Source organism: Sphingomonas yabuuchiae, from assembly GCF_001477495.1.
GTDB lineage: Bacteria > Pseudomonadota > Alphaproteobacteria > Sphingomonadales > Sphingomonadaceae > Sphingomonas > Sphingomonas yabuuchiae_A.
Genome location: NZ_LDTF01000047.1, coordinates 1 through 42132 on the forward strand (window position 1 = coordinate 1; position 42132 = coordinate 42132).

36 protein-coding genes and 6 pseudogenes are annotated in these 42132 nt (G+C 60.6%); 19 read left to right on the forward strand and 23 right to left on the reverse strand.

Going from position 1 to position 42132, the window contains the following annotated elements; genetic code table 11:
* Window positions 1–579: pseudogene (locus NS355_RS18275) on the reverse strand (IS3 family transposase); the annotation flags it as partial.
* Window positions 580–666: 87 nt separating this feature from the next.
* Between NS355_RS18275 and NS355_RS09420 the strand changes: the two are divergent.
* A pseudogene (locus tag NS355_RS09420) lies at window positions 667–996 on the forward strand (transposase); the annotation flags it as partial.
* 96 nt (window positions 997–1092) lie between these two features.
* Here the strand turns inward: NS355_RS09420 and NS355_RS18725 are convergent.
* Together NS355_RS18725 and NS355_RS18730 are read right to left on the reverse strand one after the other, a co-directional pair.
* Window positions 1093–2283, reverse strand: a complete 1191-nt coding sequence (locus tag NS355_RS18725; protein ID WP_153008160.1) for a hypothetical protein — start codon at window positions 2281–2283, stop codon at window positions 1093–1095.
* Between the two features lie 60 nt (window positions 2284–2343).
* Window positions 2344–2694: a hypothetical protein gene (locus tag NS355_RS18730; protein ID WP_153008161.1), complete on the reverse strand. Its 351-nt coding sequence runs from the start codon at window positions 2692–2694 to the stop codon at window positions 2344–2346.
* Window positions 2695–2920: 226 nt separating this feature from the next.
* Between NS355_RS18730 and NS355_RS18280 the strand changes: the two are divergent.
* Window positions 2921–3896, forward strand: a pseudogene (locus NS355_RS18280) (IS481 family transposase); the annotation flags it as partial.
* Between the two features lie 68 nt (window positions 3897–3964).
* Here NS355_RS18280 and NS355_RS09430 read toward each other — a convergent pair.
* Both NS355_RS09430 and NS355_RS18735 read right to left on the reverse strand, forming a co-directional pair.
* A complete protein-coding gene (locus NS355_RS09430) occupies window positions 3965–4168 on the reverse strand; it encodes a hypothetical protein (protein WP_058745470.1) in 204 nt (67 codons plus the stop codon).
* 40 nt (window positions 4169–4208) lie between these two features.
* The gene (locus tag NS355_RS18735; protein ID WP_153008162.1) at window positions 4209–4547 is read right to left on the reverse strand and encodes a hypothetical protein; all 339 of its coding nucleotides are present in this window, start codon (window positions 4545–4547) and stop codon (window positions 4209–4211) included.
* An 822-nt stretch (window positions 4548–5369) separates the two neighbouring features.
* On the opposite strand from NS355_RS18735, the gene NS355_RS09445 reads away from it, so the two are divergent.
* The 3 genes and pseudogenes from NS355_RS09445 to NS355_RS09455 all read left to right on the forward strand — a co-directional run bounded on the left by NS355_RS09445 (window position 5370) and on the right by NS355_RS09455 (window position 7029).
* Window positions 5370–5945 carry a hypothetical protein gene (locus NS355_RS09445; protein WP_244489625.1) on the forward strand — a complete coding sequence of 192 codons (576 nt, stop codon included), beginning with the start codon at window positions 5370–5372 and terminating at the stop codon, window positions 5943–5945.
* Window positions 5893–6738, forward strand: a pseudogene (locus NS355_RS09450) (OB-fold nucleic acid binding domain-containing protein); the annotation flags it as partial. The gene NS355_RS09445 and the pseudogene NS355_RS09450, both read left to right, overlap by 53 nt.
* A gap of 30 nt (window positions 6739–6768) precedes the next feature.
* A complete protein-coding gene (locus NS355_RS09455) occupies window positions 6769–7029 on the forward strand; it encodes a hypothetical protein (RefSeq protein ID WP_231902921.1) in 261 nt (86 codons plus the stop codon).
* Window positions 7030–7283: 254 nt separating this feature from the next.
* Here the strand turns inward: NS355_RS09455 and NS355_RS09465 are convergent, their stop codons facing one another.
* Entirely contained in the window at window positions 7284–7490 is a 207-nt protein-coding gene (locus tag NS355_RS09465; protein WP_058745475.1) for a ComEA family DNA-binding protein, read from the reverse strand.
* A 413-nt stretch (window positions 7491–7903) separates the two neighbouring features.
* On the opposite strand from NS355_RS09465, the gene NS355_RS09470 reads away from it, so the two are divergent.
* Window positions 7904–8461 (forward strand): hypothetical protein, encoded by a 558-nt coding sequence (locus NS355_RS09470; RefSeq protein WP_058745476.1) that lies wholly within the window; start codon window positions 7904–7906, stop codon window positions 8459–8461.
* Between the two features lie 1088 nt (window positions 8462–9549).
* Here the strand turns inward: NS355_RS09470 and NS355_RS09480 are convergent.
* From NS355_RS09480 to NS355_RS09520, 9 genes and pseudogenes are all read right to left on the reverse strand, one after another.
* A pseudogene (locus NS355_RS09480) lies at window positions 9550–9849 on the reverse strand (transposase); the annotation flags it as partial.
* 127 nt (window positions 9850–9976) lie between these two features.
* Window positions 9977–11611 carry an ISNCY family transposase gene (locus tag NS355_RS09485; protein ID WP_084787770.1) on the reverse strand — a complete coding sequence of 545 codons (1635 nt, stop codon included), beginning with the start codon at window positions 11609–11611 and terminating at the stop codon, window positions 9977–9979.
* Between the two features lie 199 nt (window positions 11612–11810).
* Window positions 11811–12620: an IS5 family transposase gene (locus tag NS355_RS09490; protein ID WP_058745478.1), complete on the reverse strand. Its 810-nt coding sequence runs from the start codon at window positions 12618–12620 to the stop codon at window positions 11811–11813.
* An 86-nt stretch (window positions 12621–12706) separates the two neighbouring features.
* Complete coding sequence (locus NS355_RS18740) at window positions 12707–12979, reverse strand: hypothetical protein (protein WP_153008163.1); 273 nt, start codon at window positions 12977–12979, stop codon at window positions 12707–12709.
* A 56-nt stretch (window positions 12980–13035) separates the two neighbouring features.
* Entirely contained in the window at window positions 13036–14349 is a 1314-nt protein-coding gene (locus NS355_RS09500; RefSeq protein ID WP_153008164.1) for a hypothetical protein, read from the reverse strand.
* Window positions 14350–14363: 14 nt separating this feature from the next.
* Complete coding sequence (locus NS355_RS09505; protein ID WP_153008165.1) at window positions 14364–15533, reverse strand: hypothetical protein; 1170 nt, start codon at window positions 15531–15533, stop codon at window positions 14364–14366.
* A complete protein-coding gene (locus NS355_RS09510) occupies window positions 15526–17724 on the reverse strand; it encodes a GumC family protein (protein WP_084787772.1) in 2199 nt (732 codons plus the stop codon). The genes NS355_RS09505 and NS355_RS09510 overlap by 8 nt, the downstream gene beginning before the upstream one ends.
* Window positions 17725–17738: 14 nt before the next feature.
* Window positions 17739–18437 (reverse strand): polysaccharide biosynthesis/export family protein, encoded by a 699-nt coding sequence (locus NS355_RS09515; RefSeq protein ID WP_153008166.1) that lies wholly within the window; start codon window positions 18435–18437, stop codon window positions 17739–17741.
* 96 nt (window positions 18438–18533) lie between these two features.
* On the reverse strand, window positions 18534–19844 hold the full coding sequence (locus NS355_RS09520; RefSeq protein WP_167345435.1) for an O-antigen ligase family protein: 1311 nt from the start codon (window positions 19842–19844) through the stop codon (window positions 18534–18536).
* Between the two features lie 86 nt (window positions 19845–19930).
* On the opposite strand from NS355_RS09520, the gene NS355_RS09525 reads away from it, so the two are divergent.
* From NS355_RS09525 to NS355_RS09565, 10 genes and pseudogenes are all read left to right on the forward strand, one after another.
* Window positions 19931–21712, forward strand: a complete 1782-nt coding sequence (locus NS355_RS09525) for a hypothetical protein (RefSeq protein ID WP_058745485.1) — start codon at window positions 19931–19933, stop codon at window positions 21710–21712.
* Between the two features lie 94 nt (window positions 21713–21806).
* Window positions 21807–22022, forward strand: a pseudogene (locus tag NS355_RS19310) (2Fe-2S iron-sulfur cluster-binding protein); the annotation flags it as partial.
* A gap of 36 nt (window positions 22023–22058) precedes the next feature.
* Entirely contained in the window at window positions 22059–22796 is a 738-nt protein-coding gene (locus tag NS355_RS09530) for an NAD(P)H-flavin reductase (protein WP_244489626.1), read from the forward strand.
* Between the two features lie 10 nt (window positions 22797–22806).
* A complete protein-coding gene (rfbF, locus tag NS355_RS09535) occupies window positions 22807–23577 on the forward strand; it encodes a glucose-1-phosphate cytidylyltransferase (RefSeq protein WP_058745487.1) in 771 nt (256 codons plus the stop codon).
* Window positions 23571–24659, forward strand: a complete 1089-nt coding sequence (gene rfbG / locus NS355_RS09540; RefSeq protein WP_058745502.1) for a CDP-glucose 4,6-dehydratase — start codon at window positions 23571–23573, stop codon at window positions 24657–24659. The genes rfbF and rfbG overlap by 7 nt, the downstream gene beginning before the upstream one ends.
* A gap of 9 nt (window positions 24660–24668) precedes the next feature.
* Window positions 24669–26000 (forward strand): lipopolysaccharide biosynthesis protein RfbH, encoded by a 1332-nt coding sequence (gene rfbH, locus NS355_RS09545; protein ID WP_058745488.1) that lies wholly within the window; start codon window positions 24669–24671, stop codon window positions 25998–26000.
* A 13-nt stretch (window positions 26001–26013) separates the two neighbouring features.
* The gene (rfbC, locus tag NS355_RS09550) at window positions 26014–26565 is read left to right on the forward strand and encodes a dTDP-4-dehydrorhamnose 3,5-epimerase (RefSeq protein ID WP_058745489.1); all 552 of its coding nucleotides are present in this window, start codon (window positions 26014–26016) and stop codon (window positions 26563–26565) included.
* 4 nt (window positions 26566–26569) lie between these two features.
* Window positions 26570–27436, forward strand: a complete 867-nt coding sequence (locus NS355_RS09555; protein ID WP_084787778.1) for an NAD-dependent epimerase/dehydratase family protein — start codon at window positions 26570–26572, stop codon at window positions 27434–27436.
* Window positions 27382–28782 carry an O-unit flippase-like protein gene (gene wzx / locus NS355_RS09560; protein WP_153008168.1) on the forward strand — a complete coding sequence of 467 codons (1401 nt, stop codon included), beginning with the start codon at window positions 27382–27384 and terminating at the stop codon, window positions 28780–28782. Before NS355_RS09555 ends, wzx begins: the two co-directional genes overlap by 55 nt.
* Window positions 28779–29801: a glycosyltransferase family 2 protein gene (locus NS355_RS09565; protein WP_058745492.1), complete on the forward strand. Its 1023-nt coding sequence runs from the start codon at window positions 28779–28781 to the stop codon at window positions 29799–29801. Before wzx ends, NS355_RS09565 begins: the two co-directional genes overlap by 4 nt.
* A gap of 246 nt (window positions 29802–30047) precedes the next feature.
* On the opposite strand, the gene NS355_RS09570 is transcribed toward NS355_RS09565, so the two are convergent.
* Window positions 30048–31481 (reverse strand): exopolysaccharide biosynthesis polyprenyl glycosylphosphotransferase, encoded by a 1434-nt coding sequence (locus NS355_RS09570; protein ID WP_167345436.1) that lies wholly within the window; start codon window positions 31479–31481, stop codon window positions 30048–30050.
* Between the two features lie 280 nt (window positions 31482–31761).
* Here NS355_RS09570 and NS355_RS09575 point away from each other — a divergent pair, with 280 nt between their 5' ends.
* Together NS355_RS09575 and NS355_RS09580 are read left to right on the forward strand one after the other, a co-directional pair.
* A complete protein-coding gene (locus NS355_RS09575; protein WP_209445055.1) occupies window positions 31762–32727 on the forward strand; it encodes a UDP-glucuronic acid decarboxylase family protein in 966 nt (321 codons plus the stop codon).
* Window positions 32728–32859: 132 nt separating this feature from the next.
* A complete protein-coding gene (locus tag NS355_RS09580) occupies window positions 32860–34020 on the forward strand; it encodes a glycosyltransferase family 4 protein (protein WP_058745494.1) in 1161 nt (386 codons plus the stop codon).
* Between the two features lie 254 nt (window positions 34021–34274).
* Here NS355_RS09580 and NS355_RS09585 read toward each other — a convergent pair whose 3' ends face one another.
* From NS355_RS09585 to NS355_RS09610, 6 genes are all read right to left on the reverse strand, one after another.
* Window positions 34275–35375 (reverse strand): glycosyltransferase family 4 protein, encoded by a 1101-nt coding sequence (locus NS355_RS09585; protein ID WP_209445056.1) that lies wholly within the window; start codon window positions 35373–35375, stop codon window positions 34275–34277.
* A 438-nt stretch (window positions 35376–35813) separates the two neighbouring features.
* Entirely contained in the window at window positions 35814–36266 is a 453-nt protein-coding gene (locus NS355_RS09590) for a hypothetical protein (protein ID WP_058745496.1), read from the reverse strand.
* Window positions 36267–36788: 522 nt separating this feature from the next.
* The gene (locus NS355_RS09595) at window positions 36789–38000 is read right to left on the reverse strand and encodes a replication initiator protein A (protein WP_058745497.1); all 1212 of its coding nucleotides are present in this window, start codon (window positions 37998–38000) and stop codon (window positions 36789–36791) included.
* A gap of 76 nt (window positions 38001–38076) precedes the next feature.
* Window positions 38077–39120 carry a ParB/RepB/Spo0J family partition protein gene (locus NS355_RS09600; RefSeq protein ID WP_058745498.1) on the reverse strand — a complete coding sequence of 348 codons (1044 nt, stop codon included), beginning with the start codon at window positions 39118–39120 and terminating at the stop codon, window positions 38077–38079.
* A gap of 59 nt (window positions 39121–39179) precedes the next feature.
* On the reverse strand, window positions 39180–40370 hold the full coding sequence (locus tag NS355_RS09605; RefSeq protein ID WP_058745499.1) for an AAA family ATPase: 1191 nt from the start codon (window positions 40368–40370) through the stop codon (window positions 39180–39182).
* A gap of 234 nt (window positions 40371–40604) precedes the next feature.
* Window positions 40605–41336, reverse strand: a complete 732-nt coding sequence (locus tag NS355_RS09610) for a glutaredoxin family protein (RefSeq protein WP_244489624.1) — start codon at window positions 41334–41336, stop codon at window positions 40605–40607.
* Window positions 41337–41405: 69 nt separating this feature from the next.
* Between NS355_RS09610 and NS355_RS09615 the strand changes: the two genes are divergently transcribed.
* A complete protein-coding gene (locus NS355_RS09615) occupies window positions 41406–41810 on the forward strand; it encodes a MerR family DNA-binding protein (RefSeq protein WP_058745501.1) in 405 nt (134 codons plus the stop codon).
* A 170-nt stretch (window positions 41811–41980) separates the two neighbouring features.
* Here NS355_RS09615 and NS355_RS19485 read toward each other — a convergent pair whose 3' ends face one another.
* On the reverse strand, window positions 41981–42130 hold the full coding sequence (locus NS355_RS19485) for a transposase (RefSeq protein ID WP_430727007.1): 150 nt from the start codon (window positions 42128–42130) through the stop codon (window positions 41981–41983).
* Between the last annotated feature and the right edge of the window lie 2 nt (window positions 42131–42132).

Below are 42132 nucleotides of genomic sequence, written 5' to 3' on the forward strand. Positions count from 1 at the left end.
ACGTGTTCGGGCGTCGGTAGAGCGCCTCCAGCCCCATCCGCTTCATCGGCGTCGCGACATGAAGCCGACCCACCGGCGTGCCCTCCTGCCGGAGCAGATCGCGCAACATTCGGCTGCCCGCGAACGGGTAAAGCAGGTGCAACTCGTCGATCCGTCGCATGATGGCCAGGTCGGCCTCCGGTACAGGGCGCGGCAAATAGTAAATGCTGCCGCGGCTGATCCCGAGCTGCCGCGCCTGGGCAATCAGCGGCAGCGCATGACCCCGGTCGATCATCGCTTTGCGCTCGGCAACAGACCGGCCTTCCCGAGCGCACCGGCCAAAAAATCGTTCGCCAGCGTCAGTTCGCCGATCTTCGCGTGCAGCACCGTGATGTCCACTGCAGGCTCGGCTGCGACGGGTTCCGCGCCGAACACGTCCGCTGCGCCCTCCAGCAGTCGCGCCCGCCACTGGTTGATGAGATTCGGATGCACGTCGTACTGCTGGGCCAACTCGGCCAGCGTCTTTTCGCCCTTCACGGCAGCCAGTGCCACCTTCGCCTTGAACGCCGGGCTGTGGTTCCGGCGCGGTCGCTTGCTCATCTTGCCTCCTGCTCGCGGCCAGCATGGCCGCTGTCACATCGGCAATCCACTTATCCCCGCTGTGCAGATTTCCCGAACCACCTCTAGGTGGAGCGGCTCGCCCGCACCGTGCAGGCGGTCACCGGCGACACGGTCGAGATGGCCTGGGTGGACCAGGGCTATACCGGCCAGCGGGCGGCCGATGCCGCAGACAAGCATGGCATCGCGCTCGAAGTCGTCAAACTGCCACAGGCCAAGCGCGGCTTTGTTCTCCTGCCGCGCCGCTGGGGCGTCGAGCGGTCATTCGCCTGGGCAACCCGCTTCCGCCGTCTCGTCAAAGACTATGAACGCTATGCTCAAACACTCGCTGGACTTCACGCCGTCGCCTTCGCCTGCATCATGATGAAGCAGGCTGCCGCGATCGCCGCAGGTTCATAACAGCCTCTAGGGCCATCCTGATATTTTGCAATAATATGCTTTACTAGATCTAGCGACACCCTTCGCTTGACGAAAGACCAACATTCGCGCAGAGTTTTATCTAAATATATCTCTATAGCCGTCATTTTGAGCAATTACGTTGTCGAGCATGACTTGGGGACTATCAAGCCTTACGTAGTTTGAGTGGTCACGGCAGTCGATCATGACCCAATATTGATTACCGAACACGTCAAGGCCGGGATATGGCGATGAATTGGCATTCAAAACGCTGCACCTCCCTTTGAGAGGATAATTTGTAGACTCGGGATGGCAGATTGCCGAGCCACTACCCCTCTCAGAAAAACATCTATTTTGCGGGACCCAGCTTTCCCACCGAGTGAAGCCATATTCTTTGGAGAAGTAATATTTCTCCAAGGCATTGTTCGTCTGATACAGTGCCTTATTAGCAAAGTGAAAAGAGCGTATTGCTGTTAAGGATTTTCCAGCTTCAAAGTGATAGGCGCTTGGCCTGTTCCAATACGTTACTCCAGCGGAGTTACCATTTCCACAGTCGGGGCGATTAGGCGTCACTTGTATATGATATGTTTTAACATTGACACTTGAAGATTGCGGCCAAGTGCTCGGAGGATTTGAGGTAGGAAATAGAATCCAGCCACCCGCACGCTGCGCCATATTTGCAGCGCTGCCGGTTGATGACCAAATCTGATCTTGGCAGCCAGGGTCTGAGGTCCGGACGTAGGACGCGTACGGAGAATGGTTCAGATCAATCAGATCATAGGCGTCGCGATTTTGGTCCCAATTGAATGTGTAATTTGACTGGAAGTTCCCTTGCAATGATTTAGTTATTAATATTTTTGTATATCCATCCATTCCCTGGACTGGAATGCTATTTGAGCCCTCGTATGTTGATATTGAGCCGCCATTCCATTTTTCGAAGTCAGTCATAATGTATGGTGAATTTTCGCCTACCCTGATATTTCGCCGAACTGAACAGTTCGACGGGTTACCAGAAATAACGTTATCTTTGTCATCTGTGCAAACGTCTTGCACGAGATAATCATATAGCTCAACGCCATTTTCTACGGATTCAGGGGGTGCTGTGCAGCTGTATTCCTGAGAACAGTCTTCGATCTGTCTTTGCGCCATATATCTCGAATTGTAGCCATCAACAATTCGGATATTTGAGTCAGGCTGCTTATATTTTCTGCTTGCTGAATGATATTGTGCGAACAATATGTATCCGGCTGATATTGCAGAAACTGCAATAGCGGCGGCCTTATGTCTCATATAGCGAACCCCCTGCAATGACCTTTTTAATTATTGTATACTATGGTTTTAATATAAAATTTAATTCCATGCAGGCCATTCGCCGATCGCCGCCTCGCCAATGACGCAGCCATTTGAATACAATCCATAAGATCCAAGTCTTGCAAATTTTACAATTTGGCCCGACGATATTGCCGTTAGAATCATAGCTCTTATATTATCATATTGCGGGTTGTCTTTTTTAAGGAACACCACATTGGAGCCATTGCAGCTTTGGCTACCCAAATGCACTCCTATTTCGCCATAGAACCCATATGCTATAGAATAGATCTTACCAATATATGTACCATCTGAGGTCGTTCTTTGGGCATCTGCAATCGCCGGATTGGCAAAAAGTGCGGCAAAAACCGTCATATATTTGAAATATTTCATAGTCATGAAGCCTCATTTTCCTACGTTGCTATATATTTACACTGTTATCAGTTGATAAAGTTGAAATTTGTAAGTCATATGGCATGTTTTAATCAGATATTGTAATGCTTTTCTTGTAACAAGTAATTTTTATTTTAATAAGGCAATGATAGTATTTTACTTTGTTTAGGTGTTTGATCCCACGATTTGATGGTGAGATCCTTTCGTTGGCATGGAAGGATGCCGCATGGGACAGGTTCGTCATGTGTGCGCCACGACCACGCACGCCGTCGGAGCAGCAATACAGCACGCCAAGCTTCGCTCGCGACGCTGAGCCGCGAGCTGGGGGGCAACCCGAAGACGGTCGCGAAGTGGCGCAAGAGGGCGACGGTCGAGGATCTGAAGACCGGGCCGAAGGCCCCTCATTCAACGATCCTCACCGAGGCGGAGGAGGCGATAGTTGTGGCGTTCCGACGCCACACATTGCTGCCCCTGGATGACTGCCTCTATGCCCTGCAGCCGTCGATACCGCACCTGAGCCGGTCAGCGCTGCATCGTTGCCTACAGCGGCACGGCATCTCCCGCCTGCCAGACGTCGAGGGCGATAAGCCGAAGCGACAACGCTTCAAGCGCTACCCGATCGGTTTCTTTCATATCGATATCGCTGAGGTGCAGACTGCCGAAGGCAAGCTCTACCTGTTTGTCGGCATTGACCGCACCAGCAAGTTCGCCGTCACGCAACTGGTCGACAAGGCCGATAGGCGCACAGCGTCGGAGTTTCTCGAACACCTGCTGAAAGCCGTACCCTACCGCATTCACACGATCCTGACCGATAACGGCATTCAGTTCGCTGAGCAGCCACGCAACCGCAACACCGCCTGGTCCCGCCAGATGCGCTTCGACATGATCTGCGAGGCCAACGACATCGAGCACCGGCTCACCAAACCGAACCCTCCGTGGACCAACGGACAGAGCCTGCCCCGGCGAAGGCCGGGGTCGAGCGGATGAACCGGACCATCAAGGAGGCGACCGTCAAACGCTTCCACTACGAAAGCCATGACCAGCTCCGGACCCACCTCGCCGATTTCATGGCCGCCTACAACTTCGCCCGACGACTCAAGACGCTCAGCGGGCTCACGCCCTACGAATACATCGCCAAGATCTGGACGTCAGAGCCAGACCGGTTCATCGTCAACCCAATCCACCAAATGCCGGGACTGAACACTATCGGGATGAACCAGGCGGCGACGGAGCAAAACAAACGGGGCGCTTCCCAGCGCCCCGTCCGCAATCACTTCATCGACATACCCGACATGTCATGGCCGGCATGATCGCCGCCCTTCATGTCCTTGCAGCAGTCGCCTTTGCCGTCCTTGCAGCAGTCTTTACCGTCCTTGCAGCACTCCTTGCCGGCGCAGCAATCGGCCGCAGCGAAGGCCGTGGCAGGAACGAGCGAGAGAGCGATAGCGGCCGCAACAAACTTGATGGTCTTCATGTGAGCATTCCTTGAAATGTGATCGTTGGATGTTGGTCGATCACACCGCTCGCGGGGGCGGGGGAGCAGGGCCACCGCAGTGGCCTTCAAGATGCGGATGAGCGGCCATGATCGGCGAAGCGGCGACAGCCGGCGCGATCGTGGCGGCGAGAATGGGATGCGAATCGACAGCAATGCAGCCGCCAATGCACGCCTGCGAGGAAGGGCCCTTGATCGGCTTCTTCACGGGCTGATCGCAGCCCGCCATCATCTGCATATCAGCTGCGGCGATTGGCGTCGCAGCGACTGCAACGGCCTCGCAAACCGGCCCGACCCGCAGGACAAGCATCACCGCCAGGAACGATAACGCGAGAGCACGAACAAGGCGGCCGAGGCTCATGAGCCCGCTATAATGCGGCCGCATCGGGCTGGTCTACAAAGCTTTTGCGAAAAGTGAGATCGGCCGTTCGGCTCGACGCTGGCGCCTTATGGGACGGGGTAGAAACGCAAACCCACTTGACCAACGGCCCGCGTTAACGGAACACAAAGGGAACAAGTAGAGTCTAACCCTTATGTCCGCCGCCCTTTCTTCCGTCGCACCGACCATAGCGCATTTGCGGACGATCGCCACAACCGCGCGATGACGCAGCCCTCCTGGCGGTGATCGAGGATGCGGTGCGCGACGGCACACCGTCTGCCATCGTCGCCGAGGCGAGCAAAGTCTCCATGGTCGCAACCCGCCGTCTGCAGCTGGTAGCGGCCGAGGCTGACATGCCCGTCCTGCTTTTGCGCCGTCGACGTGGTCTGGGCGAGGATCCGCTCGCCGAACCATCTGCGGCCTGGACCCGCTGGAGGATCGGCACCGCACCGTCCGAGCGGCTTGATGTCGCGGGTGTGGGAAGGGCGAGATGGGCGGTGGAGTGCGCTCGCCAGCGTGGGGGTGAGGGGTTCTCCCTGATTGTGGAGGGCAGCGATGAGACGGGTCGTCTCGCTGTTCCTGCCGGACTTGGCCATCGAGCGGCTGAGACGGTTGGAACGGTCCGCTTCGCGGCAGCCTGAACGGCCTGTCCTGGAGCTGCCGGTAGATGACGACCCCGGCGCCTGTTCGGTGCCGCGGGGCGGCGGTTGGCGGCCAGGTGCGCGGTGGGCACGCGAGGGCCTGCCTTCCCGCGCCGACGTCGAGACACAGATTGCGGCGCTGCCAACGCATGCGCAGCCGCCCATGCGCGAGCTCGGCCGTCGATCAGAGGCAGCAAGCCACCCTTATAAGACGGTAATCGCAGGGCATCCCGCGCGAAAAGCATCGCCATTGGATATTAAAACCGATGGCCTTCCACCCTTGGCACTCATTGGCAAAGCTGGCCGGCGCGAGGAGGTGGTTGCTGCGTGCGAAGGCGCGCGGGCGCTTGGCATCCATCCCGGTATGGCTACGACCCACGCGCGCGCGCTGGTATCGGATCTCGACTTCCGTCCGGCCGAGCCGGAGGCTGATGCTGCACTCCTCGATCGCCTTGCGCTGTTCGCGGTTCGGCGCTGGTCGCCGATTGCTGCTGTCACGCCTGCTGATGGGCTCTGGATCGACCTTGCGGGCTGTGCGCATTTGCATGGTGGCGAGGAGCGGTTCTGCAGGCGGCTGATCGCCTTCTGCCGTCGTGCCGGCTTCACAGCGCGCGTGGCCGTCGCTGACACGGCAGGCGCGGCCCATGCCCTCGCTCGCTTCGGCCGCAGCGAGCTCACCCGCGTCGAGCCGGGTGGACGGGGCCAAGATCGTCTCAGCGCGCAGCACCACGGCATATGACTGCGTCGAGGACGTGTGGCGCCGGTCTGGCGCGCAACGTGCCGCGATCGAGAAGCTGGCGGACGGTGACGCCTTCCACAGTTTCGGCGCCGATCGCCGGCAGGGACTCTGGAAGGTGAGGGGGCTCGGCGAGGCCCCATTACCGCTCTTCGCCGCGGCGGACCGCGCGGCCGAGACGCTGAGCGCGGAAGGGATTGAGCCCGAGGTGCAGCTACGGGCGCTGACCGACGGCCGCGAGGTAATCGAGGATTATCGCAACCTCCAGCTGTCGCTCCGCGCTCACCCGCTGACGTTCGTGCGCGACGAACTGCGACGCCGCGGCGTCACCCGCTGCGCGGATCTCGCCAGCGTCCGCGACGGCCGCCATGTCGAAGTCGCGGGCATCATCCTAGTCCGCCAGAAGCCTGGTTCCGCGAAGGGTGTGCTGTTCATCACGATCGAGGACGAGACCGGCGTCGCCAACGGCATACTTTGGCCCGACCGCTTCGAGGCGCAGCGCCGCACCGTGATGTCGGCTTCCATGGTCGGTCTCAAGGGGCGCGTGCAGAAGGAAGGCGAGGTGATCCACGTCATCTGCGACCGGATCGTCGACCATGGCGACCTGCTGCACCGTGTTGGCGACATGTCCTTCCCGCACCGCACCGGCCGCGGTGACGCGGGCCAGCATCCAGGCTCACCGGATCGCGGGGACAAAGGATGGCAGCCTGAGCCGCGCAACCAATACTGGCCGCCCCACGCGGACGGTAAGGATCCAGAGGACGTCGTGCGCTTCAAATCGCACGACTTCCACTAATCCGTGTCGACGCTGCCTCGGCACCAGCGCGTGGTGATCGCGCTGTCGGTGCACATCCTGCGTGCCGGCGTGGCCAGGTGCTCGGAAACAACGGTCGACGGCATGGAAGTCCGGCTCGCGCTACGCTGTCTTCTGCCCCACTGCCCTGAACGCTGGCCCCTCGAGCTCTATTGGGATGCCGCATCCCAAACGAACGAAATTGGCAGAGCCCAAGGCGTGACGGCCGCGTTTAACGGGATCGTTCGCCAGCTTCGCAAGGCGGGACGCTATGAGGACGTATCCCCGCTGTGAGCAAACGGCCGACGATCGAGGCACCGTACAAAACGCTCGGCGAATGGGCGACCGATCGCGCCGACATGCGGATCGCATGCGCCTGCGGCCGGAGCATGAATATGCCAGCAAGTCAGATCCTCGAACGCTTTCACGGCGACGGCGATGTCGCATCGAAGGTCATTCGGCTGCGATGCCGAGGATGCGGTCGCCGCGGCCATGCCTCGGTATCGTCGGTGCCGATCCTGCGCCGCTAAGGCATCAGGCATCAGGCATCAGGCATCACCAACGGTCAGGGCAGACCTTCCGCCATCCGCCTTTCCAGCCATGCCGGGCACCTCATCAAGCTGACGAAGATCGGTGAATTTGCCGCGCTCCTCACGGTAGCGCACAATCTCGAAGCCGTGACCTTTAAGCTCGAGGACGGCCTCCAGCTGCTCGGCCGTCGCTGTGTTTACGTTGACGAGAGATCCGTCGTTCATAATCGTCCTTCTCGGTAGTTGGAAAAAACAAACGACAAGCAATTCCGGTTCAGACCGACGCGAAGGAATATTGTGCTACAGGGAGGGATGGCGCCCGGTGACAAATATGACGCTCCAGGCACGAGCCCGATTGCCCTAGGGCGAGACCGGCCGGTGCCATGTCGCTTTGAAAACGATCAGCATTGCCTGGACAGCCTACATCTGCGATCTGGCATTCAAGGACGGTGAAGGCCCGTCCCTGGGGCGTAGGAACCCCTCTGATGGTGTGCACCGGTTGAGAGCTTCTCGGCCGGGTGGCTGTCGTGCATGTCCAAGGTTCTGCCCAAAGACGGCAGCGCCTTGCGGCACACGCAGGGTTCCTAACGCCCGGCTCTGGCAGCCGGGTACCGCCTCTTTGTTGATGAGGAGGCGGTATGAAATCGATCGATCGGGTGAAGGCTGAGGAGCAGTATTTCGCGCTCGACATGATCTGCAACATCGTTGTGACGTACGAGCAAGCGACCCGCGGAAGGCGTGGTCGGGAAACAGGTTTGATGACCCGGGCCGGTATGGATGTCTTTGAGGCGCTATCATTCCAGCGCGGGGCCTTTGCCCGGCCTGTAGCGCTCAGACGCGAAGATTTGATGAAACGCTGCCAATTGAATGGTCGCCGAATTGATCAAGCCGTCCGACGCCTGATCGCTGAAGGTTTCATAACTATCAGCGGGCTACCCGACCAACGTATGGTTCAACTCTATATACCTGCACGTGCGTTTAAGACCTTTCAGCACATCGTCAATGGCCCGGAGGGAGGCTCCGCAAGAACCCCGCTTGAGCGCGACGAGTTAGATATTGCTCTCGCCTGGCTTGATGATCCATCATTTGAAAATTACGCTGAGTGGGAACCTATACTGTCCAAGGACCGCTGGCTCGGTCGTTCCGACCGACCTGATTCGGAAGATCAGCTTCAAAATTACGAGCCAAATGCCTGATCCTAAGGTATGATGAAGCTATGCCTTACGCACCACTATTGCTCTCCGTTCCCGCAATTTAGAAAAGACACTTTCCGTGCCAGATAGAAATGACACCCCTTTGTAGCAGCGGGGGCAGCGTGGAGCCATCCCACAGCGCAGCGCTGCCCCCGCTGATGCGATAACCTCCCGGCTCCTGACCCCGGACCCGCTGCGACAGCAGCGAGTCCGGTCACACCGCGAGAGCTTTCCCACGAGGATGGTAAATTGGGCACGGGTCTTAACTGCACCCAAGCGGTGATGGCGGATGCTTCCCGTCGAGGCTAGTATCGCGAAATGGCTATGAGTCGGATTAGTCGGTGGCTCGCCGCAGCGCCGTTCGCCTTATTCTGTATTGCTCTTTGGGCATATGCAGGCTGGGCATACAATCGCGCTCCCCACGTCCATGACTTGTATAGGATTGTCAATCATCCTACGCAGCACCACCAAGCGGAGGGTACTGCTCTGTACTTGTTCGGATTTGTCGCAATGGCAACCGCCTGCGGAATGCTGGCAGTTTACTCGTTGAACAGCACCGCCGAGACTTCTGCATCTCGGCGTTTCGGACTGGCAGTTATAGTGATGCTGGTTCTTGGCATTAGCGCATTTACGCGCGTCCAATCGGTTCGAGCGATTTATGGTTTTTAGGTAGCGACAAACCACCTCGACCCTCCCGCAAACGAACGGCGGCCGAGAATGGCCGTGCCGAGTGAGGGGGGAGGCGCGCCTCAGAGGCCAGATTTCCCGAAATCTGTTCCCGATTGCTTTTTCCCAAAGCTGCCCGGCCGACATGGGAAAACGGGAAAGCTGGAAGCGCCTATCTCACGTACTCGCCCAGCCCACGCCCGATCAGTTCGTCGTTCGACAGCCGCGGCCCGCGTTTCAGCTTTGGGGTGCATAGCCGGCGCCGGTCCACCTTCGCGGTATCCGGTTGCGGGGAAGGAGTGAAGATCGTGAAGGACCCGGAACTGCGCGCCGGCTCGTTGTTGTTCCGCTTCCGGTGATGGGGCCTCACATCCTGCATGGCCTGCGCCATGGCGAGCGCCGCTCCTAGGGTCAGGACTCATTGATCACAGCCAGAAGATGACGGTGGCGGCGAGTGCGATGGCGGAGAAGAATGCCGTGGGGCAGCGATCGTAGCGGGTTGCGACGCGTCGCCAGTCTTTGAGGCGACCGAACATGATCTCGATGCGGCTGCGGCGCCGGTAGCGGCGCTTGTCGTACCTGATGGGCTCGTTGCGGGATCGCCGGCCCGGGATGCACGGCTGAATGCCTTTTGCCTGGAGCGCGTCTCTGAACCAGTCGGCGTCGTAGCCGCGGTCGCCGAGCAGCCATTGCGCCTTTGGCATATCGTCGAGCAGTGCTGCCGCTCAACACCTTACGGTCATCAACACGCGGCTTGCCGTGGCTCTTGGGAAAGAACGGACGCAGCCGTTCCATCTGTTCGTCCGTCAGCCAAAACAGGTCGCTCATTCCGGTCTCCTCGCGGAGCCTGAATCAGATCGTCGCCCTCACATCAATGGGTCCTGACCCTAGGCGCTTGCTGTCGACGATCTCGGCCTGGTTCACCTGCCGCATCTTGTCAAAGACGGTGTAGGGGAGGGCCCGATGGTTGTGCCGTACCTCGATACGACCGTCGGGATACTCGCAGATCTGAACACGCTTGCCGGCGAGCGATCGGGCTGCGGGCGTCGGGTCGAGGATGAAGATCGCCTTGTTGAAATGGATCGAGAGTGACTTGGTCACCGTCCGCTCCTCGCGCCAGACCATTTCGGCGTCGACGTCGTCAGAAGGGGCAAGAGGGCGATGCGCATCGAGGGCGACGCGGGGAGGGCGGGCAAACCGCTCATTGTGCTGCGCTAGATACGTCGGGAGGAAGGCGTTGGCGTGTTCGATCGATGAGACACCTTCAAGCCGCATCGCCTTGACCAGTCGGTCCTGCAACGTCCCGTTGGCACGCTCAACGCGGCCCTTCGCCTGCGGCGAATTGGCGCAGATGATCCCGATATCGAGCTTGTCGAGGGCGCGGCCGAGATGGGTCATGCCGTCACCCTCGGCCGTGGCGTTGTCATTGCGAAAGGCGCTGTGCTTGTCCGAATAGAATGCGACCGGCTTGCCGTGCCGCTTCAGATACGCCGTCGTCGCGCGCATGTAGGAGAAGGTGCTCTCGCTCTCCGCCATCTCGAGGTGCATCAATTCACTGGTCGCATCGTCGATATAGACCAGGAGGCTGCAGCGCGGGCCGCGCCCCTCGAACCAGTCATGGTCCGAGCCGTCGACCTGGACGAGTTCGCCACGTCGGTCGCGACGATGTCGCATCTGATGAAGCTGAGCACGTTTTGCCCGCTTGGCAGTCCACAGGCCAGCCTCCATCATCATCAGGCGGAGCGTCTCGTGCGAGATGGAGATGCCGTGCCGCTCGGCAAGATATTCCGCCGCCAGCGTCGGACCGAAATCGGCATAGCGCTCGCGGAAGGCGTCGCTGAACCGGCGGTTGCTCGGACGCCCGCGCTTGCGAGATATCAGGCCGGACGGACCTTCAGCGCGCAGCCGCGCGAGCAGCTTGAACACCTGGCTGCGCGCCAGGTCGCCTTCCCAATGGCCAAAGTCGACCCGCTTAGCGATGTCTGGCGGTCGAGCCGCGATGGTGTGAGCGGGCGGAATGTTCAGGCCGCGTGGTTTGCGAGCGTAGCGACGTCGGCGTTTCCGCCTGCCTGTGGGCAGCAGGCGCGCCAGCTTGGCGGCCTGACCGTCGGGCCCATACACGAACTGGTAGATCGTCTCATGGCTCACCCGCAGCAGGCCTGCGGTACGGTGCCGAAGGTAGCCGGCGATCTGCTCCGGCGACCAGGCGGCTTTCAGTCGGTCGACGATATAGCTGGCGAGCTCGTGATATCGGCTGATTTTCGCGCCCCTAAGCCGTCGCCCAGCTGCCATCGATTGAGCAGTCAGTGGAAAGTATCCGCGAAACATCGGCTCTTCGTCGAACCGGTGATTGCGCTTCAGCTCGCGGTAGATCGTCGACGCATGACGCCCGAGCTCGGCCCCGGCTTGGCGTGGACTTCTGCCGGCGCTCGTCAGCTGATATAGTTTGCGCCGTTCGTCGAGATCCAGATGCGTGTAGCAGCCCATGCGCAATCCTCAGGTGACTGGAGCCCGCACTTAAGCCGGGTTTTCGCACTTCGATCTAGAATGCACCCACTCTGGCTCCTTCAGTTCGATAATATTTCTTATGTAAAGTGTGGCGGTTTGCGTGATGGGGTGTGGAATCCATTACTCATGCATCGATCGGAACCTCAACGATCGCTAATCCCTGGGATACTAGAGGCTATTATGAACCTGCGGCGATCGCGGCAGCCTGCTTCATCATGATGCAGGCGAATGCGACGACGTGAAGTCCGGCGAGTGTTTGAGCATAGCGTTCATAGTCTTTGACGAGACGGCGGAAGCGGGTTGCCCAGGCGAATGACCGCTCGACGACCCAGCGGCGCGGCAGGAGAACAAAGCCGCGCTTGGCCTGTGGCAGTTTGACGACTTCGAGCGCGATGCCATGCTTGTCTGCGGCATCGGCCGCCCGCGGGCCGGTATAGCCCTGGCCCACCCAGGCCATCTCGACCGTGTCGCCGGTGACCGCCTGCACGGTGCGGGCGAGCCGCTCCACCTCGCCGCGGTCCTCGGCGCTGGCTGGCGTGACATGGAGGGCCAGCAGATGGCCCAGCGTGTCGACGGCCATGTGGATCTTCGAGCCCTTCTTGCGCTTGGCCCCGTCATAGCCGGCACGCTCGCCGCTCTCGGGCGTCGATCGAAGCGTCCGGCTGTCGATGATCGCAGCGGTCGGCTCGGCCTTGTGCCCCGCTGACAGCCGCAGCACCGCGCGCAAGTCGTCCACCAGCGCCTCAAAGCAACCTGCCGCCAGCCAGCGCTGCGTCTGCTGGTACACTGCTGCCCAGGGCGGCAGATCGTTCGGCATCCACCGCCATGGCGCGCCCGTCTTCACAATGTAGCGAAGGCCGTCGAACACCTCCCGCAGGTCATGCTCCCGCTGCCCGGCATCCTCGCGTTGCAGCAGTAGGTACGGTGCAACCAGCAACCATTCCTCGTCGCTGACGTCAGATGGATACGGCTTGCGGCAAATGCTCATCCAACACCGGATGAATCAGCAAACCTCTCAAGTCCATAACAGCCTATAGATTCGACTGCAGATCGCTGGGAATGGATGGAGCGGTCTCATTCACTGTTTGAAACTCTGATCCCGACATCATTACCCAGGCGGATACCTACACGCCCCTTGGATCGACGTTCTCGGTTATACGCCTCGTTCTTGCTGATCATTTGATTATCGCGGCGGGCCGCGAGAGGTTTCGATTGCCGCAGGGCCTCGGCATCGGACGGCAAATCTTCGCTCAATTGTTCGGAGGCCGCCGCCTTTGCCTGCGATTGCGCAGCGCCGCTACCCATCGAAACGGGCAAGATCATCGCGGCCAGAAAAATACCGATCATACGGTCCTCAGTTCGTTCATGAGACTCGTCATAGCCGATGACGTCCCGGCCGATAGCTAATAAGCGACTTGGCCAAGCCTTTGCTGTCTCAATCTAACATAGCTTAGAGCGACGATAAACCATGGCGGAAGATAGGCATATTCCGGGACGGTCGTAATCTGCATCAGATATATCGATATCACGGCGGCTATGATCGCTACCGTATCACCCTGATGTTTTAGCCGAAAACTTGGGTAAAGTACGATAGCGGAGAAGCCCAGAAATCCGACAACGCCGATGTTTGCCAGAAGATTCGACATCATATCCAACGAACGCACGGTTCCAAAGCCCAGCCCGAAGGCGAACCGGACAATGTTGCTTCCGATGATAACAGAAGAGTGATCTACGAAAGAGGTAAGTCTTTCATTACCGGACACCGTTTCCATCTTTTCAAAAAGCAGGGTATTCAAGGCATTTTGAATCGGATCGAACGTCGCATAAAGGAGCGAGGATACGAAGATGAATGCCCCGATGTACAGGACAAATTCCTTCCTTTGACTAATCTCGATGAAGGCTATGCCAAACAGGAGACCAATGACCGCCGTCGTCGACGTTGACAGAAACAAGGATAGAAATAGGATGAAGAATATCAGCCACCATTTGCGGCCATAGGCGTAAACGGCAAAAGGCGTCACGGTCAGGGCGTACATCGACGGCTCGCCAACTAGGCTTTTCAGGCGCATGAAACCTGCGCCGAACAGGTTGGACGGCTGAATCGCGCTGCCGGTAGCATAGTCGCCCTGCCCCCGCCCTTCAGCTACCGAATTGAGGTCACCGAAGTTCCTGTTCGACAAAAAATCTACATTTTCATGAAAAATTGCGTAAAATATAAATTCGTAGAAACCATAGGCTACCAAGAAAAATATTCCAAAGAACGCCCACTTTATGAATGACTCTTGATAATATTGCGTCATTATGAAGAAAAACATCAACGCAGCCATAAGGTATATGCCTTGCGTGACATGAGATTGTCTCAGCAGGCCATAGACGTAAATTTCTCTGATAACCGTCAAATTGCTGAGATCCGGGGTATCGATAAGATATCCTGACAGACTCACGGCCATATAAACGACGTAGAGGGATATAAAAAGAAATAGGAAGCCGAGAAGCTTGAAATATCTCCGATCGTTACCCAGCAACAGAAGCGGCGCTGCAAGCACGAGCATGAATGCAGGCGTCGTCCCCTGAACGGGCAGCAGCAAGATACTTTGGATCGGAGCTAAAAAAAGCAATATCGGAAAGTACCAGTCCCGAACCAGTCCATCGGAAACATGCAGGTAAGGAGATTTTGCTCCGATCTTGCTCGGAACGGTATCTGGCAAAGACGCCATGAGTCGGATCTCTCTTACGAAATACGATGAAGATTTAGAGACTTTATCGTGAACTGATGGATGGACGTGGAGGGCTGGACGTCACCAAGAATTTCAAGGATGGGGTAGGAGCACGACGCCGATTCGGATGCCACATAATAGCCGGGCCTCTTAGGGTCGGCGAGGAAAGGCGTGGCTTTGTTCCCGCACAGGAAACGGAATGTCAGCGCCGAGAGATTCGGATTGGAACGCGATGGCGTCTGTACTGTCAGGGCGTAGCGCCCCGGCGACGCCGAGGTCCGTTGGCGCGCGAATGTAGGAACACCGCGTCCGTCCCAATCAATGGTCAGCTGGGACCGGCCATTTTCTTCCAAGGCGCCCGCACTGAACCCCTCACCGGTCATCATCTGCCATTCGAACGGAATGACCTCTCCATCCAGCGAGGCGGATTGCGCCGATCGGGTGAAGTCTGGATCGTTGAGCGGTTGCGAGACGCCCTTTTGGGTCGACTTCCAAATGTCGAAGGCCAGATCCGGACGTCCGGTCCTCTCCAGCATCGTCACATTGGCGACGATCTCATCCCTGTCCAAACCCCCGCGAGCCGCCAGGGCCCGCAAGACCGCATAACGCCCGGTCAGCTGTTCCGGGGACTGCATATGCTCCATGGAGGTCAGATAGACCGCGCGCCAACTCGGCCGCTGCGCCAGTCGTCCGACGATGTGACCTTGAAAACTGGCATCGATCTCCATCATGGCCAGGATGGGGACCAGCTGTTCCATCAGCTGCTGCCGTCGCAAAAGCGCGTCGCTTATATTCAGCGCATCCGGCAGATCATTGTTCTTGCCAGCGACAAGAAGCGCATTTTGCAGCGAGACGGTATCTCGCCAACCGAGCCTGCGGATATGGGTCATCCACGGCCCGATGGCGGCACCGCGATAGCTTGCCCGGACCATGGCGACATCGACCAGTCGCTGCATCAACGGGCTCGCCGTCAGCGCCGTATCGACCGTGGAGTCCGAAACCGCCGACAAAACGGCGTTTTTCTCCGATGTCTGATCCGCGAGAGTAGCGGCACCGGACAACTGGTTGAGACGGTTGACGGAGTAGGACGCCATCAGGCCGTACCCCGTCAAAGCCGACACAGCCAAGGCGACCAAGGCCGCGCCCAAGCGACGGCCTCCTGCCGATACGACGCGATCAGGCATTTCGGCTGCCGTAGTCGTAGCTGTAGCCATATTCGACACCATAGCCATAGCCCAGACGACCTGGATCGAACTTCAGCAGCACGACGCCCGCCATGGCTCCGCCACCCTGGGCGAGGCGGCCGAGCGAAGCCTGGACCGTACGGGCCGAGTTCCGGCCGGACTCGACGACATACACCGTGGCATCGACGGCGCTCGACAAAATGATCGCATCGGCCAGCCCCAGGACCGGCGCGGAGTCGACGAGCACGACGTCATACCGAGCGCTCAACTCGCCCAGGATGGTGCGAACCTGCGGGCTGTCCATTAGTTCGGTCGGATTGGGCGGAATATCGCCCGCGACGATGAGGTCGATATTGGCGTCGTGCGTATGCCGGATCGCCTCGTCGAGCGTCAGTTGCCCGGTGACCAGATTGCTGAAGCCGTCCTTATTGGCCATGCCGAACAGGCGATGGGCATTGGGTCGACGCAGGTCGAGGTCGACGATGATGACCCGCTTGCCCAGTCGTGCCAGGCTGAGCGCCAAAGCGTGACAGGCGGTCGACTTGCCCTCGCCCTGTTGCGTGCTGGTCAGCATCAGGGTGCGCGGCAAACCGTTCGGCGAAATCAGAGACAGGCTGGTCCGAACAGAATTGTAGGCATCGGACTGGAAGGATTTGACATCCGCCAGCTCCACCGCCGGGTCTTCCGACGAGGGAACGACACCCAGCAGCGCCAATCCCGTCGCCGACCGCACTTCGTCCGGCGTGCGAAGCGAATGGAACAGCTGTTCGTACAGGAATACGAAGAGTGCCGACAGCATCAGGCCGAGAATAAGAGCCAGCGCGATGTTGAGCGGAAGCTTCGGCCAGGACGAGCGGTCAGGCACGCTGGCGCGATCCACGACCGACAGATTGTTCGTCTGAACCCCCGACTCCGCGTTCAACGCATTGTAGCGGCGCAGAAGCGCCTCATATTGCTGCCGATTGGTATCGGCTTCGCGACGAAGGATCGACAGTTCGATACCCTGATTCTGCTCCGCCAGGGTGCCGCTCTTCAGCTGGTCGATCTCGCCGGACAGCTGCTGCTCGCGCCCACGCGCGATCTCATAGGCATTGCGGATACCGGAACGGATATTGCCCGCCAGCGAGGCGATCTGCCGGTCGATCTCGTTCAACTGGGCCTTGGCCGCGGCCACCGTGGGATAATCCTCCCGACGTGTGGTCAACTGCTGCCGGTACTGACTCTCGATATCGGCGCGCTTGTCGATAAGCTGCTGAATGGCATTGTTGCTCAGCACGTCCGGCGTGCTCAGCGGATTCAGGCGAGAAATCTTGTTCCATTTCTGCTCGGCCGCGATCCGTTCGGAAACCGCACTCGCATAGGCTTCGTTGAGCTGGACGAGCTGGGCCGTGATCAGCGACTGAGGTCGCGCCGACTCCCCGTTGTTCGACGAATTCCCGGCCGCATTGGCGGCATCGACGATACGGGTGCGACGGGCGTAATTGACGACCGCCTGTTCCGACTTTTCGAGCCTGGCCTGAGCCTCCTGCAACTGGCCGCGCAGGAAATCCAGGGCGTAAACCGAGCTGCCAGCCTTCCGTGCCAGATTGGATCGGATATAGGCATCGGCATAGGCATTGGCGATGCGCGCCGACAGTCGCGGATCCGGGCTGGTGAACGAGATGGCGACGATACGCGTCGTACCGGTATATCGCGCCGCCATCGCCTTGCGCAGCACATCGAGCACAAGCTCGCGATGCGCATCACGAGGTGACATGCCCACGGGCACGTCGCCCGCGTCCTCATGCTTGTGCATGGCATCGAGAAATGCGTTGCCCTGGAACAGCCCCTGGCGTTCGGCCACCGCTTCCGCGACGCCGCGGCTGCGGATGATGTCGAGCTGGGTTTGCAGGAAGCGATCGGAATCGATCTTGCTGGCTTCGGATTCCCGATCCGCCTCGGTCCCCAGGACCTTTTCCGCTTCCTGTCGGACCTCGACCGACGCGACCGCCTGGTAGAGGCGGGTGCTCAACAGGGCGACGACCACCGCCAGAACCAGGCAGACACCGAAAATGCCAGCGATCCACCATCGTACGCGATAGGTCGCAGCCCATATCTCGCGCAGCGTAATTCCCGACGCCTTTGCATCGGCTTTTTCCGTTACGGTGCCGGGCAAGGCTGGCGCAGCGGAGCCGTCAAAAGGAAATTGCATTCTACTGCGCCCTATTAGCGATTGAGTGCGACAAAGACGGCGCCCAGGCCCGGCAACGCGGCCACGGCAGTGCGCAGCAGCGACGACGCCTCGGAGAAGCCGACCACGATCGTATCGGATTGCTGGATCTGCGGATCAGGCGAACGGCCCGCGCGGATATCCCGCAGATCGAAGCGGGCGACATAGCGTTTTTCGCCCTGCTGCCGAATGACGATAACCTCGTTGAGCTTGGCCAGCTCGGTCACGCCTTCGCCCAGCGCCACGGCTTGAGAGAGAGAAAGCTGCGCACCCGGAATCTGATAGACGCCGGGCTTCTTGACTTCGCCGTCGATCGTCACGGTGAAATTGGCGGCCCGCTCCAGCGAAACCGAAACACTGGCGTTTCGCAGGTAGCGGGCGTTCAACAGCGCCGAAAGGCGCTGTGCGACTTCGAGGGTCGACATGCCCGAGACCTGCAGTTCGCCCAGCAGCGGATACGAGATCTTGCCGCTCAGCGAAACCGGCAGGCTGTCGAAGGACAGTTCCGGTTCCCGGAAGACCCGGACCGTAATGGTGTCGAGCGGCCCCAGACGATAATCCTGGCTTGCCGTAGGGGTGATGATACCGCCGCGCTCGGCGGGAGGCAGCGTATCGCCCAGGGGGACGCCGGAACCGCTGGCACAACCAGCCAAAAGTCCGGCAATCATCAGCGACGACAAAAGTTTATGACGCAAGCGATAACCTCTGAATTTGCCTGGGCCAGGCCGCCCTATTCGGTGCCCCCGTAGCAGCAGCCTCCCATCACCTTCAAGAAAGATCGTGCGCCGACCTCAAACCAAGGGTCGATCCCTTGCTCTCTCGACGGGGCGGAAAAGCGCAGCCAATGCGATCGTGCAGAATATCCAGGCAGCGGGACGCCGTAACGGATAGTCGAGAAAACTATGGATCATGAATAGAAGCAGGATCGTGAAGCCCGCCGTCATTTCATTGCGGCGGAAGTTTTTTTTGTTTAGTGAAAGCCACAGTTTTACGCGACCTAACACCGCAACGATCATGGCCAGCAATATCAGCAGCCCCGGGACACCCGCTTCCAGGATGAGTTGAAGATAATCGTCGTGAATGGCGTTTACATAGCTTGGCTTGACCCAGGCGAGCTGTTCATGCGCGGCGAAAAGCGTCGCAAATGATCCAAGTCCGCTCCCCAAAACCCAATATTCCTCGATCAGCGGACGTGACCAAAGTAAAAAAGACCAGCGGGCGTCGTCGTCAACTTCTCCGACCCGCGTCGAAACGGTCCGAAAGACGTCGCTGGAGGCGACGGCAAGGACAAGCGCGACCAGCGTGACGACTGCGGCGATGCGCCAGCGCAAGCTGATCTTCCGGGCGATATGGAAGAATACGATGATCGCGGCCAGCCCGCCAAGGCCCAGACCCGCACGGCTGTTGGTCGTGACGATGCAGATCAGGGCCAGCGCGACAAAGCTGCCGACGATCACGCGGTGACGGCCCTGGTCCGTCGATGGCGCCAGGCCCAAGCCGAGCAGCACGATGGTACAGGCAATCGCCATCGCCATGTGGTTCTTGTTCGCGTAGAAGCCGAGCATCGTGCTGCCCATGTTGCTGACTTGCAGCTGGGGCCAGCCATTGCTCGCCACCTGCGAGAAACCGACACAGATGCCCGCCAGCAGCATGCCGACGACCACCCATAACGCCGTCCGGAACTGGCGATCGTTCAGGCGCAGCAACAGCATGGTCAGCGTGACGAATCCGATCGCGAGTATGGCGACAAGCGCCGTGCTGACCGGTTCGATCGACAGCGGTTGCCAGCTATCGGCTATGCCTGCCAGGCTGAGCGTCCCCAAACGCAGGTCCTGACCCGGCAGGGCATGCCAGAGACCCGGCGGCAGGGGTATCATCTGCAGCAGCGGGATGACGGCCACCCCGATCAGCCCGACCCGCGCCGCGATCGGCAGGCTTTGCATCGCCGACCAGCCGCCCCGCCAAAGCGTCACGCCGGATACCAGAATCGTCGCGATCGCGATGATCACATAGGCCAGCGTCCAATTTGCCAGCCCCCCGCCGAGCAACGCTAGGCAAAAAACATAGCCGGTGGTGAGGGTCAGATCGCCATATCCTGACAATCGGGATCTTATCCCGGGGCGCGTGCGCGAACGGCGCCCCCTCCCTTTGCCCGCCATGGGTAATCTTTGCTGCACCGCCATCGCTCTTGCATCCGAACCCGAAAATCCCGGCGCTGATCGGCGATTGCCCCCCATTTGTCCAGTCGTCTGATATCGTTCAGGAACGTGCAGGAGGCCAGAACGTACAGGCTGGCGACCGTTACCGCGAGCAAAGGATCCTCATCGCCGTGCATCATTCGCGTCGCAGCCTTCTGGCCGCCATGTCCACGACCCCGCTCATTCCTTCACACGCGTCGCTCGGTGTTCAGACCGCCTTGTCCGGTTCCGCCAATGCCATCGACAAGATCGCCGCGACGCCGGAGGAGTTCGGTGCGGTCGGCGATGGGGTGACCGATGACTCGGCGGCCATTCAGCGCGCGATCGACGCTCTGGCCCGCCGCGACGGCGATGGCATATTGATGCTCCGCCCTCGCATTGCCTATCGGTGCGATACCGGATTGCACTTCGATGCGTCCCGCCTGTCGCTATGGGGCAGCGGCCTGCTCGACTTCGCGCGCTGCCGTGACACCTGTATCCGGATTTCCGCCTCTTCCGTCGCGCCCGCCCTGACCCCTGCGCACAACTATGGGCATCGTGGGATGATTTCCGGGGCACTGCGCCTTCGGGGCGGGGGTGCGGCGCGTACCGCGATCGGCATTCTGTTCGACACGGACGAAAGCGGCACGTCCACCCAAATGCTGATCGAGAATTTCTCGATCTCGGGTTGCGCCAATGGCGTGGAGTTCCGGCGTCACGCTTACAACAGCCTGTTCCTGCATTGCGACATATTCGACTGCAAGACCGCGATCTGCTGGCGGAATGCGGAGGATAACGGGGAGCGCAACACGTTCATCGGTTGCGCCATCTTCAACTCCGACGTCGCGGTCCGAATGGAACAGCCCGACGGCGCAGTGTATCTCAACAACTGCTCCCTCGATTATACATCGGTTCTCTATGACGTGGCAGGCGGCCGAATTTTCGCGACCGACTGCCATCACGAAAGCGATCGATGGACCGGCCGCCCGTTCCGTTGTGCCGGAGACGGGGCGGGCATCCATGTCACGGGGGGAATCATCGTGGGGCAGGCCGATCCGTTGCCCTGCGACGTCATGGTCGCAGTCGGAAAGAGCGCGTACGTTCGATGGGACGGCGTCTTTCTTCATAACATCATCCTCCGACAGGGGAATGACCGCGTCCCGTGCTGGGCCGAGGGTGAAGGCGACATGCATATTGCGCGATGCGAAACGACGGAGTTCGACCGGCTTCCTTTTCGACTTCATGCCTCGCGCACGGGTCTGTCGGATCCCGATTTTGCAGCGTCGTCCTGGGAGGATCTAGTCTGGCGGACTTATGATACGCGTCCGATAACCGATCGTTACGGTACGGCCGCCAGCAATCTGCAACTGCGTAGAGTACGAACGCCAGGCGAGACGGCGCTGCTCGTCGCCAATGCGCCGAACAACCCCTCCGCCGGGGCCGTCGCCCTCATCGCCATGCCGGTCAGGCCGGGCGAAAGCGTCCTGTCCGGCTTTCTTATCCGGCGCGATTCCCGGCAAACGGGAAGTGGTGGCGTGGCCGATGTTTGCCCGACCTGGTTTCGGATCGACGGCATGGATGCCAATCGTGTCCCCGTCGTCGTGCGTTCGCATTCCGTCGGCACGCTAGAGGTGAATCCCCCCGTCGACCGCTTCGTACCGGTCACCCCCTTGGCATCGCGGACAAACCGGACGGCGCCATCTTGGGCGACGCATTTCGGGATGGTCGTCGATATGACGAAGGCCAAAGGCGCGGCCTTTCTGTTTAAAGGACTATGGGTTGATTTGACCTGATCATGCCACCGGGCCACGCAGGTCGAAAATTCCGGGCTATCGGGTTGGTAGATGACTGGACTGTTTTAGGTTCTGCTTTATTCAGCGCACCATCATGCCTACCATCACGCTCAGCACGGGCCGCTCCTTTTCCGCAGACCCGGCCATCTCCATCCTGGACGCCGCGCGCAATGCTGGCGTCGTCCTGGAATATAGCTGCCGGACCGGCCGCTGCGGCATCTGCAAGGCCCCCAAATTGTCCGGGGAAACGATCTTGCTTCGCCCCGAGGACGAAAGCCTGACGCGTGACGAAGCGGACCAGGGAGTCATCCTGACCTGTTGTCGGGCCGCGGTCGCCGATGTCGCGTTGGACATCGAGCCGCTCGACCGGCTGGCCGGTCTGGAGATCAAGACCATGCCTGCGCGGATCGTCTCGATCGAGCGGATCGCGGCCGAGATCGTTCGGGTGACGTTGAAGACCCCCCCGAGTTCGCCGATGCGCTTCGTCGCCGGTCAATATGTCGACGTCATCGCCGACGGGGCGCGGCGCAGCTATTCGCTCGCCAACGCGCCCCGGTCGGACGGCCTTCTGGAGCTTCTGATCAAGCGGTATCCGGGCGGTCATCTCAGCCGATACTGGTTCGAACAGGCACAGCCCAACGACTTGCTGCGCCTGGAGGGCCCGTTTGGGACATTCTTTCTGCGCGATCAGATGCCGGAGAACATCGTCTTCCTGGCGACCGGCACCGGCATCGCCCCCGTCAAAGCGTTGCTGGAAGAGCTGGCCGCAATGTCGGAACCGGCCGCCCTGCCCCGTATCCGGGTCTTCTGGGGCAACCGGGAAGCGGAGAATTTCTGCTGGGATCCCGTTGGCTTAGGCCTTGAAATCGGATTTCACCATCTGCTCTCGGGCAAAGATAACGAATGGGCGGGACGACGCGGTTATGTCCAGGATGCCGTCGTCAAGGACGGATTTGATCCCGCCGCCACCGTCGTTTATGCGTGCGGCTCAAACGCGATGATCGCGTCCGCGCGCGAAGCATTGTTTACGCTCGGCCTTCCGGCTAGGCGCTTTTTCTCCGATGCGTTCGTAAGCTCTAATTGAGGTTCCCGCGATGAAGGCAGTTATTTTGGCCGGAGGCCTCGGCACGCGCTTTGCCGAGGAAACCAGCCTTCGCCCCAAGCCAATGATCGAAATTGGCGGTCGCCCGATTCTGTGGCACATCATGAAAATATATTCGGCGCATGGCGTGAATGATTTTGTGATCTGTTGTGGCTACAAAGGCTATGTGATCAAGGAATACTTCGCCAATTACTTCCTTCACATGTCGGATGTTACTTTCGACATGCGCGGCAACGAGATGATCGTTCATCAGAAGCGCGCCGAACCCTGGAAGGTCACGTTGGTCGACACGGGCGACGACAGCATGACGGGTGGTCGGCTCAAGCGCGTGGCCGACCATGTTAAGGATGAGGAGTTCTTCTTCTTTACCTATGGTGACGGGGTCGGCGATATCGACATCACCCAGTCGATCGACTTCCATCGTCAACATGGCAAGCTCGCCACGATGACGGCGACGTACCCGCCCGGCCGTTTCGGCGCGCTGGAGATTGAGGACGGTCGCATCACCCATTTCCTGGAAAAGCCCAAGGGCGATGGCGGTATGATCAATGGCGGCTACTTCGTCTTGAGCCCCAAGGTCATCGACTACATCACCGAAGATGCGACCATCTGGGAGCAGGAACCGCTCAGAAACCTCGCCACCGATGGCGAGTTGATGGCGTTTGAACATCATGGCTTCTGGCAGCCCATGGACACCTTGCGCGACAAGCAGCATCTCGAAGCCCTGTGGGAGGGCGGCAAGGCACCGTGGCGCGTATGGTGAAGGGCGACGTCGCGCCGGAATTCTGGTCGGGCAAACGCGTTTTCCTGACCGGACATACCGGCTTCAAGGGAAGCTGGATGGCCTTGTGGCTGCAGCAGATGGGCGCGCAGGTCACCGGTTTCGCATTGGCTCCGCCGACCAGCCCCGCTCTGTTCGAGGTCGCGCGTGTCGCACACGGCATGACGTCGATCATCGGCGATATCCGCGATCAACAGGCCTTGCAGGAGGCCCTCGTCGCGGCCGATCCCCAAATCGTGATCCATATGGCGGCCCAGCCTCTGGTTCGGGCCTCCTATGACGATCCGGTCGGGACCTATGCGACCAACGTCATGGGAACGGTGCATCTGCTCGAAGCGGTGCGCAAGGCCCCGAACGTGCGCGCTGTTTGCGTTGTAACCACCGACAAATGCTACGAAAATCGCGAATGGGTCTGGGCCTATCGCGAGGATGAGGCAATGGGGGGATATGACCCCTACAGCAATTCCAAGGGATGCGCTGAACTTGTCGTGTCCGCCTATCGGCGCTCTTTCTTCGGAAAGGACAGCGGCGTCGCCCTGGCTTCGGGACGCGCGGGCAATGTCATCGGTGGAGGCGATTGGGCGGTCGATCGGCTGATCCCCGACATTCTGACCGCCATTGCCGCCGGGGATCCTGTCACGATCCGCAACCCCCTGGCGATCCGGCCGTGGCAGCATGTCCTGGAGCCGGTCGGTGGCTATCTCGTCCTGTGTCAGGAATTGTGGAACGATCCGCAAGCGGCTGCGCAGGCCTGGAATTTCGGTCCCCGCGATGAGGATGCCCGGCCCGTCCAATGGATCGTCGAGCGGATGTGCGCCCTGTGGGGAGAAAACGCCCGGTGGGTCCGCGACGAGAGCGTCCAGCCGCACGAGGCGCGCTATCTGAAACTGGATATCTCCAAGGCCCGCGCCGGTCTACACTGGCAGCCACGCTGGCCCCTCGCCGAAGCGCTTGATCGCATCGTCGCCTGGCACCGCGCCTGGCTGTCGGGTAACGACATGCACGAATATTGTCTTTCAGAGCTGGAGCGCTTCGCCCGCGCCAGCCACACCATTGCCGCATAGGATAGATTGATGACCGCTGACGACCTTCGTAAGCAGATCCGCGCCCTCGTTACCCAATATGCGGAAACCCAGTTCGCGCCCAAGCCGTTCGTGCCCGGCGAAACGGTGATTCCGCCCGCCGGAAAGGTGATCGGGGCTCCGGAAATCGAACTGATGGTCGAGGCCTCGCTCGACGGCTGGCTGACGACCGGCCGTTTCAATACCGAGTTCGAGGCGGGGCTGGCCAAATTGCTCGGTGCGCCGTTCGTCCTGACGACCACGTCGGGCTCGTCGGCCAATCTGCTCGCCCTGTCCTGCCTGACCAGCCACAAGCTGGGCGATCGCCGCCTGAAGCCGGGCGACGAGGTGATCACGGTCGCGGCGGGCTTCCCGACCACCGTCAACCCGTCGATCCAGCACGGCCTGATCCCCGTGTTCGTCGACGTCGACGTGCCGACCTACAATATCGATGCCAGCCTGATCGAAGCGGCGATCACCGAAAAGACCGGTGCGATCATGATCGCCCATACCTTGGGCAATCCGTTCAACCTGGCGGAAGTCCGTCGCATCTGCGACAAGCATGACCTCTGGCTGGTCGAGGATTGCTGCGACGCGCTCGGGGCGACCTATCTGGATGCCAAGACCGGCGAACACAAGAAGGTCGGTCTGTGGGGCGACGTCGCGACGGTCAGCTTCTATCCGGCGCACCACATCACGATGGGCGAGGGCGGCGCCGTCTTTACCCAGTCGATGGAACTGAAACCGATCATCGAAAGCATCCGCGACTGGGGCCGCGACTGCTATTGCGCCCCTGGCTGCGACAATACCTGCGGATCGCGTTTCGGCCAGCAGCACGGCACGCTGCCCTTCGGCTATGACCACAAATATGTGTATTCGCATCTCGGCTACAATCTGAAGATCACCGACATGCAGGCCGCCTGCGGCCTGGCCCAGCTCGACCGGGCGGAAGGCTTCGTGGAAGCGCGGCGTCGGAATTTCGATCTTCTGACGCAGCGGCTGAAGGGCATGGAGGAGATCTTCATCCTACCCGAGGCGACCCCTAACTCGAACCCGTCCTGGTTCGGCTATCCGCTCATGATCCGTGACGGCGTCGATGCCAAGCGCGTCGATGTGACCCGCTTCCTCGACCAGAACAAGATCGGCACGCGCCTGCTGTTCGCCGGCAATCTGACGCGGCAGCCTTATTTCCAGCACGTCGACTATCGGGTCGTCGGGGATCTCACCCGCACCGATCAGATCATGAACAATACCTTCTGGCTCGGCCTGTTCCCCGCACTCGGGCAGGATCACTTCGATTATGTCGGCGAGAAGCTCGAAGAGTTCTTCGGCCTGAATTTCTAAAAAAAGGCGTACGATGAACATCGAACCGACGGATATTCCGGGGTGCCATATCGTCCAGGCGAATGTGCTGCGTGATACGCGCGGCACGTTCGTCAAGACATTCCATTCGGACCGTTTCGAGGAACTGGGTCTTCGTACCGATTGGCGCGAGGAATATTTCTCGACCTCGGTCCGGAATGTCGTGCGCGGGATGCACTTTCAGAATCCACCGGCCGACCATGCCAAAATGGTCTTCTGCCTGGTCGGGGAGGTCCTGGACGTCGTGGTCGACCTGCGTGTCGGTTCGCCGACCTTCGGGCGATCCGTCGGTTTTACCCTGAGCGCCGAGAACGGGCGGGGCTTGTACCTGCCCAGCGGATGCGCCCACGGCTTCGTGTCACGGACCGACCTCAGCGGTATGTATTACAAGGTCACCAGCGTGCATTCACCCGAACATGATGCCGGCATCGCGTGGGACAGCATCGATTTCGACTGGGGTGTTGCAGCCCCCGTCCTGTCCCCGCGGGATCAGGCGCATCCGAAGCTCCCGGATTTCCAGTCGCCTTTCATGTTCGAGGGACGCTGACACCATGCCGACAGCATTGGTCACCGGGGCGACAGGCTTTATCGGCGGGCATCTGGTCAAGGCCCTGTCATCCTGCGGATGGGACGTTCATGCGACCATTCGCGACAACACGCCGCCAGCCGTCACCGCGCATCGGCTGGACGGAACGCAGGCGTGCCTGAACGACATCCTGGCGACGGTCCGCCCCGATGTCGTTTTCCATCTGGCCTCCCTGTTCCTGGCGGATCACCGTGCCGACCAGGTCGAACCGCTGGCGGCAGCCAACATCGTCTTCCCGATGCAGCTGGTCGAGGCGATGGTGCAGGCCGATTGCCACAAGTTGGTCAACACCGGCACGGCCTGGCAATTCGACAGCCAGGGCGCCGTGGCCCCCGTCAATCTCTATGCCGCGACCAAACAGGCCTTTGAGGCCATTCTGCCCTATTATCGCGACGCGCGTGGGCTATCCACGATATCGCTTCGACTCTTCGACACTTATGGCCCCTCGGACCCGCGCCGCAAGCTGATCCGCATCCTGCTCGACGCGGCGACGATCGGAGAGCGGCTGGACATGTCGCCCGGTGAACAGATCGTCGACCTGACGCACATCGATGACGTAGTTTCCGCCTTCCTCGGCGCGGGGCAACGCCTGCTCGACTCAAACGAGCCGTTGGATGAGGAATTCTTCGTGTCCGGCGAACGCCAGTCGGTCAAGGCGCTTGTCGAGATCGTCGGCGAGGCGCTTCGGAAGCCGATCTCGGTTCATTTCGGCGGTCGTCCTTATCGCCCCCGCGAAGTAATGCTGCCGGTCGAGCCGGGTCAGCGGATCATGCCCGGATGGCAGCGCCGACGTTCGCTTGTCGAGGCTCTTCCGGCGATGGTGTCCCTCTGATCTCCGCTCTGATCGCCCGCATCCGGGGCAATCCCGGGTTGTTGGCCGGATTTCTAGCCCAAGCGCTGCAATATGGCGCGGGGCTGATGCTGATGCCTTTCGTGGTCAGCCGGCTGACGCCCGCCCAAGTCGGGATCTGGTATGTTTTCCTGGCGGCGCAAAGCCTGGCGGCCGTCGCCGATTTCGGCTTTCAGCCGACCCTGGCGCGCTTCTTCGCCCTGGCGCGTTCCGGCGCGCAGGAGATCACCCGTCATGGCCTTGGCAAGACGGGGAACGGGGAACCCAATATTCCATTGACGCGTGCGCTTCTCGGCGCCGCACGCAAGCTGTACCTTGCTCTTGCCGGTGGCATATTCCTGCTGCTCGCCGTGTTCGGAACGCTCTATATCGCCGAACTGTCGAGGAAGGGCGGTTTGCCCGTGCAGCAGATATGCGGCGCGTGGCTGATCTTTGCCCTGGCCATTGCCGCCAATCTGTATTTCCTGTGGATCCCCGCCTTTCTGCTCGGCTCCGGGCGAGTGGTGCAGAATTATGCTTTCCTGATTCTTTCCCGTGGCGGCTTTGCCCTGTTCGGCATCATCATCATCGTGGCCGGTGGTAGATTGACGGGCTTGGCGATCGGCTTCCTGGCCAGCCAATTGGCCGCCCGTGCGGTGGCCTGGTTCCTGTTGCGCAACACGGTGGCCGCGCATTCGCGAAGCTGGAATTCCGCGGAAACCCGACCCGTGCTTTCGGCGATCTGGCCGAATTCCAGCCGCCTCGGCCTGGTGGGGATCGGCGCCTTCCTGATCTCCCGATACAATGTCTTCCTGATTTCGAGTTCCCTGGGGCTCGCGACATCCGCCCAATATGCCATCTGCCTGCAGATCCTGAACGGCATCGCCTCGGTCGCACAGCTCCCGGCGCAGGCACGGCTCTCCGATATCGTCAATGCTCGGGTCGGACCCGACAATAGCAATCTCAGAAAACTCGTGATCAGCTCATGGGCCTTTTACTGGTTCCTGTTCCTGTGCTCGTCGATTTTCGTGATTGCATTCGCCAGTCCGGCGCTCGCCCATATCGGTAGCAAGGTTTCCATATTGCAGACCTCGACCTTCGCGATGCTGGCCATGGTGGTCGCGTTGGAGGGTTTTCACTCGCTCAATGGATTCATCATCACGACACGCAACGCCGTTCCATTCGTCCTCCCGGCGCTTTTATCGGGCGTGGGTGTCGCCATCTCCGCGAGCCTCGCCGTTCATTTCGGCTACGGCGTTACCGGCGTGATCCTTTGCCAGGGAATGGTGCAGATCGCCTATAACAACTGGAAATGGCCGTTCATGGTCTATCAGGAAATCAAAAAATGACGCCGATGCCATTTCGCGACGCCATTCAGGACGATGCGGAAACGAAGTCGACCTTATATTTCGAAGGCGTGCTGCCTGACCAGCCCGTCTTCACGATCGCTATTCCGACCTTCAATCGACCGGAGCTTTTCCGGGAGACGCTGCACAGTGCGCTGTCTCAGAATACATCGATACCCTTTGAAATCGTCATCATCGACAATGCTTCCGAACCCGCGAACGTTCAAAACATCGTTCAACATCTCGGTTCACTCGGGCCGATCCCGGTCCGCTATTATGTGAACGACACGAATATCGGGATGTTCGGCAATTGGAATAGATGCATATCATTGGCACGAGGTCCGTGGTTCACGATCTTGAGCGACGATGACATATTGCTTCCGAACTATATGAGCACCATGTTTACGCGGATCGATCTGAACGATCCCTCTCGATCATATGCATGCTGCTTCGGAAATCTGGATCAGAGGGAGCAAAAGCCCCGCTCCGAGTTCGTCACGCGAGTGCTGACCCTGATAAAGCGGTTCCTTCGGTTCGGCTTTTCCAAGGCGATCCATGTCACCGCGAAACGCATGTATTGGTCCAATATCGCGGGCAGCAGCCTTGGCGCGATATACTCGGTCGCCACGGCAAAAAGCATCGGCGGATTTTACCCGGAGGATTTTCCCAGTGCCGACTATTTCTTCCATGTCCGAGCGATATTGACGGGAAAGATGGTGCAGTTTGCGGACGAACTCGTACGGGTTCGGATGCAGGTCAACGAAACCATGAATCCGTCGACCTCGCTACGGGCGGTCGCCGTCAATCATCGGCTTCGCATGGCTCTCGTCGCGAGCCGCAATGTACCGCAGAAATGGGCCGACTGGTCCGCCATCTTGCTGGCCTATGACCGCATTGCGGCGAAACGGATCTGGGGAGTTTCACTCGACGCAGATGCCCTGTTCGCGCAAACCGGCGTGCCGGAAAAGCCGAAACCCTCGATCCTGGTATGGCTGAAAAAGGCGATCATGGGCGGCGTGTGAGCGGCCGATCGACGCGCCGAACCAGATAGCCTCTTGTTACGGCAGGTCAGCATCCCAAAGCACCTGCCCCGCGCCTGTCCGGTCGAACGGGGCCTTTAGCCGGGCTGCATCATCCCAGACGGCATGATCGCGGCTTCAGGCGGGGTGGGGCACCGAACTGTCTGCCAGCCCGCCCCCTCGTTCGGCTACCCCCCGATCTTTCGTCAGAGGCCTGAAGCCCTGCCCGGCTTTCCCGGGCGTTTCCCGTCAATACGCGTTTTGATGCGACAGGACCCGGAACGTGGCGAAGATGATGATAATGTCGCGCCACAACGACCAGCCGGAAACATATTCCAGATCGGCTTGAAGTCGGTTGACCAGATCGGACTCCTTCTCGGTCGCCCCGCGGAAGCCCCGGATCTGCGCCAAGCCGGTCATGCCCGGCTTGACCGCGTGCCGATGCCAATATCGACCGTCAATATCCCAGAACAACCGGTCCTCCGCCTTCGACTCCAGCGGATGTGGTCGTGGTCCGACGACGCTCATATCGCCCGTCAGGACGTTCAGGATCTGCGGCAATTCATCGATGCTGGTCTTGCGGATAAACGCGCCGACGCGGGTCACCCGGCTATCATTGCGGCTGGTGGACTTGCCGCCCGACAGGTCGTTCTGCGCCGCCCGCATGCTCCGGAACTTGTAGATATGGAACACCCGGTTCCCCAAGCCGACGCGCGGCTGACGGAAGAAGACCGGTCCCTTGCTGTCGATCTTGATCAGAATGGCGACCAGGATCATCAGCGGCGCCAGCAACGGCAATGCCACCATCACCACGGCAACATCGAATGCCCGTTTCAGGATCTGATCGGGAAGGTCGAGCGGAGCACTGGCGACCGCCAAGGTGGTGTTGCCGTCGTAATTGCCCAGTCCGATCGCACCGATTTCATCCAGCTCTTCGGTCACGATTTCGGCGTTCACGTTGCTGCTCTTGAGCACGCTCACCCAATGCGCGCGACGCTCGACCGGACACATGACGATCACGCGGTCCGCCGTCTGCAGGCAGCGGCCAAGCCGATCGAGCATCGCCGGGCTGTCGAGGCGCATGCCGATCTTGTCCTTGGCGGCGTCCAATATGATGCTGCCCGGATGAGGCGCCCTGGTCTGGGGGCCATCCAGGATGACGACCTCGTTGATCGTCACTTTGCCGAGAAGCCGATGCGCGTAGAGAGCCAACCAACCTCGGAACCCGATGAGGAAAAACGCCGCCAGCACGGCACCCGCGCCCACGACGCCGCGCGAAACGCCTCCCACAGCCTGCAGGAAAAAGGCAATGAGGCCGACAAAACCGATGGACAGAAACAGGGCACCCAGCGCCTTTGCGACGCTGCTGCGCGCCCGCGCGATCGCTGCCATCGTGAAGCCATGCTGACCAAGCGCCAGGAACATGTACACCGGCAAAAGGGCGGCAAGCGTATTGAGGGCCTGTCCGTCCAGCGGATTGCCGTAACGGATCGCCGCAGCGATCGTGAAGGCGGCGATGATGACGATCGCATCCCCTGCAACCGCCAAGCCACGAATATTGCGCCTATTTTTTACCCGCCGGTTGAGTGCATGGACAACATCCGGCAGCGCCGATCCGTCAATGCTGGAGATATTGCCGGACGATCCGGCGTCCGTCGTAGTTCCTTCGGAATTTTCGTGCATGATAGACATATCGCCTGCTGGCCGCCGGTTTTCGCTGGTAAAAGGCACTGAAGAGCTCCCTTAGGCACGCGGCGAATATGCCATCCATAGAGCAAGAACAATCCGTTATCGTACCGAATAAAGGCCATTCCGCCAAGCGGCAGGCCCGGTCAGTGCGGAACGGACTTTGCTCCGCCCGGCCCGGCCGCTGGGGATAAGCACGGGAAACAGGCGTGGTAATGTCGCCTGCCCTGGGCTAGGCACGCTCATCACACTTCGTCTAACGGGATAACGCTGGTTTATGGCTCGTGAAATTTATGGTCGTCGTCGCATCTTGGTCACAGGCGGCGCGGGCTTCCTGGGATCGCATCTCATCGATCGACTTATCGCGCGCGGCGACGAGGTCGTTTGTGTCGATAATCTTTTCACGGGCGACAAACGTAACGTCGAACATCTGCACGGCCACAAGCAGTTCGAGTTTATCCGTCACGACGTCTCGTTCCCGCTCTATGTCGAAGTCGACGAGATTTACAATCTGGCGTGTCCGGCATCGCCGATCCACTATCAGCACGATCCGGTCCAGACGACCAAGACGAGCGTCCTGGGCGCGATCAACATGCTGGGCCTGGCCAAACGCTTGCGCTGCAAGATCTTCCAGGCCTCGACGAGCGAAGTTTATGGCGATCCCGCCGTCCATCCGCAGCGCGAAGATTATTGGGGGAATGTGAACCCCATCGGCTTCCGGTCCTGCTATGACGAAGGAAAGCGTTGCGCGGAGACCCTGTTCTTCGATTATCGCCGCCAGCATGGCCTGCCGGTGAAGGTCGCCCGCATTTTCAACACCTACGGTCCGCGCATGCATCCGGCGGATGGCCGCGTGGTGTCCAACTTCATCATCCAGGCGCTCAAGAACGAGCCTATCACCATGTACGGCGACGGGTCGCAGACGCGATCCTTCTGCTATTACGAAGACCTGGTCGACGGCTTCCTGCGCCTGATGGACACGGAGGACGATTTCACGGGTCCGGTCAATATCGGCAATCCCAACGAGTTCACGATCCGCGAACTCGCCGAGCATGTCATCGAATTGACCGGTTCGAAGTCGACGATCATGTCGCGCCCCCTGCCCCAAGACGATCCGATGCAGCGGCAGCCTAACATCGATCTCGCCCGCGAAAAGCTCGGCTGGGAACCCCGGGTCCAGCTCAAGGAAGGTTTGACCAAGACCATCGAGTATTTCGACGGCCTGCTCCGCGAAAAGCTCTGACGATTGCCCCTTCAGTCCGGTAGGTTGAGACCATCGATTCTATCGGACTTTTTTGGTTTCGTACGCGTTACACAACATCCGATATCAATAGCCCGCTAAGACCATGAAGCAATTTGCACGGTAGGAAGATCAATGCGGCAAGATAGAGTGCTCTTCTTAAATCACTCTTCCGAATTGGGTGGCGGCGAACTTTCCCTTCTGGAGTATCTTGCAGGGCGCCCGGACAATAAGGCCGTGGTCCTGTTCCAGGATGGTCCGCTCCTCGATCAGCTTCGCAAACACGATATCCCGGTCGAAATACTGGCTGGCATGGACGGCGTATTGACGATGAAGCGTTCGTCGGGCCTGGGTGACAGCATCAGGGCCGCGCTCGGCGGATTGGGTAGCATTGATCGCCTGGCACGGCGGATGCGATGGGCCGACATGGTCTATACCAATTCCCAGAAGGCGACGGTCATCGGCGCGGTCGCCGCCATGATCGCCCGTCGCCCCATGATCTGGCATCTCCATGACATTATGACGTCACCGGGCTTCAGCGGAACGGCGCGCAAGGTCGCGATCGCATTGACCAACCGTGCCGCGAAGCTGGTCATCGCAAACTCCCAGGCGACGGCCGATGCCTATCGGCAAATCGGCGGAAACAAACCCATCACCGTCATTCCCAACGGAATCGATCCCGGCAAATTCCAGGATCAGGACCGGCGTCACAATCATTTGCGACTAGCTGAAGAACTGGGCATCGGAAACCAGCCGATCCTAGGCCTTTTCGGGCGGATCTCGCCTTGGAAAGGACAGGACGTCGCCATCCGCGCCTTGGCCGACATACCCGACGCGCATCTCGTCCTGGTCGGAGGCGCCCTGTTCGGCCAGCAGGACCTGCTGGAACAGCTCAAGTCGCAGGCCGTAGCGGCTGGCCTTGCCGATCGCGTGCACTTTCTGGGCTTCCGACGCGATATCCCCGAACTGCTCAGCAGTGTCGATATCGCGTTGCATTGCTCCACCGAGGCCGAGCCCTTTGGTCGCGTGATCGTCGAGGCGATGATGGCTGGTACGCCGGTCATCGTCACGCGCGGTGGGGGCGCCACGGAAATCGTCACCCAGACGCAGAGCGACCTGATGGTACCGCCTCATGACCCCGAAGCCTTGGCGGCAGCGGTCAATTCCCTGCTCGAGAATCCGGATCTGACTTTGGCTCATGCCCGAAGCATACAGGCCAAAGCCATAGAGCTTTACGATATAGCGAAAGTGAATCGGAAGATCGACGATGCTATAGTATCGCTATCCGTCGGGTAAGTAACATCAGCGACACACGGCCGAAGCCTCATCAGCCCCCTCACACGCTTCGTCGTTCGCGCAGTTCGAGCGTATGCGATCCGCTTCGGAATCGCACCGTCTCTTGGTCGGAAGACACATGTGCAATAATCCCTCGACAAGGAAGGACACGCAGGCTCGATTCGCCATGGATCGGCCAGCGGGCCTCCCCCACCGTCCTCAGCTCAATAGGCGCACGCCCCTGTCCACAGCGTGGCAGGTGATCCCGTCGGGCATCATGCGCCGCGCATGTCCTTCATCGCGTTATCGACGACCTCTTGGATATTGGAGTGGAATTTCCTGGTCGAAAATCGTTCGGCATTGGCCCGACAGGCCTGCGGGCTGATGGCATGCAGACGCGTATCCAGATGCTGTACGGCCGCAACGATGGCGTCCGGTGTCTGGGCGTCGAAGAAGACACCGGTCTGATTGTCCCCATCCCGACCCAGCACGGTCTCCAGTGCTCCACCCTTGCCATAGGCGATGACGGGCGTGCCACAGGCTTGGGCCTCGACGGGCGCTATCCCGAAATCTTCCTCGGCCGCGAACAGGAATGCCTTGGCGCGCTGCAGATATGAGACGACAACGTCATTGGGCTGCCCTCCCATGACGGTCACGTTCGGCCCTGCTGCCGCCTTGACCGCCGACATTTCGGGACCGTCGCCGATGACCACCAGCTTGCGATCCGGCATTTGGCGAAATGCCTCCACGATCAGCGGGATACGCTTGTAGGGAACCAGGCGGGACATGGTGACATAATAGTCCTCCCGTACATCACCGATATTGAACCGGTCGATATCCACCGGCGGATAGATGATCTTTGCCTGACGCCCATAGGCCTTGCGGATGCGGCGCGCGACAAATCCCGAATTGGCGATCATGTGATCGACGCCATGGGCCGTGCGCGTATCCCAGATGCGCATATAGTGAAGGATCGTCCGTGCGATCGCACTTTTGATCCCGCGGGTCAGACCGGCTTCGCGCAGATATTGATATTGCAGATCCCAGGCATAGCGGATCGGGCTGTGCACATAGGCGATATGTACCTGATCCGGGCCCGTGATGACGCCTTTTGCCACGTTGGACGACGACGAGATCACAAGGTCGTAGCTCGTCAGGTCGAACTGTTCGATAGCGATCGGCATCAACGGCAGATAGGAACGATATCGCTTCCGGGCACCGGGCAGACGCTGGATGAAACTCGTGTAAACGTTGCGGCCCTTCAGGAACCCTCGATACTGCTCGTCGAGATAATCCACGATACAATACAAATCCGCCTGGGGATAAATGTGCATCAGTTCCTCGACGCACGCTTCACCACCACCCTTTAGCGTCATCCAGTCATGGACTATCGCGACCTTCATTGATGCTTTCCAATATCTGATAGAGTAAAGCCGGCTTATTGGTATGAGCGTTATAGCCCTTCCGCTACTGATGCGTGGTTTCCTAGCACGTCCTCCGAGCCCTCGGCCATCAACGCCTCAAGCTGCCTTCCATGTCGCTCCCGATAGGCTTGCGGATCATGTGCGGGTGTTCCGAAAACGGGAGGACGGAAAGGTTGCGGGGCAATAGGTTCATGGGTGACGTTCAGTTCTCGTCCGCCTTCTGCCCGATGACCATACTTGGCATAGACGCCGACTACAGGTGGATATGCCCATGTGTCGAGACGGAATCGCCCAGCTCTTTCAGCCAGCGCCTTGGCGGAGGCGGAGGACGCGTCATACGGTATAGCGGCAGAGCCGGAGACCGTCCGCAAGTCCCCTTCTCCCACCCCGTCAGGCAAACAAATCGCGGATGGCACACGCCCGGAACCGATTCCGCAACCTCCGTCGGCGATGCTCCCCGGCGTCATGGCGCATGTGGCAGGCCTGGCACAGCGCCGCCAGGTTGCGTGGTCGGTTGTCGCCGGGGTCGTGGTTGAGATGCGCGCTGGCCAGGATCACGCGGGTTCGGCGGAACGGCAGAGGCGGAGCGATGCCCGCCAGGCCCGGTTGCGCACGGACCATGGCGACAGGGCTGGGCAGCGCCCTTACCCCCCTGCCCCGGCCGTCGCGCCAGCGGGCGCGGGTGTCGTCCCACCAGGTGCCGTCGCCCAGATGGACGATGTCGCGGCCATGGGGCCGCCCGCAATGCTCGCATTGCCCCTTGGCGCGGCCGAAGCGGATCAGCGCGGACAGCTCGCGCCAGTCGATCGGGTAGAGCCAGCGATGTTCCCGGGCGATCGGCATGGCCCTTTGTGAATCCATGGGCGGCGGAGCAAAAGCGAAAACACGTCTGATTCAGAAAACTCATCAAACTCCTCAAAAATCTCAAGAAAACCATATCCCGTGGGTTAGACCGTTAGATCAGAATTAAAGGGTTAAACCCCGTTTCCGGCTACCTAAAAGCCTAGAAATGCGTGACTTTCGACAAACTGCGTGTTCCCGACATATCGTGTATTCGTTCCCGGAATATCGTGACCGTCGTTCCCGATGTATCGCCCAACCGTTCCGGGAGTATCGTTGCCCGTTCCCGATATATCGAAAAGCGGCGAAAGACCCCGCCGGAGCGTGTTGGATTGAATCAGTTTCAGACCGATCGCGCGCGGCAAGGTTCAAACTTGTCGGCGACGGAAACGGGGGATCGTCGAGCGCATCGGACACGCGATATTTCGGGAACGCATCCGGGAGATGCGTCCTCCGGATGTCGAAATTTCAGCGGTCGGAAATTCCAGTGAGGGGGGTGCTATTCCCGCGCCCCCTCCCCTATCGTCAGCGGAGCAGGTGTCGGTTCTTCGCGTCGAAGCGGCGAACATAGCCGATAAAGGCGTTCTGATAGCTGACCGGCGTGCGGGCGGGATCGCCCTCGACCCAGGCTTTGAATTCGGCGTGCAGGGTCTGATAGTCCCAGCCCGGACATTCGGAGCGCAGCAGCGCCAGCGTCGCGTCGGTGATCTCGCCGAAGGTCGAGCGGGTCGACAGGCTTTTCACGCTGCGACGGATCAGCGCGCTGGCATCCATGTCCCGGTCGGCGGAGATGGCGGGAGGTGGCGGAGTGTCCTCCCGCGTCGAGCCCTTGGGCTGGGGGGCGGCAGCGGCCTTGGACTTCTTCCGGGGCGCAGGCGCGGCTGGCGCGGCCCCCTCCCCTTCCGCTCGCCTGCGCATCCGGAGGCTCGGCTCACGCTTGCCCTCGGCCTGTTCGAGCGTCAGACCGTAACCCGGCAACTCGTTGCGTTCGGCGATCTTGGCGATTTCGAACTTGAAGCGGCGATATTGCCCCTCCGCCCCCGATTTTTCGAACAGGGTCGGCATGGAGATGGCGAAGCCCCCCTCCCCTGCCCCGCCAGCGTGTTTGCGCGCGACCTTGTACAGCCAGCGTTCGCGGCCGCCCGAAATGTCGAAATAGGCGCGGTCGATCGACAACACGCCTCCCGTCATCAGGACGCCCTCGTAGAACCAGCTGGACAGCTCGATCGTCATGCCGCGCGAGCGTTCGGTCTTTTCGTCGACCAGCTGCGTCCAGCCGTCGAGCCAGCTGAACGTCGCCTCGCGCCGGTTCTCGGCGCGGATATTGGTCTTGACCGTGGTCGATACCAGCCGGTCCAGCGCCTGGCCGAGCAGCTCATAGGCACGCCCCGTCGGCTGGCGTCCGATCGCGCGGAGCAGGTCATAGGGCATCAGGTGCAGCTTGCGCGGCACATCGTTGATCCCCCGCCTGGCCATGTCGGCCAGCATCGAGGCGCAATAGATCAGGATGTCGGCATCCCAGATCGTCGCCATGCCGTAATCGGGATTGCCCGACACATGCACCCACAACTTGCCGTCGGGCGAGCGATAGTCGATAGGTTTCACCCGTTTCGATTTGGCCAGGCTGAAGAAGGGCCTTTCCATCATCTCGCGCTGATCGCGCAGCGGCAGGTCGGCGAGATAGGGCAGGAACAGCTCGAACTGTTCGGCCGATCCGTCCTTGGGCTTGGTGCTCATGCGTCGTGATCCAGCGGCATGTTTCCCCGGGGAAACATACGGGATGGGCAGACGGCGGTGTTTCCCCCGGGAAACATCAGCGCTGAAGCCCCTGCCCCGTCTGCTCAAGATGCTCCAGAGCGCCGCGCAGGGCCTTTACGATTTCCTCGACATCCGCCCCCGAACCGGCATGCAGCCGCACCGTCACCCCCTGTCGGTTCACCGACTGCACCGACAGAACGGGGCGGCCATAGCGGCTGTGATAGCTGTAACGCTCCGGCTCGCCGTCCTCGCCCAGCATCATCTTGCGCGCGGTCAGCAGGCGGTGGAGCACCTCGCTGGCCGGGATGGGCGGCTTGCCGTCCTCGCGCCGTTCCGCCTGTTGGCGCGCGATATACTGGGCCACGCCGGTGATGGCGGGCGCCTCCATCGGGTCCTGCATCGCCTGGGCCAGCGCATAGCCGGGCTTGAGCTGCACCTCATGCGGCGAGGCGAAGGCGCCGACCACCTCGTCGGGCAGCGCGGCGACCTTCAGCATCTTGGACAGCCAGCCCTTGGACAGCTTCAGCCGCTCGGCCATGCGGGTCTGGTGGTTGCCATAATGGGTGGTCAGCGCGGCCAGGTAATTGCGCGCCCGTTCGAAGTCCGAGACATCGGCACGCGCGCGATTTTCGAGGTCGGCAAGGCGGAACGCGGCCTCGTCGTCCAACTGGGCGACCTGCGCCACGAAGACCATGTCGGGATAGCTATTGGCGCGCAGCCAGCTGATCGACCAGTGGCGGCGGGTGCCTGCGATCACCTCGTAATCGTGATCGGGATCGCCCTCGATCCGGCGGACCACGGCGGGCACCTTCTGGCCCCCTTCGGCGATGATCGAGTCGATCAGCTCGCGGCAATGCGCTTCGGTCAGCAGGTCGTAGTTGCGGGCATTGCCCGACCAGATCTTCACCCGCGCGGGGTCGAGCAGCAGCTGCGTGACCTGCCGCACCTCGCCGCTGGCGACACGGGCGAGCGCGGATTCGCGCCCCAGCAGCGTGGTGCCACGACTGCGTTCCGCCACGGCCTCGCGAATCGGGGCAGGGGCCTCCGCCTCTTCCTCCGCCAGCAGGGCCGCCAGATAATCGGACTGTTTACGCGCCATCTTATGCCTCCCGCCCGGAACATAGGCAGAACATTATCGTGTAGGAAAGGGGAACCCGCTCAGGCTGCCGCATGGATCACCGCTTCCTCGCTGGCGGGCTCGACCCGGCCCCAGCTCTGGCGGACCAGCTGTTCGACCTGACGCATCGCCTCGTCCAGATTGGCGCGGCAGCGTTTGTGCGTCTTGGGCGTGCCGATCGGCTTTTCCAGCTCATAGACGGTCATCATCCGCATCGCGGCGTGGCTGATCTCGGCCGATTCGAGGATGGGGACGGGGAGGAGCGCGGGGCCGAAGCTCTGCTCCATGATCGCGCGGACCATGGCGTGGCTGGGGTCGTTGCCGTCGAACTTGGAACAGATCAGCCGAACGAACTGGTAATCCACCTCGATACCCGCGCCCGTCAGCTGGTTGAGCACCTGATCCATCATCGACAGGAACTGAACGGTCGAGCAGAAATCGGGCGTCGTCGCGGCCATCGGCACCAGAAGGGCGTTGGCCGCCTGCATCACCGCGAGGCTGATCGTGCCGAGGGCAGGGGGCGGATCGAGCAGCACCACGTCGTAATTGCGCGCCAGATCGGCCAGCCCGCGCTTCAGCTTGCGGAAGCGCGCGGCCAGTACCGATCCGCCATCGCTGCCCGCTGCGGCCAACTCATATTCCACGTCGAACAATTCCAGGTTCGACGGGATCAGGTCGACATTGGGCCAGGGCGTCGGCTTGACCGCATAGGCGAGGTCGGTCTGGGTCGGGTCGATCGACAGATAGGGGTAGAGCGTCTCTTCGCGGGTGACGTTGAAATGCGGGTTGAAGCCGAACAGGGTCGTCGTGGTCGCCTGGCTGTCGCAATCGACGACCAGCACCCGGTAGCCCTGCACCGCGAAATAATGGGCGAGATGGGTGGTGACGGTCGACTTGCCGACGCCGCCCTTGAAATTCTGCACCGCGATGATCGCCGGGATGTCGAGCGGCGCGCGCGCGGGGGAGGCGCCCAGCACCTCGCGCATGTGCAGCAGTTCCTCGACCGTATAGCCCTGGCGACGGCCATTGTCGGTGGTCGGGGCAGGGGGGAGGCGGCCGTCTTCCTCGGCCATGCGGATGCGGTTGGTCGAACAGCCAAGCAGCTGCGCGGCCTCGGCAATGCCGAAGCGGACGTGCAGGCCTTTCCGGCTTTCGGGCAGGAATGCCTTGCGCCGCAGCCGCTCGATCATCCGCTCGCCCGCGCTGGCCAGATCCCCGATCTGGGACAGCATTGCATGATCTTCCGCCACTCGCGCACCCCTTGAAGCTTTTGGGGTTGGTTAATGGCAAAGTTCATTCAATCGGGCAAGGCGGCGCGGATGTTTCCCCGGGGAAACTTATCCCTCCCGGCACGGGGAGGGGGACCAGCGCAGCTGGTGGAGGGGGGCTTCTTCATAGGACATCCCTTACGGAACGCCCCCTCCACCACCGCTTCGCGGCGGTCCCCCTCCCCGTGCCGGGGAGGATCAGGATACCATCATCCACACCGCCATCCCGATCATCATCAGATTCTCGGTCAGAGACAGCGCGCCCAGCGGCACGTTGCTCGATCCGCCGACACAGGCACATTTGAGTTCGCGCCGGTCGATATAGACCGCCTTGACCACCGACACCGCGCCGACGCCCCCGATGAACAGCGCGAGCGGCACCGATAGCCATTTCGCGACCCCCGCGATCATCAGCACCCCCGCTAGCGCTTCGGCAAAGGGATAGACATAGGAATAGGGGACCCAGCGCTTGGCGAGCAGGTCATAGCTGAGGAACATGGTCGCGAAGCTCTCGACATTCTGGAGCTTCAGCAGCGCCAGCACCGCCATGCTGAACGACACGAACCACTCGGCTGCGCGCATCGTGAAGGGCGTGGCATAGACCGCCTGGCTGGCCGCCAGTGCCATCAGTGCGGTCATGACGAAGAGCGCCGCGACCGGGCGATAGCTGATCGCCTTGGGATCGGCGACGCGAAGCCCAAAGAAGCGCCGCAGATCGTCATAGCCGCCCACCCGCTCGCCCCCGATGAATATCTGCGGGGTGGTCTTCACGCCATGCTCGGCCTTGAGTGCGTCGGTTTCCTCGCGGGTGCGGAGCCAGCGGTCATCCACCTCGTAACCCTGTCGGCGGAGCAGATCCCGTGCCTTCAGTCCATAGGGGCAGGTGTGGGTCGGCATCACCATGCGGTACAATATCGCTTTACGGGGCATGGTCATGGTCCTTCTCCGGCTGGGGTCCATGCGCCATATGGCATCCGTACCATGGTACGGAGTCAAGACATGGCCGATTTGACCATCGCCGGACTGGCGCATGAAGGCGGAGTGGGGGTGGAGACGATCCGCTATTACCAGCGGCGCGGACTGATGCCCTTGCCCGAGCGGGCACCGGGGCCGGGCGGGGCAGGGGGCATCCGTCGCTATGGTGAAGGCGATGTGCGGCGGTTGCGCTTCATCCGGTCGGCGCAAGCTGCGGGCTTCACGCTGGAGCAGATCGGCGAGCTGCTGGCGCTCGACGCGACCGACGACCGGGCGCGGGTGCGGGACCTGGCGAAGACACGCATCGCCGCGCTCGATGCGCAGATTGCGGGGTTGCAGAGGGCGCGGATGTCGCTCGCCCATCTAGCGCAGGAATGTGGGAGCGGCGGGGAGGGGGCGTGTCCGATCCTGATGTCGTTCGAGGGGTAAAGTGCTTTTTAGCCCCTCCCCTTGCAGGGGATCATTGCAAAACCCGATTGCGGTGAACCGAGCGGGTATTTTGGCTTGGCTGACGGTTAGCGGCCCCGCCCGTTGACCAGCGGGCGGTGGATGGCGGGGTATTCGAGCCCTGGTGAGCAGGTCCGAGGGGCGGAACGGGTTCAGGTGAGACGCAGCGCGGTGGTCATGTTGTAGGCCAGGGCAAGCAGAAAGCTGTCGTTGCGGTTCCTGGCCAGCCCCTTGTAGCGTACACAGTCGAAGCCCCGCCATCGCTTGAGGGTGGCAAAGACGCTCTCGACCTGGGCGCGGATCG

Excerpts from the sequence above, each read along its gene's own strand:
- NS355_RS09505 (WP_153008165.1), bottom strand. The coding sequence starts at position 15,533 with ATGCCTGATCGCGTCGTATCGGCAGGAGGCCGTCGCTTGGGCGCGGCC.
- NS355_RS09445 (WP_244489625.1), top strand. The coding sequence starts at position 5,370 with ATGCGCGAGCTCGGCCGTCGATCAGAGGCAGCAAGCCACCCTTATAAG.
- NS355_RS18730 (WP_153008161.1), bottom strand. The coding sequence starts at position 2,694 with ATGAAATATTTCAAATATATGACGGTTTTTGCCGCACTTTTTGCCAAT.
- NS355_RS09465 (WP_058745475.1), bottom strand. The coding sequence starts at position 7,490 with ATGAACGACGGATCTCTCGTCAACGTAAACACAGCGACGGCCGAGCAG.
- NS355_RS09565 (WP_058745492.1), top strand. The coding sequence starts at position 28,779 with ATGACGCCGATGCCATTTCGCGACGCCATTCAGGACGATGCGGAAACG.
- NS355_RS09485 (WP_084787770.1), bottom strand. The coding sequence starts at position 11,611 with ATGGGCTGCTACACGCATCTGGATCTCGACGAACGGCGCAAACTATAT.
- NS355_RS09470 (WP_058745476.1), top strand. The coding sequence starts at position 7,904 with ATGAAATCGATCGATCGGGTGAAGGCTGAGGAGCAGTATTTCGCGCTC.
- NS355_RS09490 (WP_058745478.1), bottom strand. The coding sequence starts at position 12,620 with ATGAGCATTTGCCGCAAGCCGTATCCATCTGACGTCAGCGACGAGGAA.
- NS355_RS18740 (WP_153008163.1), bottom strand. The coding sequence starts at position 12,979 with ATGATCGGTATTTTTCTGGCCGCGATGATCTTGCCCGTTTCGATGGGT.
- NS355_RS09580 (WP_058745494.1), top strand. The coding sequence starts at position 32,860 with ATGCGGCAAGATAGAGTGCTCTTCTTAAATCACTCTTCCGAATTGGGT.
- NS355_RS09610 (WP_244489624.1), bottom strand. The coding sequence starts at position 41,336 with ATGCCCCGTAAAGCGATATTGTACCGCATGGTGATGCCGACCCACACC.
- rfbG (WP_058745502.1), top strand. The coding sequence starts at position 23,571 with ATGGTGAAGGGCGACGTCGCGCCGGAATTCTGGTCGGGCAAACGCGTT.
- NS355_RS09605 (WP_058745499.1), bottom strand. The coding sequence starts at position 40,370 with ATGCTGTCCCAGATCGGGGATCTGGCCAGCGCGGGCGAGCGGATGATC.
- rfbF (WP_058745487.1), top strand. The coding sequence starts at position 22,807 with ATGAAGGCAGTTATTTTGGCCGGAGGCCTCGGCACGCGCTTTGCCGAG.
- NS355_RS18725 (WP_153008160.1), bottom strand. The coding sequence starts at position 2,283 with ATGAGACATAAGGCCGCCGCTATTGCAGTTTCTGCAATATCAGCCGGA.
- NS355_RS09430 (WP_058745470.1), bottom strand. The coding sequence starts at position 4,168 with ATGAAGACCATCAAGTTTGTTGCGGCCGCTATCGCTCTCTCGCTCGTT.
- NS355_RS09510 (WP_084787772.1), bottom strand. The coding sequence starts at position 17,724 with ATGCAATTTCCTTTTGACGGCTCCGCTGCGCCAGCCTTGCCCGGCACC.
- NS355_RS09590 (WP_058745496.1), bottom strand. The coding sequence starts at position 36,266 with ATGCCGATCGCCCGGGAACATCGCTGGCTCTACCCGATCGACTGGCGC.
- rfbC (WP_058745489.1), top strand. The coding sequence starts at position 26,014 with ATGAACATCGAACCGACGGATATTCCGGGGTGCCATATCGTCCAGGCG.
- NS355_RS09500 (WP_153008164.1), bottom strand. The coding sequence starts at position 14,349 with ATGGCGTCTTTGCCAGATACCGTTCCGAGCAAGATCGGAGCAAAATCT.
- NS355_RS18735 (WP_153008162.1), bottom strand. The coding sequence starts at position 4,547 with ATGAGCCTCGGCCGCCTTGTTCGTGCTCTCGCGTTATCGTTCCTGGCG.
- NS355_RS09600 (WP_058745498.1), bottom strand. The coding sequence starts at position 39,120 with ATGGCGCGTAAACAGTCCGATTATCTGGCGGCCCTGCTGGCGGAGGAA.
- NS355_RS09575 (WP_209445055.1), top strand. The coding sequence starts at position 31,762 with ATGGCTCGTGAAATTTATGGTCGTCGTCGCATCTTGGTCACAGGCGGC.
- NS355_RS09615 (WP_058745501.1), top strand. The coding sequence starts at position 41,406 with ATGGCCGATTTGACCATCGCCGGACTGGCGCATGAAGGCGGAGTGGGG.
- NS355_RS09595 (WP_058745497.1), bottom strand. The coding sequence starts at position 38,000 with ATGAGCACCAAGCCCAAGGACGGATCGGCCGAACAGTTCGAGCTGTTC.
- NS355_RS09555 (WP_084787778.1), top strand. The coding sequence starts at position 26,570 with ATGCCGACAGCATTGGTCACCGGGGCGACAGGCTTTATCGGCGGGCAT.
- NS355_RS09585 (WP_209445056.1), bottom strand. The coding sequence starts at position 35,375 with ATGACGCTAAAGGGTGGTGGTGAAGCGTGCGTCGAGGAACTGATGCAC.
- wzx (WP_153008168.1), top strand. The coding sequence starts at position 27,382 with ATGGCAGCGCCGACGTTCGCTTGTCGAGGCTCTTCCGGCGATGGTGTC.
- NS355_RS09570 (WP_167345436.1), bottom strand. The coding sequence starts at position 31,481 with ATGCACGAAAATTCCGAAGGAACTACGACGGACGCCGGATCGTCCGGC.
- rfbH (WP_058745488.1), top strand. The coding sequence starts at position 24,669 with ATGACCGCTGACGACCTTCGTAAGCAGATCCGCGCCCTCGTTACCCAA.